Origin of the sequence: Butyrivibrio sp. DSM 10294, from assembly GCF_028539135.1 — a bacterium.
GTDB lineage: Bacteria > Bacillota > Clostridia > Lachnospirales > Lachnospiraceae > Butyrivibrio.
On record NZ_JANSWL010000060.1, the window covers coordinates 1 to 57,671 of the forward strand.

At 46.2% G+C, this 57,671-nt stretch carries 45 protein-coding genes and 1 tRNA gene (1 of these 46 running past the window's edge); 43 read left to right on the forward strand and 3 right to left on the reverse strand.

Features of this window, described 5'->3' with window-relative positions; translation table 11 throughout:
- The first annotated feature begins 195 nt into the window (after positions 1-195).
- The 15 genes from NXH67_RS05020 to thiI all read left to right on the forward strand — a co-directional run bounded on the left by NXH67_RS05020 (position 196) and on the right by thiI (position 23,041).
- On the forward strand, positions 196-4,731 hold the full coding sequence (locus NXH67_RS05020; protein WP_272796655.1) for a leucine-rich repeat domain-containing protein: 4,536 nt from the start codon (positions 196-198) through the stop codon (positions 4,729-4,731).
- 30 nt (positions 4,732-4,761) lie between these two features.
- Positions 4,762-5,952 (forward strand): pyridoxal phosphate-dependent aminotransferase, encoded by a 1,191-nt coding sequence (locus tag NXH67_RS05025; protein WP_272796656.1) that lies wholly within the window; start codon positions 4,762-4,764, stop codon positions 5,950-5,952.
- 33 nt (positions 5,953-5,985) lie between these two features.
- Positions 5,986-6,756, forward strand: coding sequence for a phosphatase PAP2 family protein (locus tag NXH67_RS05030; RefSeq protein WP_196804986.1), 771 nt, complete (start codon positions 5,986-5,988; stop codon positions 6,754-6,756).
- A gap of 151 nt (positions 6,757-6,907) precedes the next feature.
- Positions 6,908-7,396, forward strand: a complete 489-nt coding sequence (locus NXH67_RS05035; protein ID WP_272796658.1) for a DUF6465 family protein — start codon at positions 6,908-6,910, stop codon at positions 7,394-7,396.
- Between the two features lie 457 nt (positions 7,397-7,853).
- Entirely contained in the window at positions 7,854-8,225 is a 372-nt protein-coding gene (locus NXH67_RS05040; protein WP_022779330.1) for a hypothetical protein, read from the forward strand.
- A 74-nt stretch (positions 8,226-8,299) separates the two neighbouring features.
- Positions 8,300-12,415: a S8 family serine peptidase gene (locus NXH67_RS05045; protein ID WP_272796659.1), complete on the forward strand. Its 4,116-nt coding sequence runs from the start codon at positions 8,300-8,302 to the stop codon at positions 12,413-12,415.
- Positions 12,408-13,205, forward strand: coding sequence for a hypothetical protein (locus NXH67_RS05050; protein WP_272796660.1), 798 nt, complete (start codon positions 12,408-12,410; stop codon positions 13,203-13,205). The genes NXH67_RS05045 and NXH67_RS05050 overlap by 8 nt, the downstream gene beginning before the upstream one ends.
- A 225-nt stretch (positions 13,206-13,430) precedes the next feature.
- On the forward strand, positions 13,431-14,483 hold the full coding sequence (gene hrcA / locus NXH67_RS05055) for a heat-inducible transcriptional repressor HrcA (RefSeq protein WP_035788579.1): 1,053 nt from the start codon (positions 13,431-13,433) through the stop codon (positions 14,481-14,483).
- A gap of 63 nt (positions 14,484-14,546) precedes the next feature.
- The gene (gene grpE / locus NXH67_RS05060) at positions 14,547-15,245 is read left to right on the forward strand and encodes a nucleotide exchange factor GrpE (RefSeq protein ID WP_272796734.1); all 699 of its coding nucleotides are present in this window, start codon (positions 14,547-14,549) and stop codon (positions 15,243-15,245) included.
- A 68-nt stretch (positions 15,246-15,313) separates the two neighbouring features.
- Positions 15,314-17,197 carry a molecular chaperone DnaK gene (dnaK, locus tag NXH67_RS05065; RefSeq protein ID WP_272796661.1) on the forward strand — a complete coding sequence of 628 codons (1,884 nt, stop codon included), beginning with the start codon at positions 15,314-15,316 and terminating at the stop codon, positions 17,195-17,197.
- Positions 17,198-17,284: 87 nt separating this feature from the next.
- Positions 17,285-18,469 (forward strand): molecular chaperone DnaJ, encoded by a 1,185-nt coding sequence (gene dnaJ, locus NXH67_RS05070; protein ID WP_022779336.1) that lies wholly within the window; start codon positions 17,285-17,287, stop codon positions 18,467-18,469.
- A gap of 334 nt (positions 18,470-18,803) precedes the next feature.
- Positions 18,804-19,841, forward strand: a complete 1,038-nt coding sequence (prmA, locus tag NXH67_RS05075; RefSeq protein ID WP_272796662.1) for a 50S ribosomal protein L11 methyltransferase — start codon at positions 18,804-18,806, stop codon at positions 19,839-19,841.
- Positions 19,841-20,593 (forward strand): RsmE family RNA methyltransferase, encoded by a 753-nt coding sequence (locus NXH67_RS05080; RefSeq protein ID WP_022779338.1) that lies wholly within the window; start codon positions 19,841-19,843, stop codon positions 20,591-20,593. The genes prmA and NXH67_RS05080 overlap by 1 nt, the downstream gene beginning before the upstream one ends.
- Positions 20,594-20,651: 58 nt before the next feature.
- Entirely contained in the window at positions 20,652-21,809 is a 1,158-nt protein-coding gene (locus tag NXH67_RS05085; protein WP_272796663.1) for a cysteine desulfurase family protein, read from the forward strand.
- Between the two features lie 35 nt (positions 21,810-21,844).
- Positions 21,845-23,041 carry a tRNA uracil 4-sulfurtransferase ThiI gene (thiI, locus tag NXH67_RS05090; protein ID WP_272796664.1) on the forward strand — a complete coding sequence of 399 codons (1,197 nt, stop codon included), beginning with the start codon at positions 21,845-21,847 and terminating at the stop codon, positions 23,039-23,041.
- A 122-nt stretch (positions 23,042-23,163) separates the two neighbouring features.
- Here the strand turns inward: thiI and NXH67_RS05095 are convergent, their stop codons facing one another.
- Positions 23,164-23,394, reverse strand: a complete 231-nt coding sequence (locus tag NXH67_RS05095; RefSeq protein WP_022775464.1) for an HPr family phosphocarrier protein — start codon at positions 23,392-23,394, stop codon at positions 23,164-23,166.
- Between the two features lie 90 nt (positions 23,395-23,484).
- Here NXH67_RS05095 and mtaB point away from each other — a divergent pair, with 90 nt between their 5' ends.
- The 12 genes from mtaB to NXH67_RS05155 all read left to right on the forward strand — a co-directional run bounded on the left by mtaB (position 23,485) and on the right by NXH67_RS05155 (position 34,330).
- Positions 23,485-24,870, forward strand: a complete 1,386-nt coding sequence (gene mtaB, locus NXH67_RS05100; protein ID WP_272796665.1) for a tRNA (N(6)-L-threonylcarbamoyladenosine(37)-C(2))-methylthiotransferase MtaB — start codon at positions 23,485-23,487, stop codon at positions 24,868-24,870.
- A gap of 121 nt (positions 24,871-24,991) precedes the next feature.
- On the forward strand, positions 24,992-25,267 hold the full coding sequence (locus NXH67_RS05105) for an IreB family regulatory phosphoprotein (protein WP_022779342.1): 276 nt from the start codon (positions 24,992-24,994) through the stop codon (positions 25,265-25,267).
- Between the two features lie 6 nt (positions 25,268-25,273).
- Positions 25,274-25,702, forward strand: coding sequence for a Holliday junction resolvase RuvX (gene ruvX, locus NXH67_RS05110; RefSeq protein WP_022779343.1), 429 nt, complete (start codon positions 25,274-25,276; stop codon positions 25,700-25,702).
- 29 nt (positions 25,703-25,731) lie between these two features.
- A complete protein-coding gene (locus NXH67_RS05115; RefSeq protein ID WP_022779344.1) occupies positions 25,732-25,995 on the forward strand; it encodes a DUF1292 domain-containing protein in 264 nt (87 codons plus the stop codon).
- Between the two features lie 60 nt (positions 25,996-26,055).
- A complete protein-coding gene (locus NXH67_RS05120) occupies positions 26,056-27,735 on the forward strand; it encodes a ribonuclease J (RefSeq protein ID WP_022779345.1) in 1,680 nt (559 codons plus the stop codon).
- Between the two features lie 8 nt (positions 27,736-27,743).
- Positions 27,744-28,208 carry an endolytic transglycosylase MltG gene (locus tag NXH67_RS05125; RefSeq protein ID WP_022779346.1) on the forward strand — a complete coding sequence of 155 codons (465 nt, stop codon included), beginning with the start codon at positions 27,744-27,746 and terminating at the stop codon, positions 28,206-28,208.
- Complete coding sequence (locus NXH67_RS05130) at positions 28,201-28,842, forward strand: O-methyltransferase (RefSeq protein WP_022779347.1); 642 nt, start codon at positions 28,201-28,203, stop codon at positions 28,840-28,842. Before NXH67_RS05125 ends, NXH67_RS05130 begins: the two co-directional genes overlap by 8 nt.
- Before the next feature lie 26 nt (positions 28,843-28,868).
- Positions 28,869-30,098 (forward strand): peptidase U32 family protein, encoded by a 1,230-nt coding sequence (locus NXH67_RS05135; RefSeq protein WP_022779348.1) that lies wholly within the window; start codon positions 28,869-28,871, stop codon positions 30,096-30,098.
- Between the two features lie 125 nt (positions 30,099-30,223).
- Positions 30,224-32,335, forward strand: a complete 2,112-nt coding sequence (locus tag NXH67_RS05140) for a glutamine synthetase III family protein (protein WP_022779349.1) — start codon at positions 30,224-30,226, stop codon at positions 32,333-32,335.
- Positions 32,336-32,517: 182 nt separating this feature from the next.
- Positions 32,518-32,590 (forward strand) — tRNA-Gln (locus NXH67_RS05145).
- Between the two features lie 60 nt (positions 32,591-32,650).
- Entirely contained in the window at positions 32,651-33,379 is a 729-nt protein-coding gene (locus tag NXH67_RS05150; protein WP_022779350.1) for an acyl-[acyl-carrier-protein] thioesterase, read from the forward strand.
- 117 nt (positions 33,380-33,496) lie between these two features.
- The gene (locus tag NXH67_RS05155) at positions 33,497-34,330 is read left to right on the forward strand and encodes a CvfB family protein (RefSeq protein WP_022779351.1); all 834 of its coding nucleotides are present in this window, start codon (positions 33,497-33,499) and stop codon (positions 34,328-34,330) included.
- Between the two features lie 128 nt (positions 34,331-34,458).
- On the opposite strand, the gene NXH67_RS05160 is transcribed toward NXH67_RS05155, so the two are convergent.
- On the reverse strand, positions 34,459-34,647 hold the full coding sequence (locus NXH67_RS05160; protein ID WP_022779352.1) for a YjfB family protein: 189 nt from the start codon (positions 34,645-34,647) through the stop codon (positions 34,459-34,461).
- A 283-nt stretch (positions 34,648-34,930) separates the two neighbouring features.
- Here NXH67_RS05160 and NXH67_RS05165 point away from each other — a divergent pair, with 283 nt between their 5' ends.
- The 8 genes from NXH67_RS05165 (at position 34,931) to NXH67_RS05200 (ending at position 42,351) form a co-directional block, all read left to right on the forward strand.
- Positions 34,931-36,013, forward strand: a complete 1,083-nt coding sequence (locus tag NXH67_RS05165) for a PucR family transcriptional regulator (protein WP_022779353.1) — start codon at positions 34,931-34,933, stop codon at positions 36,011-36,013.
- A gap of 103 nt (positions 36,014-36,116) precedes the next feature.
- On the forward strand, positions 36,117-36,803 hold the full coding sequence (gene ftsE, locus NXH67_RS05170; RefSeq protein WP_026668795.1) for a cell division ATP-binding protein FtsE: 687 nt from the start codon (positions 36,117-36,119) through the stop codon (positions 36,801-36,803).
- On the forward strand, positions 36,793-37,689 hold the full coding sequence (ftsX, locus tag NXH67_RS05175; RefSeq protein ID WP_022779355.1) for a permease-like cell division protein FtsX: 897 nt from the start codon (positions 36,793-36,795) through the stop codon (positions 37,687-37,689). Before ftsE ends, ftsX begins: the two co-directional genes overlap by 11 nt.
- Before the next feature lie 37 nt (positions 37,690-37,726).
- Positions 37,727-38,935: a murein hydrolase activator EnvC family protein gene (locus NXH67_RS05180; protein WP_022779356.1), complete on the forward strand. Its 1,209-nt coding sequence runs from the start codon at positions 37,727-37,729 to the stop codon at positions 38,933-38,935.
- Positions 38,936-38,952: 17 nt separating this feature from the next.
- Positions 38,953-40,203: a S41 family peptidase gene (locus NXH67_RS05185; protein ID WP_022779357.1), complete on the forward strand. Its 1,251-nt coding sequence runs from the start codon at positions 38,953-38,955 to the stop codon at positions 40,201-40,203.
- A gap of 135 nt (positions 40,204-40,338) precedes the next feature.
- Entirely contained in the window at positions 40,339-41,121 is a 783-nt protein-coding gene (locus tag NXH67_RS05190; RefSeq protein WP_022779358.1) for a PP2C family protein-serine/threonine phosphatase, read from the forward strand.
- A gap of 10 nt (positions 41,122-41,131) precedes the next feature.
- The gene (locus NXH67_RS05195) at positions 41,132-42,112 is read left to right on the forward strand and encodes a serine/threonine protein kinase (RefSeq protein WP_272796666.1); all 981 of its coding nucleotides are present in this window, start codon (positions 41,132-41,134) and stop codon (positions 42,110-42,112) included.
- Positions 42,112-42,351: a hypothetical protein gene (locus tag NXH67_RS05200; RefSeq protein ID WP_022779360.1), complete on the forward strand. Its 240-nt coding sequence runs from the start codon at positions 42,112-42,114 to the stop codon at positions 42,349-42,351. The genes NXH67_RS05195 and NXH67_RS05200 overlap by 1 nt, the downstream gene beginning before the upstream one ends.
- 21 nt (positions 42,352-42,372) lie before the next feature.
- Here the strand turns inward: NXH67_RS05200 and NXH67_RS05205 are convergent, their stop codons facing one another.
- Positions 42,373-46,638, reverse strand: a complete 4,266-nt coding sequence (locus NXH67_RS05205; protein WP_272796667.1) for a CocE/NonD family hydrolase — start codon at positions 46,636-46,638, stop codon at positions 42,373-42,375.
- Between the two features lie 356 nt (positions 46,639-46,994).
- On the opposite strand from NXH67_RS05205, the gene NXH67_RS05210 reads away from it, so the two are divergent.
- The 8 genes from NXH67_RS05210 to recD2 all read left to right on the forward strand — a co-directional run.
- Positions 46,995-48,677 (forward strand): DUF6541 family protein, encoded by a 1,683-nt coding sequence (locus NXH67_RS05210; protein ID WP_272796668.1) that lies wholly within the window; start codon positions 46,995-46,997, stop codon positions 48,675-48,677.
- A gap of 106 nt (positions 48,678-48,783) precedes the next feature.
- Positions 48,784-50,775: an excinuclease ABC subunit UvrB gene (uvrB, locus tag NXH67_RS05215; protein ID WP_272796669.1), complete on the forward strand. Its 1,992-nt coding sequence runs from the start codon at positions 48,784-48,786 to the stop codon at positions 50,773-50,775.
- Between the two features lie 64 nt (positions 50,776-50,839).
- The gene (gene uvrA, locus NXH67_RS05220; protein ID WP_051139934.1) at positions 50,840-53,716 is read left to right on the forward strand and encodes an excinuclease ABC subunit UvrA; all 2,877 of its coding nucleotides are present in this window, start codon (positions 50,840-50,842) and stop codon (positions 53,714-53,716) included.
- Between the two features lie 189 nt (positions 53,717-53,905).
- Complete coding sequence (locus NXH67_RS05225; RefSeq protein WP_022778642.1) at positions 53,906-54,898, forward strand: rod shape-determining protein; 993 nt, start codon at positions 53,906-53,908, stop codon at positions 54,896-54,898.
- A 57-nt stretch (positions 54,899-54,955) separates the two neighbouring features.
- Positions 54,956-55,783, forward strand: a complete 828-nt coding sequence (locus NXH67_RS05230; RefSeq protein ID WP_022778641.1) for a flagellar hook-basal body protein — start codon at positions 54,956-54,958, stop codon at positions 55,781-55,783.
- A 68-nt stretch (positions 55,784-55,851) separates the two neighbouring features.
- Positions 55,852-56,679: a flagellar hook-basal body protein gene (locus NXH67_RS05235; RefSeq protein WP_022778640.1), complete on the forward strand. Its 828-nt coding sequence runs from the start codon at positions 55,852-55,854 to the stop codon at positions 56,677-56,679.
- Positions 56,680-56,708: 29 nt separating this feature from the next.
- A complete protein-coding gene (locus NXH67_RS05240; RefSeq protein WP_022778639.1) occupies positions 56,709-57,092 on the forward strand; it encodes a hypothetical protein in 384 nt (127 codons plus the stop codon).
- 69 nt (positions 57,093-57,161) lie between these two features.
- A protein-coding gene (gene recD2, locus NXH67_RS05245) for an SF1B family DNA helicase RecD2 (RefSeq protein WP_330676615.1) crosses the window boundary here: on the forward strand, positions 57,162-57,671 show its 5' portion. It continues 1,752 nt past the right edge of the window; only the first 510 of its 2,262 coding nucleotides appear in the window; the start codon lies at positions 57,162-57,164; the stop codon falls past the right edge of the window.

Consider the following 57,671-nt stretch of genomic DNA (forward strand, 5'->3'; position numbering starts at 1 on the left):
GTGAGTCAATGGGGACGGTTCTTTGTGACTCACGAAGCGAGTCACAAAGAACCGTCCCCATTGACTCACAACCGTCCCCATTGACTCACCTGCCCTTCGGTCCACCTGCTTTTCCGCCAATTTCTTCTTCCCAAAAGTATCGCAATATGCTAGAATACAGGCACAATTTTGCAAGAAATTTGGGAGAAGCATTGTATGAAAAAAGCAATAAGAAAAATAGTGCTGTTGGGGATGGCACTATCTATGTCTGTGACATCTGCAGTAAGTCCTGCAGGTGTTGTCTACGCGGCACAGGAACAGTATGAGACCGGTGCCGGCAACATGAATTTAGTCGAGTCCGACGATTATACAGAAGACAACTTTGCAGAAGAGAAATATGAAGAAGAGGAGATTGAGGTAATCGGTGAGGATCCGGAAGCTGAATCTCCTGAAATTGAGTACCCGGAATACGAAGAGCCACAGGACTCTGAAGCGCCTGAGGAAGAGCTTCCGGAAGAGAGCCCTGTGGAAGAACTCTCTGAGGACGATATCCGTGTCTTTGAAGATGAAGAGGCTGAAGAAATTGAACTGGAAGAGGACAGCGTTTCCGGTAACTCTTCCTACGATGCGACTACAGAAGATACTGATGATGCAGAATTTCAGGCTAATACAGCTGACATGTGCGGCTTCAGTGCTACCTGGAGCTATAATGCATCCACCGGCGCTCTTAAGATCAGTGGTACCGGTGACATGTATGACTATTCCGAGGAGAATCCAGCTCCCTGGTACGGCAAGGAGATCAAGAGCATCACAGTAGCTGACGGCATCACAAGAATAGGTAATTATGCTTTTTATAAGGTTGTCAATCATCAAAAGGCTTTAGAAAGTATCTACCTGTCCAATACCCTTAAGAGCATTGGTGATCATGCTTTTATGTATACCTATTTCAACAGCAAGGTAGAGAAGTTTGTTGTGCCTGACTCCGTAACTGAGATCGGAAAGAGAGCCTTTAGCTATTGTCAGCTGTACAACGCTTCTACTATGGACGATAAGCAGGTAGGCGGAACCTTCGTTCTTGGTAAAGGAGTAAAGGTCATTCCGGAGGAATGCTTCTGGGGTGCGGTTGCTGTAGAGGTGGTACTGCCCGAAGGTCTTGAGAAGATTGAAGACAAAGGAATGTATTTTTTTCAGGGCTGCAAAAAATTTGTTTTTCCCAAAACACTTAAATCTATCGGCGAAAAGGGACTGGGCTATGACTTCTCCTATACATTCGTCAGTTCAAATATAACCTTTAAGGGTGATATGCCCCGGTTTGGCAAAGACTGTTTTTACTACAGATGCGGTTTTATATATTATCCTGCAGGCAATAAGACCTATAATGAAAAGTCCATTGCAGCCGCCAACCAGCTGACCAAACATGGCTTTACCTGGAGAGAAGAAGGATACAAGTCAAGTGGCAAGGCAGGAGAGAATATCACCTGGAAGACCTATAACACTACATCGGGAAGTAGGACCTATAAGATCCTTGAGTTTACCGGTTCAGGTCCAATGTATGACTATTCACTTACAAGTCTCCCTGACTGGTATCCTGAGAGAATATCCATGGATCGTATCAAATTTGATTCAAGGATCACAAGTATCGGTGACTATGCTTTCTTTGGCATGGGCAATGTAAATAACTGGGATTATAAGAAGTATCCATTGGTTCTGCCCTCTAATCTTGAAAAGATTGGAGACTATGCTTTTTACAGCGTTCACGCACCGCTGGTTACTCTGCCCACAACCTGTAGCTATATCGGTAATAAGGCCTTTGCATATTCAAATACCTGGGAGGCTACCTCCAATGTTTTTCCCAAAGGAGTTAAGCATATCGGAGACTATGCTTTCCAGAGCTGCAGCATGGCACTGGATGTTAAGTGGGATAGTATTGAGTACATCGGAGAGGGAGCTTTTTCTGATGTAAAAAAGATGACCTTTTCCACTACTTTTCCTGACACCCTTAAGACAATCGGAGGCTCAGCTTTCTCTAAAGCCTCCACTCTGAAAGGACAACTGTCCCTGCCGGGGGTTACCAAGATTGGAAGCGGAGCCTTTCGTGATTGTCAGGACATAACCGGTAGGGTGGAGCTTCCGGCAATTGAGTCTATAGGAGTAGGAGCCTTTGGAGGAACCTCCATCACAGAACTGGTGCTGGGAGAAAAGCTCTCTGCGATTGACAGCAAGGGCTACGGCTATTCTTATATGGGTGAGAAGTTTAAGACAATTACTTTTAAATGCGCTTATTTTCCTGATGTAAGAAGATTCTTTGAATATCTGTCTTATAAGAAATATGACGTTACCCTGAACTATCCTGCGGGAAAAGGCTGGCCTTATTCTGCATCTGAGTACTACAAATCTATTAAATTTGTGCCCTATGGCAAACACAATATTACTTTTGTTTATCCTGATGAGACCGAGCATACGACACAGCTTTCCGTGGGCTCAAAAATAACTGCGCCTAAAGTCACCGGACTTGAGGAAGGCGTGGAGATCATCGGATGGTTTATAGAGCCTAAGCTGGAAGAAGAGTATGAATGGGATTTTAATAAAGTGCCGATGGATGACGTTAAGCTCTATGCTTTTACAAACCAGGCTGAGTGCGAGGTCGTATATTGGGTTCCCTATGATCTGGAGAAGATGTATGACGGCGGCTATTCCGGCGCCACAGAGCGCGTAAAGTACGGAGAGTGTGCGAAAAATAAGAGAGTGGCCAAGAAGGGCGGAAGATTCCTTGGCTGGTATGAGGATAAGGAGCTGACTAAGCCCTATGATTTTTCAACTCCTGTAAAGTATAAGACCAGGATATTCTCAAAGTGGATAATTGCTGATGCCTTTGACTTCTCAACTGCCACTGACAATATAAAATATAACAAGGACCTGTACTATGTATATGATGCATCCTCTCATTTAATAGCTCCTAAGATAAGCATCAACTATGGAGATGGATTTGAAGTCCTGGAGTATAACACGGATTACACCGTCGAGTTTGTGGACAGAAGCAAAAAAGGTGCCTATATCGATGTGGGCGACTACCAGGTTCTTGTAAAAGGAAAGGGCAACTGCGTCGGAGAGCTGACTACCAATATACATATTACTCAGCTTGATATCAGCAAAGCTGAAAATCTTATTCCCCTTAAGGACTATACCTGGACATATGATGGTTATGAACATAAACAGTCACAGAGTATTCGTCTTGATAAGGGAAATGGGTACACATTAACTCTTGATAGTAAGAACTATAATACAGAGTTTGTCGAGAGCGGTTCAAAGAGACCTTTTGTGGACGCTGGTACCTACACAGTAAGACTTACCGGAATAAATAACTGCAAGGGAACCCTTGAGTACAAGCAGATAATTGAACCAAAGAGCTTTACCTCCATAATGAACCTGCGCAAGACCACGCAGATCACCTATGAATACAACAAGAAAGTTCAGAAGTTCAAGCCTGACCCGATGCTCTATAAAGGCGGTAAATATGAGCCTTTAAAAGAGGGAGAGGAATATACTGTCACCTATGAAGACGAGGATGTGGACGGAGCCTATAAGGAGCCCGGAGTATACCATATCAGGGTTACGGGCAAGGGCAACTATAAGGATGAGTATACTATCGTAGAGAAGATCACTAACAACAAGCTCATTGCAGAGGCTACCGTATCCGGAGTAAAGAACGTCACATTTACAGGAAGACCTGCTAAAATGGACAAAATTGTGGTGAAGCACAAGGGCAAGGTACTTACAGAAGGCAAGCACTATAGGATCCGCTATGGAAATATCACGGAGGCCGGAACCGGCTACGTATACATCTATGGTCTTGAAGCCGGCGGATTTTACGGAACCAAGACAGTAACCTTTAAGATAAAACCTCACAAGATCAGTAAGTCTGATATTGAGGTCACAGGACTTTCCTCCGGCAAGATATACACCGGCAGTGGGATCACAGCAGACAGCATTAAGATTAAGTGTAAGCTGGCAGGCTATAAGTCAGAGCTTAATGGATGTGCCAACGCAGACTACAGTAAAATGTATTACTCCGACAGCAAGGAATACGATTACACCTATGAGTATCTGAAGAATGTAAATGCCGGCACTGCAACTCTTGTGATCCGCGGCGTGGGCAACTGCACAGGAATCATCAAGAAGAACTTTAAGATAAGGGCCGCAGCATTTAATGAGGACGCGGTATCCCAGGGCAGGATCATAGTTGAGCCGTTTAAGCCTGTAGCTTACACCAAGGGTAAGACAGTTATCGAGCCTGAAGTATATTTCAAGCCCGAAGGTGGCAGCAAAGTCCTTCTTGTTAAGGGCAAGGACTACACCCTGAGCTACAGCAATAACACCAAAGTACATGATGAAAATGGCAAAAAAGCTCCCACAGTGAAGATCAAGGGAAAAGGGAACTTCAAAGGAACCATTGCCAGACCCTTTGCTATCAAGGTTTCTTCTATTGATGTATGCGAGGCTACTGCCAAGGATGTGAAGTACAAGAATAAGGTCAATAACTACAGGGCATCTATTGTTGTTAAGGATACCAACGGTTCCAAGCTTGCATCCGGCAAGGATTATGAGACCAGGTATTATAATGCATCAACCGGCAAGGAGCTTACATCCAAGGATAAAGCCCAGGTCGGGGACCGCATAAAGGTTGTGATTACGGGACTTGGAAATTATAAATCAGAAAAGACTTTAACCCGTTACTATGCTGTAGTAAAATAACAGGAAAATAGTTTTTTCAGGAGGACCGTTATGATAAACCAGCAGTATAAAGATATGCTTTCAGCAAAGTCTGTTATTAGAGAATTATCCGAATATGCAACGGCAAGGGGAAAAGAGATTGGCTATGAGAACGTATTTGATTTCAGTCTCGGTAATCCCAGTGTTGAGGTTCCACAGGAATTTACCGATGAGATGATCCGTCTTTTACAGGAAGAGGACACAATGACTCTTCACGGATATACTCCAAGCCTTGGTAATCCTCTTTTCAAGGAGAAGATTGCAGAGTCACTTAATGAGCGCTTTGGAATGAACTACGGTCCTGAGCATATTTTCCCCACAACAGGTGCAGCAGGCGCTATTTCCCATGCGGTTCGCGCAGTGACCAAGCCCGGAGATGAGGTAATTGCTTTTGCGCCTTTCTTCCCCGAGTACAGACCATATATAAACGGGGCAGGCCTGGAGCTTAGTCTTGTTCCGGCTGACTTCACCTCCTTCCAGATCAACTTTGATAAGTTCGAGGAGATGATCTCGGAGAAGACTGCTGCGGTTCTTATCAATACACCGAACAATCCTTCAGGAATCGCATATTCCACAGAGACCCTGCAGAAACTGGCAGCTATTTTGGCAGCTAAGTCCAAGGAGTTTGGACATACCATTTTCCTTCTGTCAGACGAGCCCTACAGAGAGATCGTGTTCAAGGGTGCCGATGCGCCTTATGTTTCCAAGTTCTATGACCATACGCTGTCCTGCTACTCTTTTTCCAAGTCATTGTCACTTCCCGGAGAGAGAATCGGATATGTTGCGGTTAATCCTGCCTGCGAGGGCGCTGAGTTCATCGTTCCAATGTGCGGCCAGATCTCAAGAGGAACGGGGCATAACTGCCCGCCTTCAATCATTCAGCAGGCAGTTGCCAAGGTATGCGGCATGACTGCGGATCTGTCAGTGTATGAGACCAATATGAACATCATTTACGATACTTTGGTGGAGCTGGGATTCACTGTTGTTAAGCCCGGTGGAACCTTCTATATTATGCCAAAGGCCCTTGAGGAGAGCTCTGTGGAGTTCTGCAAGAAGGCCAAGGACTACGATCTCATTTTTGTTCCTGCCGACGGCTTCGGAGCACCGGGATACTTCCGCATGGCTTACTGCATCGACACCGAGAAGGTTGAGAGAGCAATGGTCAAGCTCCGTGAATTCGTGGAGAAGGAATACAGAAAGTAATCTATTATATTTGAGGACGGAGATATTAAGAGTATGAAAAAAGAAGTGAAGATTCAGATCGGGGCAGAGGGGATCAAGGCTGCCTTCGTATACCTTATCATTACCGTTATTTATACTCTGCTTGTTATGAATGTGGACAAGGCGCCCATAGGACCAAATGATACAGTGGTGGGCTTTTCCAAGATTAACGGCAAGATGGCGGGAATATTTGGTTACAACTCTCTTTTTGACAAGATAACAGATGTCGCAATGCTTATTGCAATTCTTGTTGCGGCAGGATTTGCAGTGCTGGGACTTATTCAGCTGGTGAAGGGAAAGAGTCTTTTCAAAGTTGATAAGAAGATCTACGGACTGGCGCTGGTGTATGTTGTGGTTATGGTACTATATGTCTTTTTTGACAAAGTGCCCCTTAACTACAGGCCGGTACTGGTGCCCGGTGAGACTGAGCTGGAGGCATCATTTCCTTCCACTCACACCATGGTTATCTGCACGATACTGTCAACAGCTGTTCTTTTCTGGAGAAAGGTATTTGAAGGAGAGGGCAAGTATGTGAAGGATGTCAGTGTCAAGAACCTTGATGAGAAAAAAGGCGCAGCTTCTTCGGTATTTATCTCAGGTGACAGGGCCAAGCTTCGCAAAGGCCTTGAAACATGCGCACGCTTTATCATGTTCGTTGCGGTTATAGGAAGGATACTGGCAGGAGTTCATTGGATAACCGATATTCTCGGAGGCTTACTGATTTCCGCAACCATAACAGAGTTCTATAGCGCTCTTTTTATAGGAAAAACAGAGGAAGCGGACTGAAAGAGCGCATGGATGTTGAACAAATTGAGATGTTTTGTCAGCGGATGCGTTGACAATGCGGATTAAAGGGAGTAAACTCTATTTCGTAATCACTTTAGTGTTTTAACGAGCTGATTAAATCAAATGCGATTTTATGAGGAGGAGAACAAAAATGGCAGAGATTAAGAAGACAGATAGCACCGTTAAACCTGTTGCAGCAGCTACTGTAGTAGTTAAGAAGGCTGAAGTTAAGGCAGAGGCACCTAAGGCTGAGAAGAAAGAGACCAAGGTAGAAGCCAAGAAGCCTGCAGCTAAGAAGCCCGCAGCTAAGAAGCCTGCAGCAGCCAAGAAGGCTGAGCCCAAGAAGGCTACAGTTAAGAAGGAGACCAAGCCTGCAGCTAAGAAGGCTACAGCAGCCAAGAAGCCCGCTACCAAGAAGGCAGCAGCTCCCAAGGAAGATGTTAAGACCAACATCGTTCTTCAGTATGGCGACAGAGCTGTATCCTATGCAGATCTTGTACAGAATGCCAAGAACAAATTCCAGTACGATATGGGCGGAGACGCTGAGGCTGTTAAGAAGATCAATCTTTATGTTAAGCCTGAGGAGAACAAGGTTTACTTCGTAATGGACAACAAGGTACAGGGCAGCTACGATCTGTAATGTTCAATCCCGATATATATTCAGAGGCACTCACATCCGTGGGTGCCTCTTTTTTCTTAAAAAAAATTGGGGTCAGACCCCAATCACAGAATGTTCACAATCTCCTGATAGAATAGATCTTAGGCCCTGGTCAGGGCGACATGCCACATTCGTTGGCAGAGGCGATATCGCCGAAGAATACCCATATTACAATTCAATACAAGGAGAATTTATTAAGAAAAGACTTGACATTGCACAGTGTCAAACTTAAACTTAAAATTAACTTTTTGCAGATGGGGATATTGTACTCCAAACGCTTTAATACATAGAAGTGATAAAAGGCCAACGCTTTAAATCGCATTACGCTTTAAAATGTCACCGGGCCGAATATTATTCTGATAATTTGGGGAACTAAGCGTTTGTTGCAGGTACATTAGATGCAATAAGTCATGGAAAGAGTTTGTGTGGAGGTGTTTTTATGATTAAAGCTTCCTTTGAGAAGGTCAAAAGAGGTGCGTCCTCTGAGGCTTTTAAGGATGAAAACAGGCTTAATCTCGAAAAATCCGTCGGCGACAGTACATCTGAGACTGTCCGGGAGCATGTCTACATCGTCTTTTCCGGGGACATCAGCATCGAAAATGGCATAGAGACCATCGAGAACAAGGTCCTTTCGGGGGATCTGCTTGAGGTATCCAGATTTGATGTCAGAGGTCACGCAGCAGTGGCCATCGTAAGTACCTCCATTAGAAAAAAGATCGAGGATCTTCCTATTGTTGAGAAAGTCAAGGTTATGGAAGCTCTTCACCCAACCGTTGATAAAGCTGCACCGGTAACTTCATATACTAAGTAATCCTATTTAGTTTGAGACCGCTATCGATGCATTTTTATAAAGCACTACTATACTAACGACGGAGGAGAAAGTGTATGAAGAAAAAAATGTGCCCTGAAAAAGCGCTGGCTGTGATCCTTAGTGCATCACTGGCATTATCACCAGCAGTTACAGCTTCAGCTGCTTCAGGCGACGACGCTGAAGAGCTCTTTGAAGAAGTAACATTAGAAGAGACAGGCGAAGAAGAGGAACTTAGTGAAGTTCCTGTAATGGAAAAGGTTGATCCTGCCCAGGTCGGCCTGGAGACATCCAAAGATGTCTTTGAGGGTAAGCTTGAGGATGTAGATGCCACCAAGCATGATCCCGACGAGCAGACCCGTGTAATTATCGTTATGGAGGGCGACAGCGTAATTGATGCAGGCTTTGATACTGCAGATCTTGCTGAAAATGACGCGGCCATGACTCTTTCCGATAATATCCTCAGTGAACAGGAGAGCACTGTTGAGAAGATCGAAGAGGAAGCTCTTGACGGAGACAAACTTGATGTTAACTTCAATTTCTCAATTCTCACCAATGCTGTATCAGCAGATGTAGCATACGGCGATATTGAGAAGATCAAAGAAGTAGACGGCGTTGCTGCAGTATATGTTGCTCAGCAGTACGAGCCTCTTATGTCAGCAGATCCCATGACAATTACTTCCGGAGATATGGTTGGAAGCTATTCAACATGGGCTAACGGCTATACCGGTGCCGGCACAAGAATTGCAATTATCGATACAGGTATCGATTCTGATCACCCTTCTTTTGACAGCGCAGCTTTTGATGCGCATCTTGCAGAGACAGCTCAGAAGGCAGGCAAAACAGTTGAGGATTACTCACTTCTTACAGCAGAAGAGATTGCCACTGTTCTTCCTAATCTTAATGCTTCCAAGATGAGCAAGGGTGATGATGAAGAGAAGGCAGTTGAACTTACAGCTGACCAGCTCTTTGTAAATGACAAGATCGCTTTTGCATATAACTATGTAGACAAGAACCTTGATATCACACATGATAACGATGAGCAGGGTGACCACGGAACACACGTATCCGGTATCGCTACTGCCAATGCCTATGTACCAAGCGCAGTTACAGAGACAGGCTTTGCTCAGCAGGCAGTAGGTGTTGTAGGTATCGCTCCCGATGCACAGCTCATCACCATGAAGGTATTCGGAACCAACGGTGGTGCATACAGTGATGATTACATGGCAGCTATCGAGGATGCTATCCTTCTTAAGGCTGACGTTGTTAACCTTTCACTTGGTTCATCCGTTGCCGGATATTCAGCTGATTCAGAGCAGTATATCAATGATATCTTTGACAAGCTTCAGGGAACCAGCACTGTTGTATCCATTTCCGCAGGTAACTCCGGACGTTGGGCAGACAGCTCACCTTATGGTGTTAACCTTTCAAAGGATGTTAACCAGGATACAGTAGGATCTCCCGGATCTTATTACAACGCTCTCACAGTAGCCAGTGCCAACAACAGCGGAATCACAGCCAACTACTTTGAGACAAAAGACGGTGCTAAGATCTTCTACAACGATGGTAATGACACACTTGCACCTAAGTTCAGAACACTTGATACATCAGCAGATCAGAACGGAACAGAGTATCCTTACGTTCTTCTTGCTGCCAAGGGTACTCCTGAAGATTACGAAGGCGTTGATGTTAAGGGGAAGGTTGTATTCGTTCAGCGTGGTGGCATCACATTCGGTGAGAAGCAGCAGAACGCTGAGAACGCAGGCGCTGTTGCAGCTGTAATCTACAACAATCAGCCCGGCACTATCAGCATGACACTTCAGGGAAGCAAGGCAGTTATTCCTTGCGTATCCATCACTCTTGCAGAGGGAGAGGCTGTTGCAGCACTTTCCGAAGAAGTTGCTGAGGGTGTATATGAAGGAACCTTCAAGGTTGTATATAACGCAGCTACCAACTACAACGCAGCTGACGGCTACACAATGAGCTCCTTCTCATCCTACGGTGTTCCGGGAACTCTTGACCTCAAGCCTGAGATCACAGCACCCGGTGGAAACATCTACTCAACTATCGATAACGGCGATTACGGTCTCATGAGCGGAACTTCAATGGCAGCTCCTTCAGTTACAGGACAGAGCGCACTTGTTGAGCAGTACATCAGAGAGAACGGACTTGCAGAGAAGAACGGATTATCCGTACGTACACTTGCACAGTCACTTATTATGGCAACCGCAGTACCTCTTCACGAGGACAATGATCCTGAGAATCCTGAGGTTTCTCCCAGATCACAGGGTGCAGGTCTTGCCAATGTATATAACGCTGTAACATCACCTGTATATGCTCTTGTTGGTGCTAAGGAAGGCAATGATGGTAAGGTTAAGGCAGTTCTTGGCGATGATCCCAAGAAGAACGGCGCTTACAGCTTCTCATTTGACCTTTACAACCTTTCTGATGTCCCTCAGTACTATGTACTTGATGCATCTGTTCTTACAGAAGAGCTCTATGAGGAGTCAGGAATCAAATACTTTGTAGGATCATCACACAAGCTTAATCCTACAGTAACTCTTAAGGCAGACAAGACCAAGCTCGTATATGACCTTAACGGCGACGGCAAGGTTAACAAAAAAGACCGTGTTCCTTTCCTTAAGGCTGTAAACGGCTCTGTTGTTCTTCCTGCTCTTGAAGCTTGCCCGGATTATTTTGATTTCAACAACGACGGTGTTGTAGATACCAAGGACGTATATCTCTTCGGCAAACAGTTCATTAAGGGCGGCAAAGTAGTTGCTGACACCGCACTTAAGGCAGCAGTTGTTGAAGATAAAACCAATGTTAATGTTTCAATCAAACTGTCAGCAGAAGACAGAGAGTACCTTGCCGGATTTGAAAACGGTATGTATGTAGACGGATATGTATATGCTAAGGGTAATGTAACTCTTTCAGTTCCTTTCCTTGCATTCTATGGAAACTGGGGCGATTCCTCTATGTTCGAGGATTATGACTTCTACCTTGGCAAATATGATAAGGAATATGCAAGTAATGCATATATCTACAGTGGAGTTTCAGCAACCAACTTCCTCTCATTCTTCCCTTACGGAGATACAGATGAGGAAAATGAGTACTTCTTTGTTCCTAACCTGATCGCTACTGATGATGAGTACATTGCCGACAGACTTGCACTTAGTGCATCCAACGGAACAGCTCTTGGCAGCTTCTATTACACTCTTATCAGAAATGCAAGCAGACTGGTAACTACAATCAGCAACAAGAAGACCGGTGAAGTATACTTCCAGAAGCAGGAAGACGAGAACTACGCTTCCTTCGTTTACCAGCAGCAGTGGACAAACAACCTTCAGTCTCAGGATCTTATGTGGACAGGTACAGATGCTGAGGGCAATCCTCTTCCTGATGACACAGAGGTTGAAGTTAAGCTTACAGCAGTACCCAGCTACTATGATGGTGTTGATGATATCAGCACACTTACCGGTAAGGGATTAAGCATCGGATACTCATTTGCTATTGATAACGAGGATCCGGATATCGCAGAGATGTCAGCAAATGAAGACGGAACAATGAATGTCGTTGTTACCGATAACCGCTATGCGGCAGCAGTTATGGTTCTTGATGAGAACTTCGTGACTGTTGGCAAATATGCAGTAAACCAGAAGGTTAAAGGCGAAGATCAGACTCTTACAATCAAGGTTCCCGATGGAGAATTCTATGTAGAGGTTTATGACTATGCGCTTAATACCTGCATATATAAGTTCACACCTGCCGAGAAGGATACAGAGACAACTCAGTTCGTAACAAGCCTCACCGTTGAGAGCGAGGAGATGGACCTTGATGTAGGAAACAGAGCACTCATCAAAGTTACAGTAGGTCCCGAGAACCTTGAGAAAGGTTATGACGCAGTTGAGTTCACAAGCTCAGACGAGTCTGTTGCAACTGTAAGTGAGAACGGTACAGTAACAGCACTTAAGGAAGGCAGATGCACCATCCTTGTTACCACGAAAGCAACAGATAAGGATGGAAAGAACCTTACAGCAACAGTTTGGGTTACAGTAAGGGATTACGGCGGAGCAGATGATGATGAAGACTCAATAGTTGACATTTCAGAAGAACCATCTGAGGACGGAGTTCTGGAAGAAGTCGAAGAAATCGAAGTAGCCGAGGAAGTAGGAGGATCAACTAATGAATAAATTATTTAAAAGAGCAGCTGTTGCAGCTTTAACAGCAATCGTTCTTTTTGCCGGCATGCCTGCTAAATCCGTAAAGGCTGCAGAAGCAGCTCCTGTTCGCACAGTGGCAGAATTATCAGGATTGCCTGACAATCAGAAGATTGTATATAAGCTTAAGATTGAGAAAACAAAAGCAACCGACGGACAGATCGCAGTTTTATACGATCCCGAAGTGCTTAGCCTTGCTAAGAGCAGTGTAAACGGAATTTTTAGAGAGAGTGACGTAAACAAGAACTACACAGACGGCGATGAGACAGGACTTTCTATCGCATTTGTAGGCGACAATGCAGTTAAGGCTGACAGAACACTTCTGACACTTACCTTCAATGTTGCAAAGGGACTCGTAGCTCAGGATACAGTTATCAAGACCAAAGTTATCACACTTAACAATGAAGACGAAGTTCTTCTTGAAGATGTGACAATCGAGGACACCTTCAATGTAGGTAAAGGAAATATCATCGATCCTAAGCTTGAGTATGTAAGCCAGACAATCCTCGGCGCAAAGGTTTTTTGGACCAGGGATGACAATGCTGACGGATTCCTTATTTATCGCAGAACAGGCAAGAATGGTGAGTTCGTTCAGGTTGGAGATGTAGGTAACAGAAGATCATTCTATGATTCCAAGGTTGCCAACAGAACAACATATTATTACAAGGTTGTTGCATACCAGAAAAACGGTGATGAGATTATTTACTCAAAAGAGTCAAACATCAAGTTTGTAACAATTGTAAAACTCTTCGGAATTTTCTAATCTGATTTATCCGTAAAGATTATAAAAGGGCTTGTCTCTGAATAGGAGGCAGGCCCTTTTTGCGGCGTTTTCGACAATAAACATTAACCATTTTTTTATAAATACATGGTTGACATTGATAGCCCATAGTGATAATTTATGATACAGAAGATGTTAGCACTCATATGATGTGAGTGCTAACACATTAAAAAGACTAACATACCTGCCAATGAATTTAAGCGCAAAATGCATAGGAAGGTGAACAATTTGGAACTGGATGAGAGAAAAAGAAAAATACTTCATGCCATAGTGAAGAACTACTTAGAGACCGGAGAGCCTGTGGGGAGCCGTACTATTTCCAAGTATACGGATCTTAACCTCAGCTCAGCCACCATCAGGAACGAGATGGCGGACCTTGAAGAGATGGGCCTTATACTTCAGCCCCACACTTCAGCCGGACGTATTCCTTCGGATCAGGGCTACAGAGTCTATGTGGATGAGATGCTCCGCGACAAGGAAAAAGAAGTGGAGAACATGAAGGAAATGCTCCTTGATAAAGAGGAGAAGCTTGAAAATCTCCTTAAGCAGGTAGCCAAGACACTGGCTGTGGATACCAACTACGCCACCATGATATCGGCTCCTCAGATCAGGAAGAACAAGCTGAAGTTCATTCAGATCTCCAAGGTTGACGAAGAACACCTTCTGGCCACCATCGTAATCGAGGGCAACGTGATCAAGAACAAGATCATCGCTGTTGAAGAGGTTCTGGATGATGCCACAATGCTCAAGCTTAACATTCTGCTGAATACAAGACTTGACGGTCTTGCAGTTGAGGACATCAACCTGGGACTTATAGCAGCAGTCAAGCAGGAAGCCGGAATACACAGCGAGATCATAGGCAACGTCATTGATGCAGCTGCCGAGTCCATAACAGCGGATGAGGACCTTCAGATCTACACCAGCGGCACAATGAACATTTTCAAATATCCGGAGCTTACAGACAACGCCAAGGCCAGCGAGCTTATAAGTACCTTCGAGGATACCAAGGATCTGTCGAGTATCGTGGAAGGAACCCTTGCCAACGAAGGCGAGGAGACAGGCATTCAGGTCTATATCGGCAATGAGACACCGGTTCAGGCCATGAAGGACTGCAGCGTGGTAACCGCCACATATGAGCTGGGCGACGGAATGAAGGGAACCGTCGGAATCATCGGCCCCAAGCGTATGGATTATGATAAGGTCATCACAACACTTAAGAATATGAGACATGCACTTGATGATTTATATAAAAAGAACTAGCAATAGGAGGCAAAGGTTTTGGGAAATACAGATAACAAGGCAGCTCACGACAAGAAGAAAACCATGAGCGAAAAAGAGATCCTTGAGAACATAATGGAGGAACTCGAGAAGGAGGCCGATGAAAAGGCTGGGTCAGAGAAGCCTTCAGGCCAGAAGAGCAAGGATGAGACAGCTGAGGAAGCTGCAGGTAAAGCAGCTGCTGAGGAAGTAGCCAAGGAAGAGCCCGCAGCAGATAAGGCTCAGGCAGAAGAAACTTCTGATGAAGCATCCGCAGAGGGTGAGGAACCCAAGAAAAAGGGCCTGTTTGGCAAGAAAGACAAAAAGGATCCCCTTAAGGAGAAAGTTGACGAACTCAATGATAAGCTCATCAGACAGATGGCTGAGTTCGAGAACTTCAGGAAGAGAACTGACAAGGAGAAGGCTCAGATGTTTGAACAGGGCCAGGGTAACGTCCTTGAGAAGCTTCTTCCCGTTATAGATAACTTTGAGAGAGGCCTTGCGGCAGTTCCCGAGGAAGAGAAAGAGGGAGCATTCGCAGACGGCATGAACAAGATCTACAAGCAGCTTATCAAGCAGCTGGAGGACCTTGGAGTAACCCCGATTGAGGCTGTGGGTAAGGAATTCGATCCCAACCTTCACAACGCAGTAATGCAGGTTGAGAGTGCGGAATACGAATCCGGATTTGTTGCACAGGAACTTCAAAAGGGATATATGTTCCACGACACCGTACTCAGACACAGTATGGTAGCTGTTGCTCAGTAAGAAATTTAACCGGCGGAGTGGTTCGAATAGATTAAAACATTTGATTAAGTAAAACGGAGGAAAAAAACATGAGTAAGATAATCGGTATCGACCTTGGTACAACCAATAGCTGCGTAGCAGTTATGGAAGGTGGTAAGCCCACCGTTATTGCCAACGCAGAAGGCGCAAGAACAACACCTTCAATCGTTGCTTTCACAAAGAACGGAGAGAGAATCGTAGGTGAGCCTGCTAAGCGTCAGGCAGTTACCAACGCAGACAACACAATCGCATCAATTAAGAGAGACATGGGTACAGACCATGGCCGTACAATTGATGGCAAGAAGTATTCTCCTCAGCAGATTTCAGCTATGATCCTTCAGAAGCTCAAATCTGATGCAGAACAGTATCTCGGCGAAAAAGTTTCAGAGGCGGTTATCACAGTTCCCGCTTACTTCAATGACGCACAGCGTCAGGCAACCAAGGATGCAGGCAAGATCGCAGGCCTTGAGGTAAAGAGAATCATCAACGAGCCTACAGCAGCAGCTCTTGCTTATGGTCTTGATAACGAAAAAGAGCAGAAGATCATGGTATATGACCTTGGTGGTGGTACATTCGATGTATCAATCATCGACATCGGTGACGGCGTTATCGAAGTTCTTTCAACCAACGGTGATACACATCTTGGTGGTGATGACTTTGACCAGGCTATCATCAACTGGATGGTTCAGGATTTCAAGAACAAGGAAGGCGTTGACCTTTCAGGCGACAAGATGGCTATGCAGAGACTTAAGGAAGCTGCAGAGAAGGCTAAGAAGGAGCTTTCATCAGCCACAACAACCAACATCAACCTTCCTTTCATTTCAGCAGGCGCTGACGGCCCTAAGCACTTCGATGTAGATCTTACAAGAGCTAAATTTGAAGAGCTCATCCACGATCTCGTTGAGAGAACAGCTATTCCCGTACAGAACGCTATGAAGGATGCAGGTCTTACAAACGCAGATCTTGGCAAGGTTCTCCTTGTTGGTGGATCAACTCGTGTTCCCTGCGTAGTAGAGAAGGTTAAGCAGCTCACAGGCCAGGAGCCTTCCAAGAGCCTTAACCCCGATGAGTGTGTAGCTATCGGTGCAGGTATCCAGGGTGGTAAGCTTGCCGGCGATGCAGGTGCAGGTGATATCCTCCTTCTTGACGTAACACCTCTTTCACTTTCAATCGAGACAATGGGTGGTGTTGCTACAAGACTTATCGAGAGAAATACAACTATTCCTACCAAGAAGAGCCAGGTATTCTCAACAGCCGCTGACAACCAGACAGCTGTAGATATCAACGTACTTCAGGGTGAGAGACAGTTTGCCAAGGATAATAAGTCCCTTGGACAGTTCAGACTTGACGGAATCCCTCCGGCAATGAGAGGAATCCCTCAGATCGAGGTTACCTTCGATATCGATGCAAACGGTATCGTTAATGTATCAGCTAAGGATCTTGGAACAGGCAAGGAGCAGCACATCACCATCACAGCAGGCTCCAACATGTCTGACGAAGATATCGACAAGGCTGTAAAAGAGGCTCAGGAGTATGAGGCTCAGGACAAGAAGCGTAAGGAAGGCATTGATGCCCGCAACGATGCTGACTCATTTGTATTCCAGACAGAGAAGGCACTTCAGGATGTAGGCGACAAGATCGATGCTTCTCAGAAGCAGACAGTAGAGGATGATATCAAGGCTCTCAAGGAAACTCTTGAGCAGACCAAGGATAAGGAGCTTTCAGACTCTGAGATTGATTCTCTTAAGAGCCAGAAGGAGAAGCTCATGAATGATGCTCAGGCACTCTTTGCCAAGATGTATGAGAATGCTCAGGGAGCAGCAGGTGCAGGCCCTAACATGGGTGGTGCAGCAGGCCCTGATATGGGCGGTGCTTCTTCCAGCTCATCATCTAACGATGACAACGTAGTTGACGGTGACTACAGGGAAGTATAACCTTAGTGGTATAATATGTAGCATTGCGAAAGCGTCAGCGGAGCAATGTGTATATCACGATGAGCATAGATGTAGATTAGGAGTAATATGGCAGAACAGAAGCGCGATTATTACGAGGTTCTCGGTGTCAGCAAGAGCGCTACCGAGGATGAGATTAAAAAAGCATACAGAGTCCTGGCTAAGAAGTACCATCCCGATATGAATCCCGGAGACCAGGCTGCAGCCGATAAATTCAAAGAGGCATCAGAGGCCTATGCAGTTCTTTCTGATCCTGAGAAGAAACGTCAGTATGATCAGTTTGGACATGCAGCCTTTGAAGGCGGCGGCAATCCCTTCAGCGGCGGTTTCGATTTTAACGGTGCTGATTTCGGAGATATTTTCGGAGATATTTTCGGAGACTTCTTCGGAGGCGGACGAGCAAGAGGCGGAGCAAGAAGTGGCCCCTCCAAGGGTGCTAACCTTCGTGCCAGCGTAAGGATCACCTTCCTGGAGGCCGTATTTGGCTGTGAGAAGGAGCTGGAGCTTACAATTAAGGATCCATGCCCTACCTGCCACGGCACCGGCGCTAAGCCCGGAACTCAGCCTCAGACCTGCTCCAAGTGCGGAGGTAAGGGACAGATTGTCTATACTCAGCAGTCCTTCTTCGGAACAGTCAGAAATGTTCAGACCTGTCCTGAATGTAGCGGAACCGGTAAGGTTATCAAGGACAAGTGCAGCGATTGCCACGGCACCGGCTATATCGCCAGCAGGAAGAAGATCAAGGTCACAATTCCCGCAGGTATCGATAACGGCCAGAGCGTAAGAATAAGAGATAAGGGTGAGCCCGGCATCAACGGCGGACCAAGAGGAGATCTTCTTGTTGAAGTTGTTGTATCAGATCATCCTATTTTCCAGAGAGAAGGCTATGATATCTATTCCGTAGTTCCTATGTCCTTTGCTATTGCAACACTTGGTGGAACCGTTATCATAGATACCGTGGATGGCAAGGTTGCTTATGATGTTAAGCCCGGAACCCAGACAGACACCAGAGTAAGACTTCGTGGCAAGGGTGTTCCTTCACTTCGTGATAAGGAAGTCAGAGGTGACCATTATGTGACCCTCGTTGTTCAGGTTCCTGAGAAGATTTCCAAGGAAGCCAAGGAGATTCTTAAGCAGTTCGATGAGAAAACCGGCGATTCCCTTACAGCAGCTGACCGTATCCTGGGCAGCGACGACAAGGGACCCTCAGACGGATCCGGCGGAAAGAAGAAAAAGGGCTTTTTCGGTAAGTGATATGAAATCCGCGTATGACCTATTTGCAAAAATGCTTGTTTTCGTCTGCGTGGTGATTTACTAAAACTCAAAAATGTGGGAGTGCTTCCTTTCAGCTTCGTTCAGAACAGTCAGCACCCCCGCATTTTTTCATTTTGTAAATCATCCTACTCGTCCGAGAACTACGTATTTTTGCTAACAGGTCTTACACGGATTTAAGTTTACATTTATTTAAATGGTAAAGTTTTGATATATGTGCTATACTTCGTTGGCTGGATTTATATTATACTTATGAGTGTAAAAACGGATTACCGTTCATTTAAACAATCATCAAACTATTTGAGGGCTTTAAATTATGAAATGGATGCGTTTTAGAGTACGTACAAATGAAGAATCAGAGGATATCATTGTCAGCTACCTTGAGGATATAGGTCTTGAAGGAGCACAGATTGAGGATAATGCCCCTCTCACTGCCCAGGATAAGGAGCAGATGTTCATTGATGCTCCCGAGCTAGAGCCGGATGAGACCGATACAGGAATAGAGAGCGGAGTTGCCTATCTCAATTTTTTCCTTGAGATAGATGATGAGAACATGCTCACAGTTGAGGAGCCTGATGAGGACGGAAACTACGTTAAGGTCAAGAAGACTCCCGAGGAGATGCAGGCTCAGATCAGGGAGAAGCTGGATGAGCTCAAAGAGTTTTCTGATATCGGAGACGGCACCATATCTGTTGACGTAACTGAAGACATTGACTGGATCAATAACTGGAAGCAGTACTTCCACAAATTTTATATAGATGACATCCTTGTTATCCCTTCCTGGGAGATGGAGAACGAGGAGGATAAGAATAAGGCAGAGATGGTGCTCCACATTGATCCCGGAACAGCCTTTGGAACCGGTATGCATGAGACCACTCAGCTCTGCATCAGAATGCTCAAAAAGTATGTAACCCCGGATACAGAGCTTCTGGACGTAGGAACAGGAAGCGGAGTTCTCTCCATCCTTGCCCTTATGTTTGGAGCGAAGCACGCTGTAGGCACTGACCTTGATAAGTGTGCAGTTCCGGCTGTAAAAGAGAATATGGAGAACAACGGCATTGCTGCCGACAAGTTCGACATGATGATCGGAAATATCATCGATGATAAGCAGGTTCAGGACAAAGTAGGGTACGACAAGTACGATATCGTTGTTGCCAATATTTTGGCCAACGTCCTTGTGCCACTTACCCCTGTCATCCTTGCGCAGCTTAAGAGCGGCGGAATCTATATTACTTCCGGAATTATCAATACCAAGGAAGAAGAGGTCAAAAAGGCACATCTTGATGCAGGACTTGAGATTCTCGAGATCCATCATCAGGGCGACTGGGTATCCATCACTTCGAGGAAAAACTGATGTATCATTTCTTTGTGGAAAGCAGCCAGCTCACACCGGATTATAAGAAGGTGGAGATAACAGGCGCAGATTACAATCATATAGCCCATGTCCTTCGTATGAAGGCCGGGGAGCAGTTTTCCGTCAGCATCAGAGATGATGAGGAGGGAAAAGAGCTTTTTTACGAGATAGAAGAAATAGACGACAGCCATGTAATAGGTAACCTCTGCTTCGTTGAAGAAGTGGGGAACGAGCTGCCTTCAAGGATCTATCTGTTTCAGGGACTTCCCAAGGTTGATAAGATGGAACTTATCATTCAGAAGGCAGTGGAGCTTGGTGCCTATCAGATAATCCCCATGGCCAGCAAGAGATGTGTTGTTAAGCTGGATGAGAAAAAGGCTCAGTCCAAGATCAAACGCTGGCAGGCTATCTCCGAGGCAGCGGCAAAGCAGAGTAAGAGAGCTATTATCCCTGAGGTCGCTATGCCCATGACCATGAAGCAGGCAGTGGAATTTTGCAAGGACATGGCTGTAAAGCTCATTCCCTATGAGAATGCAGAGCACATCGATGAGACCAAGAAGCTCATAGAGGGAATAAAGCCCGGACAGGACATAGCCGTTTTTATCGGCCCTGAAGGAGGATTTTCCGATGAGGAGATAGAGCTCTGCAGAAATAACGATATTAAACCCATAACACTTGGAAAGAGAATCCTCAGAACAGAAACTGCCGGATTCACTATCATTTCCTGGCTTATGTATCATCTTGAGGGATGACATAGCCAAAAAGGGTAACGATACAATTTAAATCATCATTACAAGGAATATTACAGCAATGGAAGCATATTTAGACAATTCAGCAACCACGAGAGTCTTCGATGAAGTCGCAGACCTGGTGGTTAAGGTTATGACAGAAGAATACGGCAATCCTTCCAGCGTCCATCATATGGGACATATGGCCTACGACAGGGTTAACGGCGCCAGGGAGACTATAGCAGCCACCTTGAAGTGCGAGCCCTCAGAGATTCTTTTTACCTCCGGAGGAACGGAGTCAGACAACACAGCAATAATCGGTGTGGCAAGGGCTAACAAGTGGCGCGGCAAGCATATTATCACCACCTCTGTTGAGCATCCTGCGGTATATGAGACCTGCGGATATCTGGAAAAAGAGGGCTTTGAGATAACCTATCTTCCTGTTAATGAGGAAGGTGTCATCAGCCTTGAGGATCTGAAAAATGCCATCAGGAAGGACACGATCCTTGTTTCGATGATGTTTGTTAACAACGAGATAGGCTCTGTGATGCCCATAGAAGAGGCAGGTAAGCTGATCAAATCCATTAACCCCGACACCTACTTCCACGTAGATGCGGTGCAGGCCTATGGTAAGCTTCAGATAAGACCAAGAAGAATGAATATCGATCTTCTTGCTGTCAGCAGCCACAAGATCCACGGCCCCAAGGGAATCGGCTTTTTGTATATCAAAAAGGGAACCAAGATCACTCCCATCAACTACGGCGGAGGTCAGCAAAAGGGCATGAGATCCGGCACCGAGAACGTGCCCGGAATCGCAGGAATGGCCCTGGCTGCCAAAATGTGCGACGAACATCTTAAGGCAGAGAAGGACAAGCTCTATGAGCTCAAGGAATATCTTGTGCAGTCGCTTAATGATAAGCTGACCGACATCAAGATCAACGGCCCCAAAGGAAGAGACGGAGCGCCACATATCGTGAGCGTATCCATCAGAGGCCTGGCAGCCGAGACCATACTTAATATGCTCAGCAGCAAGGGAATCTACGTGTCGGCAGGAAGCGCCTGCGCCTCCAATAATCCGCACATTTCAGGCACTCTTCAGTCCATCGGTCTTGAAAGTGACTTGCTTGAATCCACAATCCGTATTAGTATGTCATTCATGACTACCAAAGAGGAACTTGATCTTCTTGTGGATACCCTTAGCGAGCAGGTGGATACCATGAGACAGTTCTACAGACACTGATACATTAGTTTTTTTATAAAAAAGAGGATTAGAATATGCAGTACCATGCTTTTATCATCAAGTACGCCGAGATCGGCTTAAAGGGAAAAAACAGATACGTCTTCGAGGATGCTCTTGTTAAGCAGCTTAAGAGAGTTCTTGAAAAGTGCGACGGAACCTTCAATATTTCCAAGGTTGCCGGAAGAGTATACATCGAGGCTGAGGACTTTGACTTTGACGAGACTGTAGGCGCTCTTCAGACCGTATTTGGCGTAACCGGAATCGCTCCTGCGGTTACCATTAAGAGAGACAATGAGAATCACCTTCCGGATCTGGAGGGAACAGCTCAGGCTGTAATTGATTTTATAGCCGGAGTATATCCGGACAAGAACAAGACCTTCAAGGTAAAATGCCGCCGTGTTGACAAGAGCTATCCTCTTGATTCCATGGAGATGGCAGCAGCTCTTGGTGGCAAGATCCTTGATGCTTATCCGGAGATGAAGGTTGACGTTCATAATCCTGAGGTTCTTATCAATGTAGAGATCAGAGAGAAGCTCAATATCTTCTCAGAGGTTATCCCCGGGCCCGGCGGAATGCCGATAGGAACTGCAGGTAAGGCAATGCTTCTTTTGTCGGGAGGAATTGATTCTCCTGTTGCGGGCTATATGATCGCCAAGAGAGGTGTTGATATTGAGGCTGTATACTTCAATGCTCCCCCTTACACCAGCGAGATGGCCAAGCAGAAGGTAGTTGATCTTGCCAAGGTTATTTCCAAGTACACAGGAAGCGTCAAGCTTCATGTCATCAACTTTACCGACATTCAGATGTACATCTATAAGACCTGTCCTCATGACGAGCTTACTATCATCATGAGAAGATATATGATGAGAATCGCTGATATGCTTGCCGATAAGTCAGGCTGCATGGGACTTGTAACCGGAGAGAGCATCGGACAGGTGGCATCTCAGACTATGCCTTCACTTATGTGCACAGGAGAAGTTGTTACCGATATGCCTGTTTACAGACCGCTCATTGCCTTTGATAAGCAGGACATCGTTGATATTTCGTTAAAAATCGATGCGTACGAGACTTCAATCCTTCCCTACGAGGACTGCTGCACGATCTTCGTTGCCAAGCACCCTGTAACCAAGCCAAGAGCTGACATTATCAGAAGGCACGAGGAGCTTCTGGCCGAGAAGATCGACGAACTGGTTCAGACTGCGATTGACACTGATGAAGTAATAGAACTGTAAAAACAAAGCCTGATGAAGATACACTAAAGAAGATATACCTGCCAATGGGCAAAAAAAGACCATCAACCGATATTGATTGATGGTCTGGAATATCCTTTTAAAATGGATCTAATCCATAAAGATTAGATCATGTAAGGCTTCAATACTTCGAGAACCTCATCTGCGCCGTCTTCTGCATGGATGTTAAGATCGATAGGCTTAGAAAGATCGAGTGAGAAAATACCCATGATAGACTTTGCATCGATAACGTATCTTCCGGAAACGAGATCGAAATCATAATCAAATTTCGTAATATCGTTTACAAATGATTTTACCTTATCGATAGAATTTAAAGAAATTTTTACGGTCTTCATTGCGCAAATACCTCCTTCTTTTCTTTATAGTAAACGTGTAAAGTACAAAAGTCAATGACTAAATTGACCGATTTGGAAAGAAAATAGCATATGTTAAATAACGTTAATAATCTGAAAATTGCATTACACAACCTTGGTTGTAAGGTTAATGGCTATGAAATGGACGTAATGGCCCAGCGCCTCAGGGAGGCAGGGGCTGTGATCGTGCCTTTTTCCGAGCAGGCAGACATATATATCATCAATACCTGTACGGTTACCAATATCGCAGACAGAAAGTCAAGACAGATGCTGCACAAGTCCAAGAAGAACAATCCGGACTCCGTTGTAGTGGCTGTTGGCTGCTATGTTGAGACTGACACTGAGGGTGTCAAAAAGGATGAGTGCATCGACCTCGCCATCGGCAATAACAAGAAGGCTGAGATCGTTGACATATTAAACAAGTACCTGGAAACAAGAGCTGCAAGATGCGGAGCCGGAGAGCAGGCGGCCGCCGATGATAAGACTCTCGGTGGAACTTCTATCATCGACATCAACAGCACCCATGAGTATGAGAGCATGTTTTTGTCAGAGCTTCCCGAACACACGAGGGCTTATATTAAGATTCAGGACGGATGTAACCAGTTCTGCTCATATTGCGTCATTCCTTATGCAAGGGGAAGAGTTCGCAGTAGAGACCGGCAGGAGATAATAAACGAGATCAAGGGTCTTGTTCAGAAGGGCTGCAAGGAAGTGGTCCTCACCGGAATTCATGTCAGCTCCTACGGCAGCGATTTTGAGAACAAGGATGTGAATCTCATAAGCCTTATCGAGAATATCAACGAGATCGCCGGTATCAGAAGGATCAGATTAAGCTCCCTGGAGCCAAGAATCATGACCGAGGACAATGTTAAGAGACTGTCCATGGTGGATAAGCTCTGCCCTCATTTCCACTTGTCACTCCAGAGCGGGTGCGATAGCGTCCTTAAGAGAATGAACCGCCACTACACAGCTGAGGAGTTCAGACAGGGCGTTGAGATATTGAGAAAATATTTTGACAGACCTGCCATCACAACTGACGTCATCGTGGGCTTCCCGGGCGAAACAGAGGAGGAATTCGATGAGTGCAGGAAGTTTGTCGAGGACATTGATTTCTATGAGATGCATGTCTTTAAGTATTCTCCCAGAAAAGGCACCGTTGCCGCAGGCATGAAGGATCAGCTCACAGACAGGGAAAAGAGTGCGCGAAGTGATGTACTGCTGCATCTTACAAAGACCCAGGCCGAGAACTACAGAAACAGCTTCATCGGCGAGAAACTGGAGATCCTCTGGGAGGATGAGGAAGAGATCAAGGGCAGGAAATATATGACGGGACACAGCGACAGATATGTCAAGGTGGCCATTCCCTCTGATTCTCCTCTGTGCATACCCTGCGTCACCGGAGAGATAACATCGGTAGTGCCGACAGGGTTTCTGAATTCTGATACATTGCTTATTTAAAAACCTTAGTGTAATATTAATATATATGCGCCGACATAAGTTCGGGCTTGAAGATGTTTTTTTCAAATAGAGCAAGAGGCCCCCGGGGCTAAAAAAATACACAAGGAAAGGTAGAGACAATATGGCAGAGCAGGATTTAGGAAACACCCAATTTTTTAAGGTTGAGGTTGAGCCGGAAACAGGCGTTAAGAAGGTTCTTTCTGTTGTTTACGACGCCCTCATGGAGAAGGGATACAATCCGGTTAACCAGATTGTTGGATACATCATGTCCGGAGACCCCACCTACATCACCAGCCACAAGGGCGCTCGCAGCCTTATCATGAAGGTTGAGAGAGACGAGCTTGTGGAAGAGATGCTTACTGAGTACATTAAGAACAATGATTGGGGACAGAAATAAGACCTGATGCGTATTATGGGACTTGACTACGGCTCCAGGACCGTGGGCGTTGCCATCAGCGACGAGCTGCTGTTAACAGCCCAGGCCAGGGAGATTATCCGCAGAAAAGAAGAGAACAAGCTGCGCAGGACACTTGCGCGTATCGAAGAGCTGATCGTGGAATACGGGGTGGAGAAGATTGTACTCGGACTCCCCCTTAACATGGATCAGTCTGATTCAGAGCGCTCTAAACTAAGCCTTGAGTTCAAGGACAAGATAGAGCGAAGAACAGGAATACCTGTTATTATGTGGGACGAGCGTCTCACCACAGTTGAAGCTGATGAGATAATGGATGAAGTCGGCATCAGGGGCAAGGATCGCAAGGAATATGTTGATATGATCGCAGCCCAGATCATACTTCAGGACTATCTCGACAACAGCAAGGATAAGGCCTGATATTATTAGGCCCACATGGAGAGTTTATTTTGGAAAAGATAGTATTTAGTCCGGATGGAGAAGAGTCAGTAGAATTTTTTTGCCTGGAACAGACTATTATTGGGGCGAAAACATATCTTCTCGTAACAGATGAGGAAGATGGTGACGGAGAAGCGCTGATACTGCGCGATGACTCCGATTTAAAAGATGAGGAAGCGGTTTACGTGATCGTAGATGATGACCTGGAGCTTGAAGCTGTCGCAGGTGTATTTCGTAAGCTTCTTTCTGAGGACGGCATAGATTTAGACATCTAACGGGGAATTGGTTTTTGTGTATCTCTATGCCCTCCGCCAAGATTATATGGAGGAACGAATTTGGCTAAAAAGAAAATTGAAAATGCGTCCAAGCTGCAGATCATCCCTTTGGGTGGTCTTGAGCAGATTGGAATGAACATCACTGCCTTCAGATACGAAGACAGTATTATTGTGGTGGACTGCGGTCTGTCATTCCCTGAGGATGAGATGCTGGGAATCGATCTGGTTATCCCGGATATCACCTATCTTCAGGACAACATCGACAAGGTCAAGGGCTTTGTAATCACCCACGGCCACGAGGATCATATCGGAGCACTTCCCTATGTTCTTCATGAACTTAATATTCCGGTTTATGCAACTCGCCTTACCATGGGTATCATCGAGCACAAGCTTGAGGAGCATAACCTTCTTAAGACAACAAGAAGAAAGGTTGTCAAATTTGGACAGTCCATTAACCTTGGACAGTTCCGTGTAGAATTTATCAGAACCAACCATTCCATCGTTGACGCAGCTGCTCTTGCAATCTATTCACCTGCAGGAACAGTGGTACACACCGGTGACTTCAAGGTTGACTATACCCCTGTTTTCGGAGATCCGATCGACCTTCAGAGATTCGCTGAGATCGGTAAAAAGGGCGTACTGGCTCTTCTGTGTGATTCAACCAACGCAGAGAGACCCGGATTTACTCCCTCTGAGAAAACAGTCGGAAGAGCTCTCAGAACTCTTTTTGAAGAGCATGAGAATTCAAGGATTATCGTTGCTACCTTTGCCTCCAACGTTGACCGTGTTCAGCAGATCATCAACGTTGCCCACAAGCACGGCAGGAAGGTTGTGGTGGAAGGCCGCAGCATGGTCAGCATCATCGATATAGCTCAGAAGCTTGACTGCATCAAGATTCCGGAGAACACACTTATCGATATAGATGAGCTCAAGAACTATCCTGAGAACAAGACGGTTATCATCACCACCGGAAGCCAGGGTGAGTCCATGGCGGCTCTTAGCAGAATGGCCAATTCTCAGCACAGGAAGATTACCATTGGCGCAGGAGATACGGTTATTTTCTCATCTCACCCCATTCCGGGTAATGAGAAGGCCGTTACCAATATTATCAACGAGCTGCAGATGAAGGGCGCGGATGTTATTTTCCAGGATGTTCATGTTTCAGGACATGCCTGCCGCGAGGACATCAAGCTTATCTATACCCTTGTTAAGCCCAAGTATTCAGTGCCTGTTCACGGCGAGTACAGACATCTTATGGCTCAGAGAAGCATTGCCAAGGAGCTTGGAATCCCCAAGGAGAATATCTTCATTCTTCACTCGGGAGAGATCCTCGAGATGGACGAGGAGAGCGCCAGGGTTAAGGGCAAGGTGCCTGTAGGAGCAATCCTGGTTGACGGTCTTGGAGTCGGCGATGTAGGAAATGTTGTACTTAGGGATAGACAGCACCTTGCGGAAGATGGTATTGTGATAGTTGTATTCGGAATCGATAACGACACCGCACAGCTTATTTCGGGCCCCAGCATTGTTTCACGAGGCTTTGTATACGTAAGGGAGTCCGACAAGCTGATAGACGATGCGACGGATCTTGTGCTTGATGAGGTCACTGAGGCCCTCGATAAGGGAATCACCGACTGGGGCAAGCTTAAGAGCATTGTCAAGGACGTTCTTAGTGACTACATCTGGAAAAAGACTAAGAGAAGGCCTATGATAATGCCTATAATCATGGACACAAATTATTAAGGAGCAATATGAGCATTAAAAGAATCGGCCTTGGTCTTCTGGATACCATCGTCAAGGTGGTATTTATTGTAGTCATCGCTATGCTTATCATGAAATATGCCAAGGTTGCTTATGACTACGGCTATCATACTTTTAACCAGACTCCCGTTTCTTCCGGAACCGGCAGAACTGTTACAGTCACCATAGGAAGGGGCGACGGTGCCAAGGAGATAGGTAGGAAACTGGCTGATGTGGGCCTTATTACCGACAGGAATCTTTTCTGGTTCCAGGAACTTCTGTCAGAGTATCACGGCATGGAGAAGCCCGGAACCTACGAGCTCAGCACAGCTATGACACCGGAGGAGATGCTGAGGATAATGTCAGCGGTTTCGGAGGGGGATGAGGATGCCGCAGCGGCTACTCCCGCAGTGGAACCCGAGGAATCGACAGAGACTGAGGAATCAGCACAGACAGAGGAATCAAACGGTGGTTGAACAGGACAGAATGAAAGCTTTCATCAATTCAATGGATGCGGGGAACGCTCCTTATCTTGATGAGCTTGAGAGAATAGCAATTAAGGATGAGGTGCCTATTATCCGTAAGGATACACAGGCACTTCTTAAGTTTTTAATGGCACAGGCAAGGCCGGTGAATATCCTGGAGGTGGGCTGCGCCATCGGCTTCTCGGCCCTTCTTATGGCTGAGTATTCCGGTGCGGATACCAGGATCACCACAATAGAGAAATATGAGAAGAGGATTCCTGTAGCCAGGGACAATTTTGATAGGTATGACAAAAACAAGAAAATCACACTTCTTGAGGGGGACGCACTGGAGATCTTAAAGACTCTGCCTGAGGGGTATGATTTTATTTTTATGGATGCAGCCAAGGGGCAGTACATCAATTTTTTGCCGGATTGTCTGAGAATCCTTAATAAAGGGGGACTGCTGGTGTCGGATAATGTCCTTCAGGACGGCGACGTCATCGAGTCCAGATTTGCAGTTACAAGGAGAGACCGGACGATCCATGCGAGGATGAGGGAGTATCTCTACGAGCTCAAACACAATGAGGCCCTTAATACAGTTATACTTACGGTGGGAGACGGAATGACGCTGTCTGTCAAGCTGTAAGCTTTGTTTGGAAATGGAGAAAGATTATGAAAAAACCTGAGTTACTTATACCTGCCAGTAGCCTGGAAGTGTTGAAAACAGCTGTTATTTTTGGCGCAGATGCGGTATACATCGGAGGCGATGCCTTTGGCCTCAGGGCCAAGGCCAAGAACTTCAGCCCCGAGGAGATGAAGGAAGGAATAGCCTTCGCCCATGAGCACGGAGTTAAGGTTCATGTTACTGTGAACATCCTTGCCCACAACTATGATCTGGACGGAGTTGAGAAGTATCTTCATGAACTCAAGGAACTTAAGCCTGACGCTCTTATTATCGCAGACCCCGGAATCTTCATGAAGGCCAGGAGAATCTGCCCCGAGATAGAGATTCATGTATCCACTCAGGCCAATAATACCAACTATGAAACCTACAATTTCTGGCATCAGCTGGGAGCCAAGAGAGTTGTCGCCGCAAGAGAGCTCTCTCTTAATGAGATCAAGGAGATCACTTCCAGAATACCCGAGGATCTTGAGATGGAGTGCTTCATTCACGGAGCAATGTGCATCTCCTATTCGGGAAGATGCCTTCTGTCCAATTACTTCACAGGAAGAGATGCAAACAAAGGCGCCTGCACTCATCCCTGCAGATGGAAGTATTCCATCGTGGAGGAGAAGAGACCCGGTGAGTATCTGCCGGTATATGAGAATGACAGAGGAACCTATATCTTCAACTCCAAGGATCTGTGCATGATCGATCACATTCCTGAGCTTGTGGATGCCGGCGTCGACAGCTGCAAGATCGAGGGAAGAATGAAGACAGCCCTCTATGTTGCCACCGTTGCCAGAACCTATAGGAAGGCAATAGATGACTATTTTGAGTCGGAGGAGAAGTACAGGCAGAACATGCCCTGGTATCTGGAGCAGATCTCCAAGTGCACCTACCGTCAGTTCACGACAGGCTTTTACTTTGGCAAGCCCAGTGAAGATGCTCAGATATATGATAACAACACCTATGTTAACGAATACATCTATCTTGGTATAGTGGGAGAGATAGATAACATAGGTTATGCCAAGATTGAGCAGAGAAACAAGTTCTGCGTTGGCGACAATATAGAAATCATGAAGCCCGACGGAACCGACGTCAAGGTAACCGTCAAGGCCATGTATAACGAAGAGGGAGAGAGCGTTGAGTCCTGTCCTCACTCCAAGCAGGTGATATATGTTGAATTGTCAGAGCCTGCGGAGGTTTATGACATCCTCAGAATGGAATCCGAGACCTGATATATATGATTCGCGATACAAACTTCAGAAAAAACACTACAGTTTTTTCTGAAGTTGTTGTATACTGTGACGGATTAAAATAAAAAAGCGTTACATATCAAAATTTTTGTACAAAGGGGTGCATAATGGGAGAGAGAGTTAACGTAGAAGAGATCTTTGGAGAGAACGTCTTTACCATCGAGAAGATGAGAGAGCGTCTTCCCAAGAATGTTTACAAGGAAGTTGTAAGCGTAATTGAGGGAGGCGGAGAGCTTTCCAAGACAAGCGCCGATGTGGTGGCCAATGCCATGAAGAATTGGGCTGTTGAGCACGGGGCAACCCACTACACACACTGGTTCCAGCCACTTACGGGAATCACAGCCGAGAAGCATGATGCTTTTATCGGAAGTCCCGACAAGGACGGCAAGATGATCACAGCTTTTTCGGGAAAAGAGCTGATCAAGGGTGAGCCTGATGCTTCTTCCTTCCCGTCAGGCGGCCTTAGAGCTACTTTTGAGGCAAGAGGCTACACAACCTGGGATATCACTTCACCGGCTTTCCTCAAGGAATCCGGCACCGGAGTTACTCTTTGCATACCCACTGCATTCTGTTCATACACAGGAGAAGCGCTGGATAAGAAGACACCGCTTCTTCGTTCAATGGAGGCTGTTAACAAACAGGCTCTCAGAATTGTTAAGCTATTTGGAAATACCAGAGCTACCAAGGTCAACGTATCCGTTGGACCGGAGCAGGAATATTTCCTTATCGACTGGGACAAGTCCATGAAGCGTGAGGACATCATCTTCACCGGAAGAACTCTCTTCGGTGCAATGCCTCCCAAGGGGCAGGAGATGGAGGATCACTATTTCGGAGTTATCCGTGAGAATGTCGGCGAGTTCATGAAGGATCTCAACAAGGAGCTGTGGAAGCTCGGAGTTCCCGATAAGACTCAGCACAACGAGGTTGCTCCCGGACAGCATGAGCTCGCACCTATCTATGAGACTGCCAATATCGCAGTAGATCACAACCAGATCATAATGGAGACCATGAAGCGTGTTGCAGAGCATCACAACATGAGATGCCTTCTTCATGAGAAGCCCTTTGCCGGCGTTAACGGCTCAGGTAAGCACGATAACTGGTCACTTTGCACCGACGACGGAGTTAATCTCCTTGATCCCGGTGATACACCCAACAAGAATGTTCAGTTTCTGTTTGTTCTTGCCTGCATTCTGAAGGCTGTTGACACTCATGCAGACCTCCTTCGCCAGAGTGCTGCCGATGTAGGAAACGACCACAGACTTGGAGCAGATGAGGCACCTCCGGCTATTATTTCCGTATTCCTCGGAGAGCAGCTTGAGGACGTTGTTAAACAGCTCATCGAGACCGGTGAAGCCAAGTCCAGCAAGAAGGGCGGCAAGCTCAAGACCGGCGTATCAACACTTCCTCAGTTTGAAAAGGACGCCACTGACAGAAACCGTACTTCACCTTTTGCCTTCACGGGTAATAAGTTTGAGTTCAGAATGGTTGGTTCTTCGGATTCCATGGCCAGCTCCAATACTACACTTAATACTATCGTAGCCGAGGCATTCTGCGAGGCAGCAGATTTCCTTGAGAAGGCCGATGACTTCGATATGGCTGTACACGACCTTATCAAGAAGTATCTCACAGAGCATCAGAGAATTATTTTCAACGGCGACGGATACTCCGATGAATGGAAAAAAGAGGCCGAGAGGCGCGGACTTCCCAATATCAAGTCCACCATCGAGGCAGCAGATACACTGACCTCCAAGAAGGCAGTAGAGCTCTTTGAGAGATTTGGTGTCTTCACAAAGACAGAGCTCTCTTCCAGACAGGAGATCATCTTCGAGAACTATGCCAAGACCATCAATATCGAGGCTCTCACCATGATCGATATGGCTTCCAAGCAGATCATTCCTGCAGTTATGAAGTACGCAGGACGTCTTGCCAAGGATGCGAACGAGATCAAGGCAGCAGGCGTAGATGCTACTGTTGAGGTATCTGAGCTCACTGAGATCCAGAAGGAGCTTACCAAGATGAAGAAGGCCCTTGAGAAGCTCAAGGCTGAGGAAGCCAAGGCCAGAAAGATCACTGAGCCCAGAAAGATGGCTTTTTATTACAAGGATCATGTTCGCCCTGTAATGGACAACCTCAGAGCACCTGCTGATGCGTTGGAGATGCTGGTTGCCAAGAATGATTGGCCGTTCCCTACTTACGCGGATCTACTTTTTGAAGGATAACGACTAAGGGGACAGTCCCCATCAACAAACTGTGAACAACAAAACCTTCCGATAATCTGAGAAGTTCACAATTTGTTAATGGGGACTGTCCCCTATATACAGCCTATTATTAAAAAAATAAAAAAATTTTAAAAAAGTGCTTGCATTTTTAAAAAAAGGTGCGTATAATACAATCTTGTCGATGGGCTATCGCCAAGCGGTAAGGCAACGGACTCTGACTCCGTCATTACGTAGGTTCGAATCCTACTAGCCCAGTTAATTCAAACGAGACTGGTTCATCAGTCTCGTTTTTTTTATAGGTAACAGGAGGCGCTCATGTATACCTTTGATTCCCGAATCAGATACAGTGAAGTGGATAAAAATGCTATTTTGACCCTGGAATCCCTGATAGATTATTTTCAGGACTGCTCCACCTTTCAGACCCAGCAGGGACCTGCAGACATTGCGTTTATGAAGGAGAGGAATGTGGCCTGGGTTTTGAACTTCTGGCAGATAGAAGTTAAGAGACTTCCAAAGCTCTGTGAAGAGGTTGTGATCGGTACCGTTCCCTATGAGTTGAAGGGCATGTTCGGTCTCAGGAACTTTTTTATGGATACGAAGGATGGCGAGAGGCTGGCAGTTGCCAATTCCATTTGGACTTTGTTTGATTTTGAAAAGCAGGTTCCGGCAAGAGTAATGCCTGAGATGATAGAGACCTATCCAACCGGTGACAAGCTTTCCATGGACTACGCAGACCGTAAGATTGCTATGCCTTCTGAGGGGGATCGGAGGGAATGCGAAGAGATAACGGTCAGGACCTACCATCTTGACACCAATGACCATGTCAACAACGGTCAATATGTCAGAATGGCCAAGGAATGCCTTCCGGATAAGAATATGAATATCACCTCCATGAGAGCTGAGTACAGAATGCAGGCAAGACTTGGAGATACAATTTATCCGGTTGTGGTTACAAACAGGCAATCGGCTCGAAAAGTATACACCATCAGCCTTAATAATCATGAGGGCAAGCCCTACTGCCTTGTGGAATTTAAGACCAGATAAATATTCGTTGAAAATGATTCGCAGAATCATTTATCATATATATGAAAAAAGCAATAAACTACAGAAGTAAACAGCATGTATGGGGACATGCTACCAACGAAAGGACGGAAGACAATTATGATTCAGATTGGAACAAAACAGACACTTACAGTTGTTAAGACAGTAGACTTCGGAGTATACGTGGCAGAACCCGGCAAGGAAGAGGAGAAGGTCCTTCTTCCCAAGAAGCAGGTACCTGCCGGCATTAAGGTTGGCTCTGAGATAGAAGTTTTTATTTACAAGGATTCCGATGACAGACCCATTGCCACCACTACCCAGCCCAAGATCATGCTAGGGGATGTGCGCGTGCTCAAGGTCAAGGAAACCGGCAAAATCGGTGCATTCATGGACTGGGGCCTGGAGAAGGACGTTCTTTTACCCTTCAGAGAGCAGACCAGGAAGGTGCACAAGGGCGAAGAGGTTCTCTGTGCTCTTTATGTGGATAAGAGCGGAAGACTCTGCGTGACAATGAACGTTTACCCTTATCTTAAGAACGAGAGCCCTTACAAGAAGGATGACAAGGTTATCGGCACAGTATATGAGATGAGCGATAACTTCGGAGCCTTCGTTGCGGTTGATGATATTTATTCGGGACTTATTCCCAAGAAAGAGCTTTACGGCAATATTCAGATAGGCGACAGCGTCAATGCAAGAGTTGCTTCGGTTAAAGAGGACGGAAGGCTTAACTTAAGTCTTCGTGAGAAGGCCTATCTTCAGATGGATACCGATGCAGACAAGCTCCTTGCCATGATGGACAAGCAGGGCGGTAAGATTCCTTTTACCGACAAGGCATCTCCCGAGCTTATCCGTGAAAAGACCGGAATGAGCAAGAACGAGTTTAAGAGAGCCGTTGGACGTCTCCTTAAGCAGGGACTGATAGAGATAAAGGAAAGTGCAATAGAGAAAAAATAACGCTAACGCCGATAAGGGGGCCAGTCCCCATTAACAAATTGTGAACTTCTAAGATTAACGGAAGACTATGTTGTTCACAGTTTGTTGATGAGGACTGGCCCCCAATTAATAGTTGGCCACTACTCTACTCATACCCTGATGTCAATATTGTTCCCAAGATTAGGATCAAGTGAAGGGGCCGGAGCAGCCTCGATGGTATTAACCATTGCAGCTCCTGCGCTTTCCATGTTATCCAGACTCTTTGAGAGCATTGCAACACCAAAGTCATTCATTACTTTGTTCTGAGCAAGCGCCATTGATACAGCAGGAATATCCATAAGCACCTCCTTGTACTCTGCACCATGCGGGCCTATAAGGGGCCGGTGCGAAAACCAGATTATTCCTTATCTATAAATATATCGACTCATTTTCGTAAAACTTTATATCGCATAAACATCCATGATTACAAAAAGCGAAGGCTGTTTTTGGTGGTTTTGACGAGGAAATCAAAAAAATATACAAAAAACGCCTTTATAAAGGTGGATTTTTTTGTGTATTTATATTAAAATGTCTATAGTTTTTATTATTAGCAGTCCTATGCGGCTGCGGAAAGAGTGAAAGATGATTTCCAATCAGATTCTCCAGAATACAATTGACGGGCTTAAGACCATTGCCCATGTTGATCTTTGCGTTCTAGACCTTGACGGTAAGGAAGTGGCATCCACCACCTCGGATATGGGAGCCGTATCTGCAGTGGCCAGGGATTTTGTCAGCTCTCCCGCTGATTCCCAGGAAATTCAGGGCTATCAGTATTTCAAGATCTACGACGAGCAGCAGCTTGAGTATATCCTTATCTGCACAGGCAGCGGTGAGAACACCTATATGCTCGGCAAGATGATCGCTTATCAGATCCAGAGCCTTCTGGTGGCTTACAAGGAGCGATTCGACAAGGACAACTTCATCAAGAACCTGCTTCTGGATAACCTGCTTTTGGTTGATATTTACAGCAGAGCCAAGAAACTGCACATTCAGACCGACGCCAAGAGAGTCGCGATGATCATTGAGTCTGAGAACGGCCGTGACAACAACGCTCTGGAGCTTACAAGAACTCACTTCGGCAACGGCAATGACTTTGTCACCGAGGTTGACGAGGACAACGTGATCGTGGTCAAGGACGTAAGCGACTTCGGCAAGTCCGGAGATATCAGCAAGGCTGCAGAGGAGATGCTCTCTGTGCTTGAGAAGGAAGGTCTTTCAGGCGTACGAATTGCCTACGGTACCGTTGTAGGTGAGATCAAAGAGGTCAGCCGTTCCTTCAAGGAAGCCAAGATGGCCCTTGATGTAGGCAAGATTTTCTTCGATGAGCGCAAGGTGATCTGTTACAGCGAGCTGGGCATAGGAAGACTTATTTACCAGCTGCCCATTCCTCTTTGCAAGATGTTCATCAAGGAAATTTTCGGGGGCAGAAATCCTGATGACTTCGACCAGGAAACACTTACCACCATCGATAAGTTCTTCGAGAACAGCCTTAACGTTTCGGAAACCTCCAGACAGTTATTCATACACAGAAACACTCTTGTCTACAGACTTGATAAGCTTCAGAAGAGCACAGGCCTTGACCTTCGAGTGTTTGATGATGCCATAACCTTCAAGATCGCGCTTATGGTTGTCAGATACATGAAGTATATGGAGAGATTTACGTAAGCGAAGCGGAGTCATGCGTATATTACCAGGAACTTTTTGGGGGAGATTTATGGAAAGAGTTTACAGAAAAAGAAGAAATAACAGGCAGATACCCGAGGATGAGATCATCACGCTGGAGAACGTGACCAAATCTTATTCTACGGGTGCACCGGCCTTGAACGGAGTCAACCTTCACATCAAGAGGGGGGAGTTCGTATTTATCGTAGGTGACAGCGGATCCGGTAAGTCCACGCTTATCAAGCTCCTTCTTCGCGAGCTTGTGCCCACCGACGGAGAGATCACAGTTCTCGGCTACAATCTCAGGAGAATCAAACACAGGAAGATTCCCAAGTTCAGAAGAAATCTCGGAATCGTGTTCCAGGACTTCCGTCTTCTCAAGGACAGAAATGTCTATGAAAACGTAGCCTTTGCCCAGAGAATCGTTCAGGTTCCGGGCAGTCAGATCAAGAGAAACGTCCCATCAATACTGGCAACGGTTAACCTTGCCGGCAAATACAAAAATAAAATAAGTCAGTTATCAGGAGGCGAACAGCAGAGAGTTGCCCTTGCAAGAGCTCTGGTCAATAAGCCTGCCATTCTTTTGGCGGACGAGCCCACCGGTAACCTGGATCCCAATAATTCCTGGGAAATCATGAAGCTCATGGAACAGATCAACGAGAATGGCACAACCGTCATTGTGGTAACCCACAACAGAGAGATAGTCAATGCCATGAAGAAGAGAGTTATCACCATGAAGAAAGGCGTCATCATAGAGGACGAGGAAGAGGGTATGTACATCGATGAGGATTAGTAGCTTCTTTTATACCATAGGACAGGGATTCAAGAATCTTGGAAGAAACAAGTGGTACACACTGGCTTCTGTAGCCACCATCAGTGCCTGCCTTTTCCTTTTCGGTATATTTTATTCAATCATTACAAATTTCCAGAACGTGGTTAAGACTGCAGAGGAAGGCGTCTCCGTAACGGTTTTCTTTAACGAGGGAACCAGCGAAGAGGAGATTCTGGCAGTTAAGAGCGACCTTGAGAAGAGGTCGGAGGTTAGAGAGATTGATTACGTTTCCGCAGACGCAGCCTGGGAAGGCTTCAAGGAGGAGTATCTTGGTGAGTACGCCGACGGCTTCACGGAGAACCCCCTTGCGGATTCAGCCAACCTGCAGATCTATCTCAACGATGTGTCGATGCAGCAGGCTCTTGTAACCTACATTGAGTCCATAACCCTTGTAAGAGAGGTTAACCGCTCCGAAGTAACAGCCACCACCTTGAGCGGTATCAACAAGCTGATAGCCTATGTATCTGCAGGAATTATCCTGATACTTCTTCTGGTTTCGATCTTCCTTATCAGCAATACCGTAACCATGGGTATTTCCGTCAGAAAAGACGAAATCAACATCATGAAGTACATAGGTGCTACCGACTTTTTCGTAAGAGCTCCCTTCGTTGTTGAGGGTATTCTCATCGGAATCATCGGATCACTTATTCCTCTTGTGATCATTTACTTTGTTTATACACATGCAATTGAATACGTTATTTCCAAATTTACGGTGCTGAGCTCACTCCTTAAATTCCTGCCGGTTGGTGTTATTTTCAACAAGCTTACACCTATATCACTGATAATCGGCATAGGAATCGGCTTCTTCGGCAGCTTTGTGACCGTAAGAAGACATCTGCATGTATAAAGAGTAAAAGAGGAATTTCTTTGTTTTGAACATACATTTGAAGAGACTATCAAAAAGAATACTGAATCTGTTTCTTGTTGCAGTCCTTCTGACAGCAGTGGCCGGACCCTCCATCAGGGCAGGGGCTACAGTCACCGAGGAGAGTATCAAGCAGAAGGAGAATCAGATCGCCAATTCCAAAAAAGAGCGCGACAGCCTTAAGAATGCCAAGACCAATCTTGAGAAGCTTAAGAAGGATCTTGAGACCAACAAGTCCAATCTGAACGCTTATATCAAACAGATTGACTCATCGTTGTCCGACATTCAGGCCAAGATCGATTCCCTCAATGAGCAGATAACCGAAAAAGAAGCTCAAATAGATGAGACCACACGGGAACTTGAGGAGGCTGAGATCACCCAGCAGAACCAGTACGAGGCCATGAAGAAGCGAATCAAGTTCATGTACGAGAAGGGGAACATCATTTATGTGGAGCTTCTTATTGAGTCCGGCACTTTTGCGGATATGCTGAACAAGGCTGAGTATATAGAGATGCTCTCTGAGTATGACAGAAACAAGCTCAATGAGTACATTGCCACCACGGACCTTATCAGAGTTACCAAGCAGGCTCTTGAGGAGGAAAAAGAGACTCTTGATGCCATGAAGGCTTCCAGCGAAGAGGAACAGGCCAATCTTGAGAGTCTTTTAAGTGCCAAGACCACAGAGCTAAACAACGTTAATGCCGATATCAGCAACAAGGAAGCGGCCATCGCCGAGTATGAAGCCCAGATCAAGGCTGAGAATGCAGCGATCGCAGCTCTGGAAAAAGAGGTTGCGGCTGACAAGGCAGCCCTTTACAGCAAATATACTTATGACGGCGGTATGTTCACCTGGCCCTGCCCCAAATACACCAGAATTTCCGACAACTACGGAATGAGAATACATCCCACTCTCGGAATTGAGAAGATGCATAACGGCATAGACCTGGCAGCTCCCGGAGGCAGCCCTGTTCTTGCGGCTTATCAGGGAACAGTTGTGGCCGCAGCCTATGAAGCATCCATGGGTAATTACATAATGATCAACCATGGAGGCGGATTATATACGATTTACATGCACTGCTCCGCTCTGTATGTTTCCAAGGGACAGGATGTGACAGCGGGAACCAAGATCGCAGCGGTGGGATCTACAGGAAGATCTACAGGTAACCATCTGCATTTTGGTGTACGTCTCAACGGCGCCTACACAAGTCCCTGGAATTATCTGAAATAATGAGGAGATTATGAGAAATGGATATGAACAATAATGATGTAAACAATCAGGACAACGGAGGCCGCAAATTTGCAGTCGGCCTTCTTGTAGGCTTTTTATGTGCCTGTCTGGTGCTGACGGGGGCCTATGTATTTCTGAATGCAGCAGGTTCCATGAAGAAGGGGGCACAAACCGCTTCATCCCAGGAACTTCTTGATAAGGCAACTCAGGACAAGATAGATCTTTTGAAGAAAACCATTGACGACAACTATTACAAGACCGATGTTGACATAGAGGATGTGAGAAACGGCATGTACAAGGGCCTTCTTGATTCCCTCGGAGATCCTTACTCCGTATACTACACAGAGGAAGAACTGGCTAAGCTCATGAGCGATACCCAGGGTGTTTACTACGGCATCGGCGCCTATGTGAGCCTTGATAACACCATCGGAATGCCAAGAATAGCAGGTGTTATTCCCGGAACTCCGGCTGAGGAGTCGGGTCTTGCCATTGATGATATCATCTATGAGGTTGACAAGAATTCAACCCAGGGTCTTACCCTTGAAGAGGTTGTCAATATGATCAAGGGACCTGAAGGTACCACCGTGCATCTGACACTTGTAAGAGGAACTAACAGCGATAATCTTGAGATTGACGTTGCAAGAGCCCAGATTGAGGTTCCAACCGTTAATACAAGACTTCTTGATGACAACATCGGCTACCTTCAGATCACTGAGTTTGACGATGTTACCTATGATCAGTTTGTAGAGGGAATGGCCGAGCTTAGAGGCAATGACATCAAGGGGCTTATAATCGACCTTAGAAGTAACCCCGGAGGAAACCTCTCAACTGTCTGCGATATAGCACGTCAGCTCCTTCCAAAGGGCACCATTGTTTATACCATGGACAGAGACGGTCACAGAGAGAACTATGATTGTGACGGCAAGCATGAGATAGATATTCCGGTAGTTGTTCTGGTCAACAAGTATTCTGCCAGCGCTTCTGAGATTCTTTCCGGAGCCCTTAAGGATTATGAGAAGGCAACTCTTGTGGGCACAACAACCTATGGCAAGGGAATCGTTCAGAGAATCATCAATCTCAAGGACGGCACTGCAGTCAAGCTTACAGTAAGCAGCTACTACACCCCAAGCGGCGTAAACATCCACGGAATAGGTATTGATCCTGACGTTGAGGTGGAGTACGATCCCGATTCCGTTGATTCCGAGAATAAGATGGACAATCAGCTTGAAAAGGGCATTGAGGTCCTCCAAAAACTTATTGACAACTAAATTGGATTATAGTATTAATGGACTGTGTCTAAGACACAGTCCTTATTTTTTTGTTATCACAGCCCGTTTCGGGCAACAATTCCCATTTTGGAAGTTGATTTGTACTTACTTGATTTTGGAAGGAAGGATTTTTTTATGAATGTGAAGGCATGTATATGTACGGATGCCGGTGACCATCGCAAAATCAATCAGGATGCGGCACTGGTGAAGGTAGCTAATTCAAGGAGTTTTGGAAGGATAGCGCTTATTGCAGTCTGTGACGGTATGGGCGGACTTCCAAAGGGTGAGGTTGCAAGCTGCAAGGCAATAAGAGCACTTGAGACCTGGTTCCACGAGGAACTGGTGCTTATGGTGAACATGAGCCTTGAGAGGTTCTGGGAGACTGCAGAGACTTCCTGGAACAGGCTGATTGCCAAGATCAACGGCGATATCAGAAGATACGGAAGGCACAGAGGTATCAGCCTTGGGACTACACTGACTGCTCTCTTGCAGGTGGGGAACCGTTATATGTTTATGAATATCGGTGATTCCAGGATCTATTACACCAAGGACGGTGACGTGGTGCAGCTTACTCGGGATCAGAGCCTTGCTCAGCGCATGGTGGATATGGGACATGCAACTGACGTGGATGACATTGATGAGGATAAGAGAAGCGTACTTCTTCAATGCGTGGGCTCGCATACACCGCCGACGCCTCAGGTAGGAAAAGGCTTTTTTGACAAAAATACCACAGTGATAGCCTGCACAGACGGACTCTGGCGCAAGATCACAGGACAGGAACTGTATACGAGGCTGTGCCCTCAGATGTGCCTGACTGACGAAGATATGATGCATCAGTGCCGCAAACTCATCGACACCGTTCAGGAGCGGGATGAGAAGGACAATATTCTGGTAGCGGCCATGTGCCTGGAATTCTAGGAGGGCAGCCATGAACCGTGGAAAATACATGAAGATTAAGACTCTGGGGGAGGGCGGCAACGGCACTGCCATTCTCGCCAGAGACAGCGGCGGCAGGAAGGTCACTATCAAGAGGATCAAGGCTTCGGAAGGCCCGGACTACTGCGCTGCCAAAAAGAGCCTGGAGAACGAGGCGCAGATTCTGCGGGGCTTAAACCACCCCGGGATACCACAGTTTATAGAATATCAGGGTGGCTACCTGGTACTTGAATATATGCCCGGTGTCAGCGCCGAAAAGAAGATATTGCAAAAGGGGCTTTTTACCGAGAAGGAAGCTGCCGATATAGCCCTTAAACTTACAGATATTCTTGGATATCTCCATTCCAAGAAGATTCCTGTGATCTACAGGGATCTGAAACCCTCAAATATTGTAATAGGTCCGGGAGGCAAGGTGTCTCTGATTGATTTTGGAACCGCAAGGCTCTACAGAAAAAGCGACAGGGCTGATACAGCCAATCTGGGGACCCTTGGCTATGCCGCACCTGAGCAGTACGGTAATCTTGGACAGACTGACAAGAGAACAGATATATACTGCCTTGGAATGACTATGCTGCAGCTTGTGTCCGGCGTGGATCCAAGGGATGATGAGATGGTTTTTGCCTACAAAGCCGGAGGAGTAAAGGGAATATCCCCGGAGTTTCTTAAGATTATTGATAAATGTACCAGACCCGACAGGGAGGACAGATTCGAGGACGTCAGTGAAGTTGCGGCTGAGCTTAGGAGTTATCCGGGGAAAAAGAAGCTTAGAAAGATAAGGGGATGTGTGAAAGTGGCCCTTGCTTCTGCAGCGGTATCCTTTGTTCTGGCATTTGGAATCGCTTCAGCCGGTGAGATTCAGAGCGTTGCAGCTTACGGATTTGAACAGAGACTCCCGATCATCAGGGAGAAGATGTATAACGTTAGGATAAGAATAGACGGATTTATGGGAAAACAGCTTGGAGAAAACGGATAATGATGATTTTTGTATATACTTTTATACTTGTATTTTTGGCAATGATAATGATATTGGGGGTTGGGTCCTATCTGGCGGATGATAGGAATGAGCCAGAGGATCCCCTAAGCGCAGGAGCGACGGCCTCTATGTGCACCACCAGACTTCTGGGCAAGGAACATGCCTTGCCCGAATATCTGGAGGATGATTTTGTGATCGAACAGGATCTGGTTTATACCTACGATTCTGTTAATCTGTGAAAAACTAGAAGAATGGCATTGTTATTGCTTATTTAATATGCCAAGGAAGGTCTTTGGCTCCTTAGGCTTGATGGTGAATTTGAGTGTTTTGGTGCCGCCGTAGATACCTCTTCCTCTGAGTACAACGCTGGCGGTGCCGGGTTTTGTATTGTTCCTGTATTCCTCCACCACGAAATCAGTATCCGGTTCAAGATAAGTACCGGGGTTCTTCTTGGTTCCGGTGGCAAACATCTCATGCAGATCGGAATAGGTGAGCTCTGTGGGATTGCCGTCAAAGGTCTTAGGACTTATGCTCTTCCACACCGTAGCCTTACTGAGGTCATTCTTTTTGTCGTAGTACATATAATAGCCGAAGTTATCGCCGCAGTAATTGCCGAGGCCGGATATCGTCACCATAATGAGGCATGTTTTCCCATCTTCGGTCATTGGAGAATAGGAATTTGATCCATTGTCAGTCAAATAGGCTTCAATCTTATATTCAGTACCGGCCTTAAGCTTTTTGCCCTGAGGGTCTGTGATCGTTATCTGAGGATTCTCATAACCTTTTCCCTTCGTCGGAAGCTTGGCGGGGATAACTTTATCCTTAACTCTGACGGTCATATCGTCGATGGGGCAGCGGACAACAGTGAAGTCGCGGGTTATGGTTCCCTTGTATTTTCCCTTTCCTTTGATGATGAGTTTGGCGTTTTTGCTACCATCGGAAGGGGTAAGGCTCTTGTTGTTCTTATAGCTTATGGTGTAATCTCTGCCTTTTTCCAGGAGTACTCCGTTATCATACAGGATTACCCAGGATGGTGTAGCACCGCTCTTTGAGTATCTGACATAATTCTCATAGTAGATCTCGTTGTCTGCAAGAGAACTAAGGTCTTTGCCTTTCTTTATAGTGAAGGTTGCGGTTACGCTGCCGGTAAGTCCCTTGTCATTTCCTTCTACGGCGTTGAAGACAACCTCAGCTTTTCCCGGTTCAGTATTGTTTCTGACGCTGCTTACTGTGTAATCAGAACGCTCGGTGAGGGTTGTGGGTGTCTTTCCGTCAAGCTTAAGCTGCAGTGTGTAGGTCCCTGTCTCAGGGATAATTGCCTTGCCGGTGTAGGCGTAGGTATTTGGAGTAAAGGTCACCTTGGCATTCTGAAGCAGCTTATTTTTATCATTTATAACACTGAGATGGGCAGTCATTTTGCCGGTAAAATAGGATTTTGCATCCTTGGGTTCGATGATAATTGTGTACTCACCGGCTTCAGCTATAGCGGTTACTGCTTCTGAGGCGCCTTCCTTGAGATAACTTAATTTGAAAGTGCTTGCACTTATTTCTTTACCGTCGTCACAGTTGTATTTTAATATCGGAACAGGCTTGATGCTCTTTCCTATGTAGGCAGTTGTGGCATCAAGGGCAACAACATCGGACTCCTCGGCGGTATCTGATAGGGAGGCCTTCGCGATCCTATAGGTCTGAACTACGGGCTGGGTCTTGGAGTAGTCACCTTTGAAGGTGATGGTAAGCTTGCTGTCCTTGCCACTTATCTCAGTGGGTTTGGTGTTATTTGAGTAGGTGATCTTATAATCTTTTTCCGGGTTAAGAAGCTGTGTGCCGTCATAGACATCTATCTGAGGTGTCACAGGTACGCCCAGATAAGTATATTCCGGGAAAAGATTCTTTATCCATAGCTTTGAGGATACCGTAGTTATGTTGTTGTTGACATCGACGATCTTAACAGCAACTTCCTGACCGTTAACTTTTTCAACGATTCTTTTGCCGGACGGATCTTCTGTACATTCCTCAGTGAAGCCGTCGTTAGAGGTAAAGGCTTCCGGAATCTCTTTTACCGGTATGCTTACAGATCCTGCGTTACTGCTTAACATGATGTCCACATCGGAATCTATGCCGTCCATACCCGGGATGAGATAGAGCCACAGATAATGTCCGGGCTGGATCGTATATACCGTTGGAATCATGTGTATGGTGTAATCATAATAGGTATCAGCTGATATGCTTCCCTGGGTTGCAGTCCGTGGATAATAGCCGGCGTTGGGGCTTCCCAGATCTATCATACCCTTGGTGATGAGTTTCTTCTTTACAGGTGTCTGCTTGAAGGTCTCGATATTATTATGGGGTATTCCATCGCCTCTGTAGATTCCTTCGTATAGATACAGCGATCTGCTGATATTGGCAGATTCCAGGTTATAAGCAGGGAAGGAAGTGTCGGATATGTCATAGAGGAAGGCTCCAAGGACCATTCGCTTACCCTCTTCGGGAAGTGTGGGTACCTTGGCTTTGACGGTAACTGTGGCTTTGCCTTGAAGGGTGATCTCTTCGGGAACTCTTTTTACCAGTGATTCCCAGTAGAGGCCGTTTTCTTCATTGGCCTTAGGAGCATCGGCTTCAATGCCCAGGGCGCTGATATAGTCCTCCATGGTGAAATAAGGGTCATCGCCTGACATCATAATGTCACTGTAACCGTCATGATATTCGGGATTGGGCTCTTCGGTGTTTTCTTCCGGCTGGGCAGGATCAGCTGCGTCTGGATGAAGAAGAGTTAACTCCTCACTGTTGGCGAAATCATAGCTTAAGGCCTCATCGCCGTACCACTTGTCATATCTTAGGAAATCACCGTTTACATTACTCTGAACATATACAGGCGGAAGATCATTTGGCATGCCGTTGTCTACATCAAGAAGGTAGTGGCAGTACCATTTGTTCAGAATCTCTTCGTAGAACATTCCATCTATCATGATGGTCTCAAGGGTCTCATGGGCACCCTGGTGAAGGATCATTCTGACATCCTGACTGTTTCTTTCAAAGGCCTGTCTCATAAGGTCGGCCTGTTTGGCATTGACATTATAGTCGTTAAGTCCCGTAACTATAAGGGCAGGGATGTGAATCTTGTCGGAATAAGAGTACTCTCTGGATTCCCAGTAAGGACCGTAGTGACCGGCCAGCTTTTCCTGGGCGATGTTAAAGAAGCCAAAAAGCTTGGAACACAGGCTTCTTAGCGTTGCCCAGGCAGCGGATGCTTCTGCCTCCGAAGGGGCAGGTGTGAAGAATCTGCTGGCACAACCGGCTGCAAGAAAACTGGTATACCTGTTGTCTGCATAGTGGGAAACACCCTGAGTATTACTATATTCGTACCAGCTGGCAATTCCGGCTTCGGGAACTATAGTCTCAAGACCTTCAACGCCTGTGGCAGCAACCTCATAGGCCATGGTGCCGTTGTAGGAACAGCCCCTCATGGCCACTCTGCCGTTGGACCAGTCTGCTTCAATGGGAATGGTTCCGGCTTTGTCGGCGAAGGCATGTCTTCCTTCTTTATGGTTGATCCATTCCACAACGTTCTTGAAGGCAGAAACTTCTGCAATACTTCCGCAGGTTTCAAGACCTTCAGAACCTTTGGTTCCAAGGCCCGCCGATTCGACAACGGCAAAACCTCGGATAAGGAAGTAGTCATGTCCTGTCAGACTATTGTAAAAGTAACCTGAGTTTTTGGGAGCATCAGGGTAATTGTAGAACCAGTTATGAGATGAAAATGCTGCTTCGTCATCTCTGCCTGCCAGTGCAGAGGAACTGATTATATCGCTTGCATTATAGGTGCGCCTTGCTCCGGCAGAAGTATCATACAAAGAAGACTCGTTCCAATTTCCCACTTCGTCCGCTGAAGCTCCCTGGGGAATTGTCGGGTCTTCGTCAGCAAGACCGAGATCAGAACTGGTGCCTGCAAAATAAGGGCTGGCTTCAAATATGGTGGGAGCATCGTATTTCTGTTCCGCAGCGGCCTTGGGAACCTGGACTACTGCCTGAACAAGATCTTTTTTGCCATCTTCGTCGGTGTCATAATCGGTTTCCACGTATACTGCAAAACGAAGGATATCACTGTTTTTATTCGTGTAGCCGTCGGCAATCTCGGAATACTTGACCATGGGCTGGACCATGCCATCCTCGATGATCATCTTTACGGCGGTTACTTCTTCTTTTTCCTCCTCTAAGTCCCAAGTTATTTCTTCTTCATCGAGGGATAGGGAGTCTTCTTCTAAGTCCAAAGAGTTATCTTCGCCATAGGTCAGAGATATCTCTTCATCGGATAGGGAGGGTTCATCTTCGATGGATAGAATGGAGTCATCCTCATCGGATAGAATAAAGTCGTCCTCATTGGATAGGACAGTTTCGTCTTCATCGGACAGGACGTACGAGTCCTCTAAAAGGACTTCTTCCGCAGCGCTTACAGTGAACTGCGCAGCAGCAGGTCCTGAGACGATCATGGCCAGGGCCAGTACAACAGATACTTTTTTTCTCATTAACATACCTCCGGAAAATTGATTAAGAAATTTAGAACACAGAATTAATTTTAGTCCTATTATACACACAAAACAAAGAAAAAAAAGACGAATATTTGCTAATCCTCCGAAATGACAGTAATGGAGCGAGGTTCATGGGACAGAAAGTAACATCTGAACAAATGTTCTGAAAATGATAGGCATAATTGTTTAAGAATGGTACACTACAAACAGTATCTGTAGATTGAGCAGGACCTGGTCTACACCTACGACTCAATAAACCTGTAGAATACCACCTACCGTGTTTTGTTGTAATAATGTATAATCATACGTAAAAGCATATGGGGGCAGCCCAATGAGAAATGGGCATACTTGTTATGGAAAAGAATGTTAAGAAAACATTGTTAGATTTATTGGTTATATTGATCTGCTTCGGAGTGATAGCTGCGATTACGATTTTTCCATACCTTCATGAGGGACTTAGCGGGCATTATCCGGATCTGATGTATCATTTACTGAGAATAGAGTCGGTAAAAGATTCTTTAGTGCATGGAGAGTATCCTGCGAAGATATATACTATGTTTTACGGAGGGTATGGATACGGTAGCCCGCTGTTTTACCCGGACATAATGCTGGTTATTCCGGCGATTCTTAGGCTGATTGGAATCTCACCGGTAAGAACATGGAAGTATTTTGCACTGATTCTTTGCTTTATAGCATCTGTGACGAATTATCTGTCTCTGACATATATTACCAAAAACAAAAAAATGTCCATGGCAGGGACATTCATGATCATGCTGTCCCAGTTTTATCTTGCTGATCTGCATAATCGTGTGGGATTGAGCGAATATATGGCCTATATCTTTTTGCCGATCCTATTTGCCGCTGTGTACGACTTTTTTGTCTATGAAAAGCATTATTTAAAGCTTTTTGTTGTGGCAGCCACGGGCCTTCTTTTGACCCACACCATTATGACCTTTCTGGGAGTGTGCTTTTGCGTGGTGTTCTTTGGAATCCATCTGATCAGGCAATTAGTGACTTCGCCCAAAGCTTTGAACAAGAGTGCATTTCGAATAAAAAAGCTCGCAGGTCTTCTTTTGGCAGGGATAGGAATTATTGGCCTGACAGCTTACTATTTGTTTCCGATGTTGGAACAAATGGTATCTGATGAGTTTAGATATCAGACCCCCTGGACCCAGGTTGGAAATAATACACAGCCCTTTAAAAATTTCCTGATGGTTACAGGGTATTTCAGAGGAATCGCCTATGTGGGTGTAGGAATCCCTCTTTTGCTGGGAGTGATTTTTACTGTTAAGACAATCATCTTTGATGAAAAAGATTTCAGTACAAAAATGTTTTATTGGACAGGCCTGGGGGCTTTCCTTCTGACTACCAATGTGTTTCCCTGGAAATTGCTGAACGGAACGATTTTCAATATGATCCAGTTTACCTATCGCCTGTATCCATATGCCATTACATCTCTGACATTGGGCCTTCTTATGCATTTGTCTCATGGGCTTGGAAATGATGCAAGGAAAAAGAATCTTGCATTGACGATCCTGATCTTGGCTGCATGTTTCTTCGGGGTACTGCAGAACCGTACAGTAAATGATTTGGAAAAGTTTCAGATCGACACGGAGTACTTATGCGGTAATTCTAACCACACCGGTAAAAGAGAATGGTTATCCACCAAGGTTCAGGATGATGTCATTGATCTGAGTGCGACAAGAAACGTACGTTGCGCAGAGGGTGAAATCGATTTTATCAGCGACGGTTCAACCACTCATTCTTTTGAGATAGTATCAGCAGCAGAGCTGGAGTATGATGTTCCACTGCTATTCTACAAAGGATATCGGGCATACCTGGAAACCGATGAAAAGAGAATCAATCTGCCTGTGCTGGAATCAGACCATGGAACAGTTCTGGTGTCAAACAGGAGCGGCTATACCGGAAATGTTATTGTTGAATATGGGGGAACCTTTGTGCAAAAGGCATCCCTTGCTGTTTCGATAATTACTCTTGCAGCCATGATACTGCTTCTGATTCTGAAGAGAAAATAGAACAACTGTTCTGAAAATGATAGACATATTAGTTTAAGAATGATACACTACAAACAGCATCTGTAGTGTATCATTTTTTTGATTAATTGATTTTTGAGGGCGGAACATGGATTTCAAGCTTAACTCAGAATTTAAGCCTACCGGCGATCAGCCCCGGGCTATCAAGGAACTTGTTGAAGGGTTCAAGCAGGGCAATCAGTTTGAGACTCTGCTTGGAGTTACAGGTTCCGGTAAGACCTTCACCATGGCCAATGTCATTGCGGCGCTGAACAAGCCCACTCTGATCATATCCCATAACAAGACCCTGGCGGCTCAGCTCTATGGCGAGTTCAAGGAGTTTTTCCCTGAGAACGCCGTTGAATATTTTGTATCATACTACGATTATTACCAGCCTGAGGCCTATGTTCCCCAGACTGATACTTATATTGCCAAGGATTCCTCCATCAATGACGAGATCGATAAGCTCAGGCTCTCTGCCACAGCCTCGCTTTCCGAGAGGAACGACGTCATCGTTGTGGCCAGCGTATCCTGCATTTACGGTCTGGGAAGTCCTGAGGAATTCAAGGGGATGTCAATTTCCTTAAGGCCGGGAATGCAGAAGGACAGAGATGATCTGTTAAAAGATCTGGTGGCTATCCAGTATATGAGGAATGACCTGGAGCTGGATCGCTGCAATTTCAGAGTTCGCGGTGATACTGTGGAGATATTCCCTGCCAATGCAGACGACTATCTCATAAGAGTTGAGTTCTTCGGAGATGAGATAGACAGGATAACAGAGATTGAGCCCGTCACCGCCAAGGTCAGGCACGAGCTTACCCACGTCATGATCTACCCCGCCTCTCACTACGTTGTTCCCCAGGAAAAGATAAACGCGGCCTGCGACAACATAGAGAAGGAGCTGGAGGAACAGATTAAGTTCTTCAAGGGAGAGGACAGGCTCATCGAGGCCCAGAGAATCTCGGAGAGGACCAACTTCGATGTGGAGATGATGAGGGAGACAGGCTTCTGCTCCGGAATCGAGAACTATTCCAGACATCTTAATTTCATGCCTCCGGGGGAGCCGCCGCTGACGCTCCTTGACTTCTTTGACAGAGACTTTCTTATAATCGTTGATGAGTCCCATATGACCATCCCGCAGATAGGCGCCATGTACCACGGCGACAGGAGCAGGAAGCTGACACTGGTGGACTATGGTTTCAGACTCCCTTCTGCGCTGGACAACAGACCTCTTAATTTCGAAGAGTTCGAGCAACATATCGATCAGATGCTGTTTTGCTCCGCCACACCGGGCAAATATGAGGAGGAGCATGAGCTTCTTCGCACTGAGCAGGTTATAAGACCCACGGGACTTCTTGACCCCGAGGTGGATGTCAGGCCCGTTGAGGGTCAGATAGACGATCTGCTGGGCGAGATCAGAACAGAAGTTGACAAGAAGAGCAAGGTCCTTATTACCACCCTTACCAAGCGCATGGCAGAGGATCTTACCGAATACCTGGCAGAGTCAGGTATCAGGGTTAAATACCTGCATTCCGACATTGATACCCTGGAGAGGTCAGAGATCATCAGAGATATGCGTCTTGACGTATTCGATGTCCTTGTGGGAATCAACCTCCTTAGAGAAGGATTGGATATTCCGGAGATTTCGCTGGTTGCCATTCTGGATGCGGACAAGGAGGGATTCCTTCGTTCAGAGACCTCTCTTATTCAGACCATCGGTCGTGCTGCCCGTAACTCGGAGGGCCGTGTTATCATGTATGCCGATAATATGACCGATTCCATGAAGAGGGCCATTGACGAGACCGCAAGACGTCGTAAGATCCAGCAGAAATACAACGAGGAACACGGCATTACACCTCAGACCATCAAGAAGGCGGTTAGAGACCTCATCGCCGTAACCAAGGCTGTTGCCAAGGAAGAGGTGAAGTTCGAGAAGGATCCGGAATCCATGAATGCAGAGGAACTGGAGAAACTCATCGGACAGGTTCAGAAGAAGATGAAGAAGGCCGCAACGGAGCTGGATTTCGAGACCGCGGCAGAGCTTCGTGACAAGATGATAGAACTTAAGAAGGTTTACAACGAGATGACAAACGGGCAGTAAGGGCGCCAAGCCTGAACGTTTTTTTACCCGACAGGAGAATTATTATATGGCTGAAAACAGCAGTATGACCAAGAAGAACACCACCACCAAGAGGATTCTTCCCTCTGATATCCATGACTATATCAGGGTGCGTGGTGCCAATGAACATAATCTTAAGAATGTGAACGTCAAGATCCCAAGGGAGACTCTGACGGTATTTACGGGACTTTCCGGTTCCGGTAAGTCCTCCCTTGCCTTCGATACCATTTTTGCCGAGGGACAGAGAAGATATATGGAATCACTGTCTTCCTATGCAAGGATGTTCCTGGGCCAGATGGACAAGCCCAACGTAGAGCGAATAGAGGGACTATCCCCGACTATTTCCATTGACCAGAAATCCACCAACAAGAACCCCAGATCCACAGTGGGCACAGTTACTGAGATATACGATCATTTCAGACTTCTGTATGCCAGAATTGGCATCCCCCACTGCCCTAACTGCGGCAGAGAGATCAGAAGGCAGACCGTGGATGAGATGTGCGACCAGATCATAGCTCTTGGAGAGGGCACCAAGCTCCAGATCCTTGCGCCTGTAGTAAGGGGTAAAAAGGGTGAGCATGTCAAGACCCTGGACAGAGCCAAAAGGGCAGGCTATGTGAGAGCCCGCATTGACGGAAGCCAGTATGAACTCACCGAGGAAGAGATCAAGCTTGATAAGAACATCAAACACAGCATTGAGATAATCGTGGACAGAATCGTGGTTCATGAGGACAACGAGAACCTTAGAAGAAGACTTACGGATTCCGTTGAGAATGCACTGGCTCTTGCTGACGGACTCCTTCTTGTGGATGTTGTGGATGGAGAGGAGCTTAGCTTCAGCCAGAACTTCGCCTGTCCCGACTGCGGCATCAGTGTTCCGGAGATTGAACCCAGAAGCTTTTCCTTCAACAATCCCTTCGGTGCCTGTCCTGACTGTTTCGGACTTGGTTATAAGATGGAGTTTGATGCGGATCTGATGATTCCGGATCAGTCTCTTTCCTTGAACGACGGATGTATCGTAGTAATGGGCTGGCAGTCCTCCAACAAGGACGGCAGCTTTTCCAACGCTGTGCTTAAGACGCTGGCCAAGGAATACAAGTTTAGCCTTGATACTCCTTTCCAGGATCTTCCCGAGGATATCAGGCACATGCTTATTCACGGCTCCGACAGGACCGTAATGGTGCACTACAAGGGCCAGAGAGGAGAGGGAGATTATCCCATTCAGTTCGACGGCCTTATCAAAAATGTTGAGCAGAGATACAAGGAGACCTTCTCTGAGACAGCCAAGGCAGAGTATGAGCAGTACATGAGGATCACACCCTGTCAGCTCTGCGGCGGACAGAGACTTAAGAAGGAAGCCCTGGCCGTAACTATAGATGACAAAAACATATATGAGATAACATCAATGTCCATAGATGAGCTCTCGACATATCTTGAGGGCTTGCAGCTCACCAAGCAGCAGGAGATGATAGGTTCTCAGGTTCTTAAGGAGATAAGAGCAAGGGTAGGATTCCTTGTGGACGTAGGCCTGGATTATCTATCGCTTTCAAGAGCAACCGGTACATTGTCAGGCGGCGAGGCTCAGAGAATCAGGCTTGCAACCCAGATAGGTTCCGGTCTCTGCGGAGTCTGCTATATCCTGGATGAGCCCAGTATCGGTCTGCATCAGAGGGATAACGACAAGCTCCTTAATACACTTAAGAACCTTCGAGACCTTGGCAATACGCTGATCGTTGTTGAGCACGACGAGGATACCATGAGGGCTGCGGATTATATCGTAGACGTAGGCCCGGGCGCCGGCTCCCACGGCGGCAAGATAGTCGCCACAGGAACCGCTGAGGAGATCATGAAGGTCAAGGAGTCAATCACCGGCCAGTATCTTGCAGGCAAGCTTAAGATTGAGGTTCCTTCAGAGAGAAGACAGCCTAAGGGGTGGCTTAAGGTAGTAGGGGCTCAGGAGAATAATCTTAAGAATATCAATGTGGAGATTCCCATTGGCGTTATGACTATAGTTACCGGTGTCTCAGGCTCCGGCAAGAGTTCCCTCGTCAATGAAATCGTATACAAGAGGCTTGCAAGGGATCTTAACAGAGCAAGATGTATTCCCGGCAAACACAAGACCATTGAGGGTATAGAGCAGCTTGATAAGGTCATTGCCATTGATCAGTCACCTATCGGAAGAACACCAAGGTCCAACCCCGCTACATATACCGGCGTTTTTGATATGATAAGAGATCTGTTTGCGGGAACTCCCGATGCCAAGACCAGAGGCTACAAGAAGGGGAGATTTTCCTTCAACGTCAAGGGCGGACGCTGTGAAGCCTGCGGCGGCGACGGAATCATCAAGATAGAGATGCACTTCTTACCTGATGTCTACGTACCCTGCGAAGTCTGTGGAGGTAAGCGTTACAATCACGAGACTCTTGAGGTCAAGTACAAGGGCAAGAGCATCTACGACGTCCTTGATATGACGGTTGAGGAGGCTCTTACCTTCTTTGAGAACGTCAAGACCATCAAGCGCAAGATCCAGACTCTCTACGATGTAGGACTTGGCTATGTCAAGCTTGGTCAGCCCAGCACCGAACTTTCCGGAGGTGAGGCTCAGAGAATCAAGCTTGCCACCGAGCTTAGTAAAGTCGGCACCGGCAAGACAGTGTATATCCTGGACGAGCCCACTACCGGTCTTCACTTTGCTGATGTTCAGAAGCTTGTCAAGATCATGCACAAGCTGGTGGAGCAGGGCAATACAGTAATTGTCATTGAGCACAACCTTGACGTTATCAAGACAGGTGACTACATCATAGACATGGGTCCCGAGGGCGGCTCCAAAGGCGGAACGGTAGTTGTGCAGGGGACACCGGAGGAAGTGGCGAAGTGTAAGAAGTCCTTTACAGGGGCATATATCAAGAAGATGTTGAAATAGTCGGCAGGGAATTTCATTAATGTTTTTGATTTTTGGTCCGATATATATATAGGATTAGCATACCCCTTTATTTAATTTGAAATTTGGTTTATAATTGCAATGATATTGTAAACTTTATTATCCACGTCTATGCGCTTATGGCGTAAAAAGGACGTTTTTGCTTGATTTTGAAAGGGGTACTTAGGAAATATGCAGTACGCAGATATAGGAATCGATTTAGGAACAGCTTCCGTACTTGTTTATATCAGAGGCAAGGGAGTTGTATTGAAGGAGCCTTCAGTTGTAGCTTACGACAGAGACACTGAGGAGATCAAGGCAATCGGAGAGGACGCAAGACTGATGCTTGGTCGTACTCCCGGCAACATTGTAGCTGTAAGACCCTTGAGACAGGGCGTTATTTCCAACTATAAGATCACAGAGCAGATGATGCGCTACTTTATCAAGAAGGCTATCGGACGCAGGATCCATCGTAAGCCCTTCATAGCTGTATGTGTACCCAGTGGTGCAACAGAGGTTGAGAAGAAGGCTGTAGAAGACGCAACAAGACTTTGCGGAGCAAGAGAAGTTAAGACCATCGAGGAGCCTATTGCTGCTGCTATCGGCGCAGGTATCGATATCACCAAGCCCTGCGGAAACATGATCGTAGATATAGGCGGTGGTACATCCGATATCGCCGTTATCTCTCTCGGAAGTACCGTAGAGAGCACATCAGTTAAGGTTGCGGGCGATGACTTCGACGAGGCCATTGTCAGATATATGAGAAAGAAGCACAACCTTCTCATCGGACCTCGTACTGCAGAAGATATCAAGATCAAGATCGGAACAGCTTATCCAAGAGCTGAGAACGATTATCTTGATGTAAGAGGAAGAAACCTTCTTTCAGGACTTCCCAAGACAGTAAGAGTATCCTCAGAGGAGACAGAGGAAGCACTTAAGGAGCCCACATCACAGATCATCGAGGCTATTCACAGCGTACTTGAGAGCACACCTCCGGAACTTTCCTCAGATATTGCAGAGAGAGGAATTGTCCTTACAGGCGGCGGAGCACTTCTTCGCGGACTTGAGGATCTTATCTATTCCAAGACCGGTATCAACACCATGACAGCAGAGGATCCCATGACAGCGGTTGCTATCGGAACCGGACGCTATGTGGAGTTCATTGCGGGCTACCACGAGGATTAATACCCCCGTTCACGGAATGAATGGCTGTAAGAGCATGGATGGCATGAGGGCACATATATGGTAAAAGGTCTTTACACTGCTTACACAGGTATGATCAACGAGCAGCACAGAATGGACGTGCTCACCAACAATCTGGCCAATGCCAATACCAACGGATACAAAAAGGAAGGCGCAACAGCTCAGTCTTTCAATGATCAGCTTGCGCTCAAAATAAAAGATTACACTGACGCCCCGTTTACAGCTCGTAGACTGGGCGTTATTAATCCCGGCGTTAAGATCGGAGAAGGCTATGTTGACTGGAGTGAAGGCCCCATGAGGGAAACCGGCAACACCTTCGATCTGGCTATAGGAGGCTATGGCTTCTTTGGTATTGAGTACACCAACAAGGCCAAAAACATCGAGATAGATACACCAAATGTCACACAGATCATGTACACCAGAGACGGTGATTTCACCCTCACCTCGGAAGGTGTTCTCGTAACTCAGGACGGCGACTTTGTCCTTGATCAGGACGGTCAGCACATTCAGATCAATCCCGATTTAGATGTTGATATAAATACAAGAGGAGAACTTATCCAGGATGGAGAGGTTGTGGCCACCATCGGAAGATTTGATTTTGAAAAGACCACTTATCCCGATGGAAGAATCACCTATGACACCCTTGAGCACTACGGAGAGAATATGTATATAGCCACCGATCAGGCCGTGGCCATCGATGCAACAGGCTCCATCTATGCAGGCTTCCTGGAGCAGTCCAACGTTTCCGTTGTGGATGAAATGGTCAATATGATCGCTGTTCAGAGAAACTACGATACCAACCAGAGAATGATCACAACCATAGACGAAACTCTTGAGATTGCGGTTAATCAGCTTGGTAAACTTTGATTTAATACTTTTTTAATAAAATAATTGCAAATATCTGCCGATAAAAAAGTAAGAGGGAGGTACTTGCTATGGTACGAAGCTTATGGTCAGCAGCAACAGGAATGAACGCCCAGCAGACAAACGTTGACACTATCGCCAACAATCTGGCTAACGTTAACACCACGGGCTACAAGGCACAGGGGGCGCAGTTTAAGTCTCTTTTGTACCAGGAGCTTCAGACGGTAACGTCCACAGCAAACGGAACTCCCAAGCCAACCAATTCTCAGGTAGGACTTGGTGTCCGAACATCCTCAATCAATCAGTATTTTTCTCAAGGATCCTTCCAGACAAGTGATAATCCGGCAGCTGTGGCTCTTAGCGGCGACGGCTTCTTTAGCTATCTTGACGCAGACGGCGAGACTCAGCTCTATACCAGAAACGGTAATTTCACCTGGGCTCTTCAGGAGACAGGAGGAGATACACTGGTTCTAACCACTGCAGAAGGTAACCTTGTTCTCAGTACTGACGGCGAACAGATTGAAATGGCAGGAGCAATAGCCAGTAGAATAACCATTGGTGCCGACGGCTCTATATATTATCCCAACGAGCAGGGAGTACCCGAGGAAGTTGGCATGAAGATCGGCATCTGGCAGTTCAGGAACAGGGAAGGTTTGGAACGTGTCGGCAGCGCCGCATGGAAAGAGACAGCAGCCAGCGGAGAAGCTATCCTGGAAGAAGAGGCTGATGGTGATATTAAAAAGAGTGAGATAGTCCAGGGCTATCTTGAAGGCTCCAACGTAAATGTAGCAACAGAGATGGTCAATCTGATCGTTGCCCAGAGAGCCTATGAAATGAATTCAACAGCGATCCAGACTACGGATGAGATGATGCAGACAGCCAACTCGCTGAAGAGATAATTTTTTAAACAATAAAAGGGGAGATAACTATGGCGGGACTTGATATTAGCGGTCTTGGCGCCCAGGCTCTTACCGAATATGCAATGCAGGAGAGTAAGAACGCCAGCACCCAGGCTATTCAGAATAAAATAGCAAGCACTTCCTCCAAGTCCACGGACTCGGAACTCTGGGAAGCCTGCAAGAGCTTCGAGGCATATTTCCTTGAGCAGATGTTCAAGGAAATGCAGAAATCGGTAGATGCCATGAAGCCCGATACCGGTGCAGACAAATCAACCTCCACACTGGTTGACTATTTCAAAGATCAGACCCTTCAGGACATATGTGCAACCTCCGCAGACATGCAGAGCAACGGGTTTGCAGCAATGCTATACGAGAATCTGAAGAGGACATACGATATTCCGGATGAAGAGTGACCGTAAAGCCGCTTATTTCTTAAGAAATCTTAAGAAACAGGCGGCTCTTTTTATGCTATAATGGTCACCATGGAAAATGAAAAAGAGATTGTAAAAGGTTTTGTTGAACATTTTATATACAAGTCAGCGGATACCGGCTATGGAGTTCTAAATCTTATAACCGATGAGGATGACCTTACCTGTGTGGGAAATTTCCGTGACGTGGATGTGGGAGATTCACTGGAAGTCGAAGGAGTCATGGTGAACCACAAGGTCTACGGCGTGCAGCTCAAGGTCACAAGCTATAAGATCGTGGTTCCGGATGATGCGGTCTCCATGCAGAGATACCTTGGCTCCGGCGCCATCAAGGGCATCGGAGAAGCTCTGGCAGCCAAGATCGTCAAGAAATTCGGAGAGGATACCTTCAGAATCATCGAGGAGGAGCCTGAGCGCCTTGCAGAGATCAAGGGGATCAGCGACAGGAAGGCACTGGACATCGGAATTCAGATGGCAGAGAAGAAAGAGATGCGAGACGCCATGATATTTCTTCAGAAATATGGCATCACCAACACCATGGCTGTCAAGATCTACAACAACTAC

Coding starts and splice junctions, on each gene's coding strand:
- NXH67_RS05155 (WP_022779351.1), top strand. CDS start 33,497: ATGATTCAGATTGGAACAAAACAGACACTTACAGTTGTTAAGACAGTA.
- NXH67_RS05200 (WP_022779360.1), top strand. CDS start 42,112: ATGATGATTTTTGTATATACTTTTATACTTGTATTTTTGGCAATGATA.
- dnaJ (WP_022779336.1), top strand. CDS start 17,285: ATGGCAGAACAGAAGCGCGATTATTACGAGGTTCTCGGTGTCAGCAAG.
- mtaB (WP_272796665.1), top strand. CDS start 23,485: ATGTTAAATAACGTTAATAATCTGAAAATTGCATTACACAACCTTGGT.
- NXH67_RS05240 (WP_022778639.1), top strand. CDS start 56,709: ATGGCGGGACTTGATATTAGCGGTCTTGGCGCCCAGGCTCTTACCGAA.
- grpE (WP_272796734.1), top strand. CDS start 14,547: ATGAGCGAAAAAGAGATCCTTGAGAACATAATGGAGGAACTCGAGAAG.
- thiI (WP_272796664.1), top strand. CDS start 21,845: ATGCAGTACCATGCTTTTATCATCAAGTACGCCGAGATCGGCTTAAAG.
- NXH67_RS05225 (WP_022778642.1), top strand. CDS start 53,906: ATGCAGTACGCAGATATAGGAATCGATTTAGGAACAGCTTCCGTACTT.
- NXH67_RS05135 (WP_022779348.1), top strand. CDS start 28,869: ATGAAAAAACCTGAGTTACTTATACCTGCCAGTAGCCTGGAAGTGTTG.
- NXH67_RS05025 (WP_272796656.1), top strand. CDS start 4,762: ATGATAAACCAGCAGTATAAAGATATGCTTTCAGCAAAGTCTGTTATT.
- NXH67_RS05080 (WP_022779338.1), top strand. CDS start 19,841: ATGTATCATTTCTTTGTGGAAAGCAGCCAGCTCACACCGGATTATAAG.
- NXH67_RS05105 (WP_022779342.1), top strand. CDS start 24,992: ATGGCAGAGCAGGATTTAGGAAACACCCAATTTTTTAAGGTTGAGGTT.
- uvrA (WP_051139934.1), top strand. CDS start 50,840: ATGACCAAGAAGAACACCACCACCAAGAGGATTCTTCCCTCTGATATC.
- NXH67_RS05165 (WP_022779353.1), top strand. CDS start 34,931: ATGATTTCCAATCAGATTCTCCAGAATACAATTGACGGGCTTAAGACC.
- NXH67_RS05235 (WP_022778640.1), top strand. CDS start 55,852: ATGGTACGAAGCTTATGGTCAGCAGCAACAGGAATGAACGCCCAGCAG.
- NXH67_RS05095 (WP_022775464.1), bottom strand. CDS start 23,394: ATGAAGACCGTAAAAATTTCTTTAAATTCTATCGATAAGGTAAAATCA.
- NXH67_RS05085 (WP_272796663.1), top strand. CDS start 20,652: ATGGAAGCATATTTAGACAATTCAGCAACCACGAGAGTCTTCGATGAA.
- NXH67_RS05160 (WP_022779352.1), bottom strand. CDS start 34,647: ATGGATATTCCTGCTGTATCAATGGCGCTTGCTCAGAACAAAGTAATG.
- NXH67_RS05185 (WP_022779357.1), top strand. CDS start 38,953: ATGGATATGAACAATAATGATGTAAACAATCAGGACAACGGAGGCCGC.
- NXH67_RS05030 (WP_196804986.1), top strand. CDS start 5,986: ATGAAAAAAGAAGTGAAGATTCAGATCGGGGCAGAGGGGATCAAGGCT.
- prmA (WP_272796662.1), top strand. CDS start 18,804: ATGAAATGGATGCGTTTTAGAGTACGTACAAATGAAGAATCAGAGGAT.
- NXH67_RS05140 (WP_022779349.1), top strand. CDS start 30,224: ATGGGAGAGAGAGTTAACGTAGAAGAGATCTTTGGAGAGAACGTCTTT.
- NXH67_RS05050 (WP_272796660.1), top strand. CDS start 12,408: ATGAATAAATTATTTAAAAGAGCAGCTGTTGCAGCTTTAACAGCAATC.
- dnaK (WP_272796661.1), top strand. CDS start 15,314: ATGAGTAAGATAATCGGTATCGACCTTGGTACAACCAATAGCTGCGTA.
- hrcA (WP_035788579.1), top strand. CDS start 13,431: ATGCATAGGAAGGTGAACAATTTGGAACTGGATGAGAGAAAAAGAAAA.
- NXH67_RS05230 (WP_022778641.1), top strand. CDS start 54,956: ATGGTAAAAGGTCTTTACACTGCTTACACAGGTATGATCAACGAGCAG.
- NXH67_RS05125 (WP_022779346.1), top strand. CDS start 27,744: ATGAGCATTAAAAGAATCGGCCTTGGTCTTCTGGATACCATCGTCAAG.
- NXH67_RS05190 (WP_022779358.1), top strand. CDS start 40,339: ATGAATGTGAAGGCATGTATATGTACGGATGCCGGTGACCATCGCAAA.
- NXH67_RS05210 (WP_272796668.1), top strand. CDS start 46,995: ATGGAAAAGAATGTTAAGAAAACATTGTTAGATTTATTGGTTATATTG.
- ftsX (WP_022779355.1), top strand. CDS start 36,793: ATGAGGATTAGTAGCTTCTTTTATACCATAGGACAGGGATTCAAGAAT.
- uvrB (WP_272796669.1), top strand. CDS start 48,784: ATGGATTTCAAGCTTAACTCAGAATTTAAGCCTACCGGCGATCAGCCC.
- ruvX (WP_022779343.1), top strand. CDS start 25,274: ATGCGTATTATGGGACTTGACTACGGCTCCAGGACCGTGGGCGTTGCC.
- NXH67_RS05040 (WP_022779330.1), top strand. CDS start 7,854: ATGATTAAAGCTTCCTTTGAGAAGGTCAAAAGAGGTGCGTCCTCTGAG.
- NXH67_RS05045 (WP_272796659.1), top strand. CDS start 8,300: ATGAAGAAAAAAATGTGCCCTGAAAAAGCGCTGGCTGTGATCCTTAGT.
- NXH67_RS05020 (WP_272796655.1), top strand. CDS start 196: ATGAAAAAAGCAATAAGAAAAATAGTGCTGTTGGGGATGGCACTATCT.
- NXH67_RS05035 (WP_272796658.1), top strand. CDS start 6,908: ATGGCAGAGATTAAGAAGACAGATAGCACCGTTAAACCTGTTGCAGCA.
- NXH67_RS05195 (WP_272796666.1), top strand. CDS start 41,132: ATGAACCGTGGAAAATACATGAAGATTAAGACTCTGGGGGAGGGCGGC.
- NXH67_RS05205 (WP_272796667.1), bottom strand. CDS start 46,638: ATGAGAAAAAAAGTATCTGTTGTACTGGCCCTGGCCATGATCGTCTCA.
- NXH67_RS05150 (WP_022779350.1), top strand. CDS start 32,651: ATGTATACCTTTGATTCCCGAATCAGATACAGTGAAGTGGATAAAAAT.